A 55843-nucleotide genomic window follows, 5' to 3' on the forward strand; every position below is an offset into this window, starting at 1 on the left:
CACAACACTGCCGGCAAAACCTCGGTTGAAGGGGTCGACGGCAAAGGCCTGCAAACCCTTCCCGTGAAAATGTGGACCACCTTGCGCCAGGACCTGACGCCAGTGATCGCCGTCGCTTCGACGCTGCTGATCGGCTTGTCGGTATTGGTCATGGTGATCGCCGCCGCACTGCGCCGGCGCAACGAAATCAGCGCCTGAGCGCCAGGAGTACGACATGAGTGCCGTGATCAAAGACGCATCCCAGCAGAACGACAAACCCCTGGTCAGCCTGCGCAACCTGAACAAGCACTACGGCGACTTTGCCGCCGTCGACAACATTTCGCTGGACATCAAGGACGGTGAATTCCTTACCTTTCTCGGCTCTAGCGGCTCGGGCAAAAGCACCACGCTGTCGATGCTCGCCGGGTTTGAAACGCCGAGTAGCGGCGAGATCCTCGTCAACGGTGAATCGTTGGTCAATGTGCCGCCGCACAAGCGTGACATCGGCATGGTGTTTCAACGCTATTCGCTGTTCCCGCACCTGTCGGTGCGCGACAACATTGCGTTTCCTCTGGCGATTCGCAAACTCGCGGCGGCTGAGCGCGACAAGCGTGTCGATGCGATGTTGAAACTAGTGCAGCTCGATCAGTTCGCTCATCGCCGCCCTTCGCAACTGTCTGGCGGCCAGCAACAACGCGTGGCTATTGCCCGGGCGCTGGTTTACGAACCGCGCATTCTGCTGATGGACGAACCGCTCGGCGCGCTGGACAAAAAACTGCGCGAAGATTTGCAGGACGAACTGCGCCAATTGCATCGCCGTCTGGGCATCACCATCGTTTACGTGACCCACGACCAGGAAGAAGCCATGCGTTTGTCGCAACGCATCGCGATTTTCAGTCACGGCAAGATTGTTGGATTGGGCAGTGGTTATGACCTGTATCAGAATCCGCCGAATGCGTTTGTCGCGTCGTTCCTCGGTAACTCGAACTTCCTCAAGCTCAAGGCGCAGGGCAATGCGGCGGCTTCTTTTGAAGGGCAGTCATTATCGATTCGCCTGACCGCGGGGTTGCACACCGATCAGGATGTGTTGCTGATGGTGCGGCCGGAAAAAGCGCAGGCGTTGAGCGTGGCGCAAGCGATCAGCGAACCGTTGCCGTCGGGGTGGAATGAAGTGGCGGCCAAGGTGGTTGAGGTGCTGTTCCTCGGCGAGAGCCAGACGTGCAGCGTGGTCACCTCGGGCGGCACCTCAATGACGGTGAAAGCATTGTCAGCCGCGGGCATGCCGCTCAAGGCCGGCGACCCGGTACAAGTGCGCTGGGCCACGGCTGATGCCTGCGTCTACACCGAATGGAGCGAAAGCGACCTCAACAAAGCTGCCGGCTCCCACTGAAAACCCCTGTAGGAGCTGCCGAAGGCTGCGATCTTTTGATCTAGCCGTTAAAAACAAGATCAAAAGATCGCAGCCTCGTTTCACTCGACAGCTCCTACAGGAATGCATTCCAAATGTGGGAGCGAGCCTGCTCGCGAATGCGGTGTGTCATTCAACGTTAAGGTTGACTGACACGGCCTCTTCGCGAGCAGGCTCGCTCCCACAGGGTCTGCCGTCATTTCAAGAATGTCCCCCTCAGGGCCACCCAAGCGTCGGGCCGCGGTGGCCCTTTTTTTGGTCTCAAGGCGCAACGGTCACATCGCCCTGTCCGCTCTCGGCGAGCGCTGCAGCGACAAACCCCTCAGCCTTCTTGCGCTCGACAAACGCCCGCACATACGCCGCGCCGGCCCTGCGCCCACGGGGCACGGCCATGGCCTGGCGAATCGCCGTGAATGCACCGTCCAGCACGCGGTAACGCGCGCCGGCATCCGCGACTTTCTGCAAGGGCTGACGGACACCGGCGGCGGCATCCAGGTGATGCTCGATAAACAGGTCAACGGCACCCGCCGAGGTTTCGGCACGCTCCAATTGTGCGTGCTGCAGCGTGCGACTGAGGAACAGGTCGTAGGCTGCGCCTTTGCCAACGGCCAGTCGCAATCCTGGCTGATCGAGATCCTCGACGTTGCGATACGGGGCCTGCGCCTCGACCAGATAAGTCCCTTCAATGATCACGTAAGGCTCGCTGAACGCAATCTGCGCTTCGCGCACCGGCTCGATGGCGAGAAACGCCAGGTTCCATACGCCCTCCTCCAGCGCCGCGAAAACCTTGCCCGCCGCATCAAAGGTGCGCAACTCCAATTCGACACCCAGCTCGGCAGCCAATGCTCTGGCCAATGCCACCGAAACACCCTGCGGCGCACCGTCCGCCCCGCGCTGTGCCAGCACCGGGTTGCCAAAATTGATGGCGGCATGCAGCACGCCGTCGGGCGCGAGATCGGCCATCACGGCCGGGGTGATTGCACTCATGGTGTTGCTCCCTGATCGGATAAAAAGTCAGTGTGCGTCGTGGCTGACACTGTCGAGGACACAACACACAGCGCGTAAGCCTTATGTCGGTGCCTGACAGGCACTCAAGTGTTCCAGCGCCCGACGCGTCACCGCATCGATGTAAGCCGCGTCACCATAGACCCGAGCCAGCAGAATCGCCCCCTCGTAATCCGCCACCCATTGTCGAGCGGTCAGCAAGGCTTGTCCCTCATCGACCTCGCCTTCCAGCAAATGCGCAAACGCCTTGGCCCATGCATCGAAAAAGCCGCGAATCGGCTCCAGCAATTCACTTTTACCGTACGCAGCATCGACCGCCACCACGCCCATCAGGCAACCAATCGAGTCATTCTGAAACAGCCGCGCAGCCTTGCGGCCCATTTTGCTCAGGCGTTCTTGTGGCGTGAGTTTTTCGTCGAAGGCCACGGCAAACAAGGTCTGGTTGATGACCTGATGCGTCCAGTCGAGCACGTCACGCAGCAAGGCCTCCTTATTCGGATAGTGGTGATAGAACGAAGCCTTGGTAAAGCCGCAAGCGGACGCGAGTACGTCCATGGTGGTGCCATGGTAGCCAAGGCGTTTGAAGGTATTGGCGCACCGCAGGAGCAGCTCTTCACGGGGGATTTTCAACGGTCGCACGGGTATTTCCTGATCCGGATAACTGGCGGTGATTCTATGACATAAGCCTGCCCTTCTCAATTTGACGGTTACCAACTGTTCGTTTAGTTTCTATTTACCGAACAGATGGTCAGTAACTGGCCGCCGACAAAAAATCAGGGAGAGCAGAGATGAACGAAGCCAACAGTGGCCCCGGCCGAGTCACCCGCGAACAACGCGGTCAGTTGTTTTTGATCGGTCTGGATCGCGCCGGCAAACGCAACGCATTCGACAGTGCAATGCTGACGGACCTGGCATTGGCCATCGGCGAGTATGAGCGCAATGACGAACTCCGCTGCGCCGTGCTGTTCGCGCATGGCGAGCACTTCACCGCAGGCCTGGACTTGATGGAGCTGACGCCGAAACTGGTGTCAGGCGCCTTCAAGTATCCTGAAGAAGGCATCGACCCATGGGGCGTTTCCAAACCGCGCAGGCGTAAACCGGTGGTGGTTGCCATTGAAGGCATTTGCTGGACGGCGGGCATCGAATTGATGCTCAACGCCGACATCAGCATTGCCGCCACCAATGCCCGTTTCGCTCATCTGGAAGTGTTACGCGGGATCTCACCCGCCGGCGGTTCCACCGTGCGCTTCACCCGCGCAGCGGGCTGGACCGCCGCCATGCGCTACATGCTCACGGGGGAAGAGTTCGATGCCACTGCCGCCCTGCACATGCGCCTGCTGACCGAAGTGGTCGCACCCGGCCAGACTCTGGCACGCGCCATCGAATACGCCGAATGCATTGCCAAGGCTGCGCCTCTGGCGATTCAGGCGACGCTGCAATCGGCGTTTCTGGCGCAGGATCAGGGTGACGATGCGGCACTGTCGAAGCTTGATGAACAACTGCTGGCCCTGATCAAAACCGAGGATGTCCGCGAAGGCGTCATGGCGATGATGCAAAAGCGCGAACCGCAGTTCAAAGGTCGCTGAAGGCTTTGCTCAACTCACTCGGAACAATTTCATGAACACCATGGCCGCAGCCTTCACCGAATCGATCCAGAGACAGGACATCGCCCTCATTGCCCGCGATGGTTATCCGTTGTCAGCCAAGCGCTACAGCGCGCCGGGCGCGGTCAAAGGCAACCTGATCATGGCCGGCGCCACCGGGGTGCAACAGCGTTTTTATCGGCGCTTTGCCGAGCATGCGGCGCGCCAAGGCTTTCACGTGCTGACCCTCGATTACCGGGGCATCGGTGAATCGAAGCCGGCTTCCCTCAAAGGCTTTGAGATGTCTTATCTGGATTGGGCTTATCAGGATCTGGCGGCGGCAGTGGATTTGCTCAGCCATGAAGCGTTGCCGTTGTATTGGGTCGGTCACTCGTTTGGCGGCCATGCGATTGGCCTGCTGCCCAATCACCACGCCCTCACCGCTTGCTACACCTTGGGCAGTGGCGCGGGGTGGAGCGGCTGGATGTCCCGAAGCGAAGGCTGGAAAATCCGCCTGATGTGGAAGTTTGTGCTGCCGCTGATTGTCGCCCGCAAAGGCTACATGGCCTGGAGCGTGCTCGGCATGGGCGATGACTTGCCGCTGGGCGTTTACCTCGACTGGAAGCGCTGGTGCAAATATCCCCATTACTACTTCGACGATCCTGAGATGGGTCATCTGCGCGCGCTCTACGCCGAGGTCACAACGCCATGCGTTTTCGCCACGTCGGTCGATGATCCGTGGGCGCCGCCGCGTTCGCGCGATGCGTTTGTCAAAGCCATGGTGAATGCGCCGCTGACATTGCTGGATCTGCAGCCGCCACTGGGCAGCAAACCGTACGGGCACATGGGTTACTTCCGTGAAAGCGCACAGCCGTTGTGGGATGAGGTGCTTGATTGGCTGCAAAGCGTCCCTGCACACACCACATAACCGGTACGCATGCAGTCCAAATGTGGGAGCGAGCCTGCTCGCGAATGCGCTGTGTCATTCAATGTTGATGTTGACTGACACGGCCTCTTCGCGAGCAAGCTCGCTCCCACAGGGGTTTTGTGGTGTTTAGGTGATTGGGGAGTAGCCTTCGATTTCGTCCGGCCAGGCGGTGAGAATTTCGAAGCCGGTCTCCGTCACCGCCACCATATGCTCCCACTGCGCCGACAACGAGCCATCCTTGGTCAGCACCGTCCAGCCATCGGGCATGTTTTTCACATGACGCTTGCCGGCATTGAGCATCGGCTCCACGGTAAAAATCATCCCGGCCTTGAGCTTCATGCCCTGATTGGGAAAACCGTAATGCAGAATCTGCGGCTCGTCGTGATAGACCTTGCCGATCCCGTGCCCGCAATACTCGCGCACGACGCTGAAGCCTTCCTTTTCCGCCAGGCTCTGGATCGCGTGGCCGATGTCGCCCAACGTCGCGCCCGGTTTCACCACGCGAATACCCGCGCACATCGCTTCGTAAGTGGTCTTGATCAGGTGCTGCGCCTCAGGCGTCGCCTCACCGACCACGTACATGCGGCTGGTGTCACCGAACCAGCCGTCCTTGATCACCGCGATGTCGAGGTTGACGATGTCGCCATCCTTCAACGGCGTCCCCGATGGAATGCCGTGGCACACCACGTCATTAACCGAGGCGCAGACGGTTTTCGGAAAGCCGTGATAGCCGACGTTGGCCGGCACCGCTTTCTGCACGTTGACGATGTAGTCGTTGCACAGCCGATCCAGTTCATCGGTGGTCACGCCGGCCTTGATGTGCGGCACCAGCATTGCCAGCACTTCAGCGGCGAGTTTGCCGGCAGCGCGCGATTGGGCGATGTCGGCCGGGGTGTTGATCTTGATCTGGTTTCTCATGCGCTGACGGCTTCCTGAGTCAGTTGTTGCAGGTCGAGCCCGCCATTTTGTTCGGCGCGGATCAGCAAGCGGCAAATGGCGCTGTGGTCGAGGTTGGGGTGCAGTTCGGCGAGCATGCCGATGCGCATCCAGTGCTCAGCTTGCGCGTTGATCGAGCGGCTGAGGGCGTTGCTGGAGATCCGCAGATTCTCGTGCATGTCCTCTGAAATCTTTACGATGCCCATATATGAATCCGATACGATGTGTATATGGAACGTATATTAGCCAAGCCTCGCCGGAGATTGCAAACCCTCAGCCGAGCGCCGCATCGAAAAACGACGAAATGAGCCGACTGGAACGCCGTTCTGCCAAGCAATAAAGATACGTCTCGGTGAACAGCTCTTCGCCCTCGATTCTGATCGTGCGGATTTTCGGGTCGGCAATAAACTCCGCTTCCGACACCACACCCAATCCCAGCCCGCGCACCACCGCTTCACGCAACGCCTCACGACTGCCGATTTCCATGGCGATGCGCGGTTTTACCTGCGCCGCATTCAGCGCCTGCTCCAGCACCAGCCGCGTGGTCGAACCGGGCTCACGTTGCAGCAGGCGCTGCCCTTCCAGTTCCTCCAGACGCACGCTGCCGCGATTGGCCAGCGGATGCTCATGGTGCGCGAACAAGATGATCGCGTGCCGCGCATAACGCACTGAACACAACGCCGGATCATCCTGACGCCCGGCCAGCACGGCGATGTCGGTGACGTAATTTTCCAGATCCGATAACACTTGCGCCGAGTTACCGACCCGGATCGACACGTCGATATTCGGATGCTGTTGCAGGTAACTGTCGACCATTTCGATCACATGAAACGGCCCCACCGCACCGACCTTGAGCTGGCCGCTGTCGAGCCGCCCGGAGTCGCGCAGCAGGTTGTGCGCTTCCAGTTCCAGCAAGGCCAGCCGTTGCGCGATGGGCAGCAATTGCCGACCGACATCCGACAATTCAATCCGCCGCCCACGCCGATGAAACAGCTCGACATTGTGCTGACGCTCCAGACTTTGCACCTGCGTGGTCAGTGTCGGTTGACTGAGCCCCGACGCCCGCGCCCCGGCACTGAAACTGCCGTGGCGGGCGACGGCGAGAAAGGCCCGCAATTTGGCGCTCGACATCCATAGACTCCATCAATAGTTAGCTGCGGTTTCGCATATTGAATTGATTGAATGACTGTCACGTGACAGACCTAGCCTGTGGCAACTCCCAATCACACCGTGGAATGCCATGAAAACAATTAACCAGTTTCTGCGTGCCGCCAGCCTTGCCGTACTTGCCCTGAGTGCCAGCCAGGTCTGGGCCAAGGACAAACTGACCATTGGCCTGATCCCTTCGGAAGACTCCCAGGCGATGATCGAATCGAGCAAACAAGTGCTTGACGATCTGCAAGCCAAAATCGGCATGCCGGTGGTGCCGTTCGTGGCCACCGACTACAACGGCATCATCGAAGCGCTGCGCTCGGGCAAACTCGACGTCGCCTACCTCGGCCCGTTCTCCTACGTGCTGGCGACCTCGGTGGCGGACGTCGAAGCGTTCTCGGTGGCGGTGACCAAGAAGACCGGCCAGAGCGCTTACAAGAGTGTGATTCTGGCGCGCAAGGACAGCGGCATTCATTCGCTGGCCGACCTCAAGGGCCATACATTCGCGTTCGTTGACCCAAGCTCGGCCTCCGGTCATTTGTTCCCGAAAGCAGGACTGGAGCAGGCCGGGTTTGTGCCGGACACCTTGTTCAAACGCGTGATTTTCTCCGGTTCCCACGACGCCAGCATCCTTGCGGTCGAGAACAAGAAAGTCGACGCCGCCGCTGTGGCTGACCGTATCTTCGCCAGCGCCGTGGCCAAAGGTGTGGTCAAGCAGGATGACTTCGACATCGTCTGGAGTTCCAAGCCGATCCCCGAGTCGCCGATGGTCTGGCGCAAGGCGCTCGATCCGGAATTGAAGAAAAAAGTCGCCGACGCATTGGCCTCGATCAAAGACGTGCCGTGGGGCGATCAGGGTGTGCTCAATGGCTTCCAGCCCACCACCGACGCGTCCTATGACGTGGTGCGCGAAACCGCCAAAGTGCTCGATCTCGATCTGCGGAGCATGAAATGATCAGCATCCGCCAACTGAGCAAACACTACGGCAGCAACCCGGTGCTGCGCGGCATCGACCTTGACGTCGCTGCGGGCGAATTCGTCGTGGTGCTCGGTCAGTCCGGCGCCGGTAAATCGACCTTGCTGCGTTGCATCAATCGCCTGGCAAAGGCCGACAGCGGCACGCTGAACGTGGCGGGCATTGATGCCCTCGCTTGCCCCGACACTAGCGTTTTGCGCCGTGAAGTGGCGATGATTTTTCAGCACCACAACGTCGTGCCGCGCCTAAGCGTATTGAAGAATGTGCTGACTGGTCGCCTCGGTTCCGTCGGCACCCTCGCCTCGATTCTGCAACTGTTCCGCCGTGACGATGTGGCGCTGGCGATGCAATGCCTGGAACGCGTCGAACTGGCGCACAAGGCCGGTGAGCGCACCGATTCATTGTCTGGCGGGCAGAAGCAGCGCGTCGGTATTGCCCGTGCCTTGGCGCAACGGCCGCAGGTGATTCTGGCCGATGAACCGATCGCCAGCCTCGATCCGAAAACCGCGCGACTGGTGTTGCAGTACCTGCGCGATGCCACCCGCGAGCTGGGCATCACCGTGCTGTGCAATCTGCATCAAGTCGAATACGCCCGCGAGTTTGGCGACCGCGTGGTCGGCCTCGCTCACGGCAGTCTGGTGTTCGATGGCAAAGCGTCGAGCATGACCGACGCCGATCTGGCGCGAATCTATCCGGGGCAATCGGCAGAACACTCCGCTGACGTCCCGGCGCCCACCCTGTCCTACCGCACCGCCTCGAGGGCCTGAGCATGCAATCACCAAACTATCAGTGGGTCGGCGAGCGGCCCCGTGGCACACGCGGTTGGCTGACCACCGCCGGCATCGTCCTGATCGTACTGTGGACGCTGAACTGGAGCGCGCAAGGTGCGCAACTCAGCCTCGGTGAACTGGCAGCGGGATTGCCGCAGATTGGTGACTTTCTCTCACGCACTTTTCCACCGGATCTGAGCATCCTGCCGCGTCTGGTCGCGCCAGCGGTGGAGACTTTGCAGATCGCCATTTGGGGCACCCTGCTCGGCGTGTTGCTGGCGATTCCGCTGTCGTTTCTCGCCGCGCGCAATCTGAGCCGCAATCGCTGGGTGTTTCACATCACCCGTCAGGCACTGAATTTCACCCGCAGCATCAACGAACTGATCCTCGCGCTGATCTTCGTCTCGGCGGTTGGCCTCGGCCCGTTCCCCGGCGTGTTGGCGCTGGCGCTGCATGGTCTGGGCATGCTCGGCAAGTTCTTCGCCGAGAGCATCGAAGAGATCGATCAAGGCCCGATTGAAGCGCTGCAAGCGACCGGTGCACGACCCTTGCAGGTGATCGTGTTTGGCGTTTTGCCGCAGGTGATCACGGCGTGGATTGCGGTGATTTTGTACCGCTTCGAAGTCAATCTGCGCTCGGCCACGGTGCTGGGCATGGTCGGCGCCGGCGGCTTGGGTTTCGAACTGGTGAGCAGCCTGAAGTTGTTCAAATACCCGGAAACCGCGACTTGCATCATCGTCATTACGTTCATGGTGATCGTCGCTGATGCGATCTCCAGCCGCCTGCGCGCGGCGATCCAGAGCGGTTCGGCGCACTGACGTCGAAGCGCTATCGGCTGAGCCGATTCAAACCTGCGAATTATCGATTTGAGCCGTTGTCGACGGGCGCTGAGTATGGCGCCACACGACAACAACAATAAGGATTCATCATGACTGCCCGCTTCCAGAACCCAGTTGATACCCGTTTCGGCTGGGGCAGCCTGCAAGACCTCGCTGCCATTACCGACCAGCAGACCGTGGCCCTCGTCACCTTCCCTGAGGCCCGTGGGCTGGGGCTGGTCGATCGCCTGCAAGCGTTGCTCGGTGAGCGTCTGGTCTACGTGTTCGAAGACGTTCAGCCCAATCCTGACGTCGCCCATCTGCGCAGCACTTATGAGCAGTTCTGGCAGCAGGCCGGTGATTGCGATGTGGTGCTCGCGGTCGGTGGTGGCAGCGCCATCGATACCGCCAAAGCGTTGATCGTCGGCACCGAGTCCGGACATTTCGATGAGTTGTTGACCCTGCTGGCGACCGGCAAGGCGTTCACTCCCGCGCGTTGCAAACAGCTGATCGCCGCGCCGACCACCGCCGGCACCGGTAGCGAAGTCACGCCGTGGGCGACGATCTGGGACAGCGCCAGCCAGAAAAAATATTCGTTGCACCTCGACTGCACCTGGCCGCGCGTGGCGATCATCGATCCGCAACTGATGCTCACCGTGCCGGCCAGCGTCACCGTGTCCACCGGGCTCGATGCGTTGTCTCACGCGCTGGAAGCGATCTGGAACGTCAACGCCAATCCGGTCTCCGACACCTTCGCCATTTCAGCCATCGAAGACATTCTCGAATGCCTGCCGCGTCTGCAAAAAGACCTGTCGAGCCAAGAGTTGCGCACGCGCATGGCCCTCGCCGCACTCAAGGCCGGGCTGGCGTTTTCCAACACCAAAACCGCACTGGCGCATTCGATTTCCTACGAGATGACCCTGCGCCACGGCTTGCCCCACGGCATCGCCTGCTCCTTCACCCTGCCGCTGGTGCTCGGTCTGGCCTGGGGTCACGACGCGACGCGTGACCGCATCCTGCAACGGGTATTCGGCGAGGATCTGCTCACCGCGCAACAGCAATTGCGTGAGTTCCTCCACAGCCTCGGAGTGAAAACCGAGTTCGCCGATTACGGCGTCTCGGCCAAGGACGCCGAAGACATCATCCACCTCGCGATGCAGGGCGCGCGCGGCAAGAACTTCATCGGTTCGCAAGCTGCCTGACGCCCGACGCCACCCGATCAACCCAAGCACCGCCTACGGCTCATAGCCGTGGTGATTTCCTGCCGCACCGAAAAAGAGTGCACCCGCCGACGACAAACGGCGGGAACCCACAACAATAAGGAAAAGATCATGAATCGTGCCGAAACAATGCCTGGTCTCGCCGTACGTTCTGCCTCGTTCCGGGTCGCACAGTGGCGCATGCTGCTGGCGGCGATGTTCTGTTACCTGTTTTTCTACACCGGACGGCAGACCTTCGGTTTTGCCATTCCGGGGATTCAGGCCGAGTTCGGTTTGAGCAAGGAAACCCTCGGCTGGGCGTCTGCTGCAATGCTGTGGGCCTACGCGATTGGTCAGGCGATCAACGGCAACCTCGCCGATAAGTTCGGTGGCCGACGGATCATGACGCTGGGGGCGGTGCTGTCCTGCGCGGCGAACTGGGTGACCAGTTTTGCCGGCGGTTTCACCAGTCTGATCCTGCCGTGGGGCGTCAACGGGTACTTTCAGGCCTTGGGCTGGGCGCCGGGCGGTCGGCTGATTGCCAACTGGTGGGCGGCCGGCGAGCGCGGCAAGGTCTATGGCTTCTACACCTTCGCCGCCGGTTGCGCGTCGATTCTGTCGTACGTCACCTCCATCGTCGTGCTCGAAGTGCTGCAACTGGAATGGCGCTGGATCTTCCGTTTGCCGGTGCTGCTGATGCTGGCCGGCGGGATCATTTTCTATCTAGTCGCCCGTGAACGACCGCAGGACCTGGGCTTCGAACCGGTAGGCGATACCGGCGTGGCCAACGCTGACGACAAACATCAGGAAGCCGCGCATGGCGAAGTCGAGACCTCGGCGCAACGCTATAAAGCCGTGCTGAAGAATCCGCGCCTGCTGATCGCCGCGCTGTCACTGGGCTTTCAGAACGCGGCGCGCTACGGCTTGATCGTCTGGGTGCCGGTGCACTTTCTCGGCGCCGACTGGAAAAGCGGCGACGGCATGATCGATCCAAAATGGATCACCGTCGCCCTCCCGGTCGGCATGGCGGTTGGCGCGTTGAGCAATGGCTGGGTGTCGGACAAGCTGTTCGGTTCCAAGCGCTATCTGGCAATCATGCTTTATATGTTCCTCGGCGCCGCGACCAGTCTGTGGATGTGGAGCCTGCCGCCGCACAGCGTGATCGGCCTGGTCGCGTTGTTCCTTTGCGGCTTCTTCGTTTATGGCCCGGCGTCGAGTTTCTGGGCGCTGTGCCCGGATCTGGTCGGTGCCAAACGCGCCGGCACCGCAACCGGGATCATGAACTTTTCGTCCTATCTGTTTGCCGGCCTCGCCGAGCCTTTGATCGGTCGTTTGCTTGACACCACGGCAAACACGTCTCTCATCTTCATAGTGGTCACCAGCGCCTGCCTGTGCAGCGCGGCCGTGGCATTGTTCATTCGACGCTGATGGGGCTTGCATGTACCAGTATCACAAGTGGTTGCGTTCGTTTCATGCGGTGGCCAAGACCGGCAGCTTCACCCTGGCGGCGGAATACCTCAGCGTCGGTCAGCCGACCGTCAGCGAGCAGGTCAACGCGCTGGAGAAAACCTTTTCGGTCGAGCTGTTCCATCGGCGCGGGCGCTACATAGAGATGAGTTCCGCCGGGCACAAGCTTTACGCAATCACTCAAGGTTTGTTCGGCCAGGAGGACGAAGCGGTGCAACTGCTGCAGAGTTTCAAGCAACGCAAAAACGGCATGCTGCGCCTTGGTGCGGTGTCGCCGCCGATTGCGATGAACCTGACCTACGAGCTGATGCAGCGGCACCCGGACATCGAACTGGAAACTTCGTTTTCCTCGGAAAAGGAAACCCTCGCGCGGCTGTTCAACTTCGATATCGACGTGGCGATTCTGGCGTTGTCGGAATTCGATGAGCGCTTCCACACGCGGCTGTATCACCGCTATCCGATCATTGCCGTGGTGCGCGATGACCATCCGTGGGCCAGCCAGTCGCAGGTTCACATCAGCGAAATCAGCCGCGAGAAGTGGGTGATGCGCGAGCAAAGTGCGCGCACCCGGCAACTGGTCGAAGAAAGCTGCAAGCGCCTCGATATCGACCTCAACCGCGTCATGCAACTGAACAGCCGCGAAGCCATCGTGCACGCGATCGTCAAAGGCATCGGCATCGGTTTTGTTTCGGCCGTCGAGTACGCCGAAACCCCGGGCACCACGCCGATCACCTTTGTCGATCACCCGTTTTTCATCGAATACCACCTGTGCTGCCTCGGCATCCGCCGCAACCGACCGGTGATTGCCGAATTGTTTGATTCGAATCCACCGCTGACCTGATCAGCATTGACCCTTGAAACCGCCTACCTCATTGCCGAGGGACGGCCCACGCTTACCCGAAAACGGAGATTTGACCATGCAGTACAAAAACCCGACTCACCTGCAAGCCGCGATCCTTGACTGGGCCGGCACCGTTGTCGATTTCGGCTCGTTCGCGCCGACGCAGATTTTTGTCGAGGCCTTTGCCGAGTTCGGCGTCGCGGTATCGCTTGAGGAAGCGCGCGGCCCGATGGGCATGGGCAAATGGGATCACATCCGCACGTTGTGCGACCTGCCGCAGATCGCCGAGCGCTATCGCGCCGCGTTCGATCGTTTGCCGAGTGACGAAGATGTGACGGCGATCTACGAACGCTTCATGCCGTTGCAGATCGAGAAAATCGCTTTGCATTCGGCCGTCATTCCAGGTGCGCTCGAAGCGATTGCGGCGTTGCGCGACAAGGGTTTGAAGATTGGTTCGTGCTCAGGATATCCGGCGGTGGTGATGGCCAAGGTTGTCGAACTGGCGCGGGACAATGGTTACGTCGCTGACCATGTCGTCGCCACCGATGAAGTGCCGAATGGCCGGCCGTATCCGGCGCAGTCGTTGGCCAACGTGATTGCCTTGGGCATCGATGATGTGGCCGCGTGCGTCAAGGTTGATGACACCTGGCCGGGGATTCTCGAAGGGCGTAGCGCGGGGATGTGGACGGTGGCGTTGACTTGCTCGGGGAATGCGCTCGGATTGACCTACGAACAGTTCAAAGCGTTGCCGTCGGATCGTCTCGCGGAAGAACGTGAGCGCATTGGCAAGATGTTCGCGCCATCGCGTCCGCATTACTTGATCGACACCATTGCCGATTTGCCTGAGGTCATCGACGACATCAACGCGCGCCTGGCCCGAGGCGAAACCCCACAAGCCTGCTGACACCTGATCGTTCCCACGCTCTGCGTGGGAATGCGGCCCGTGACGCTCCGCGTCACTGGACGCAGAGCGTCCCTAGAGGCATTCCCACGCGGAGCATGGGAACGATCGGTGACCTCGCTCAAATCGCAGGCAAAAAAAAGCTGCCAAAACTGGCAGCAGAAACTTCAAGAACACGCGATGTATTGACCCCAGCATAGACGCTGAATAATGACAGTGTCATGACAGCGACAAATTCACTGAACCGCCCCTGCCCCGTCATCAGGATGTCATCAACGGAACGGCAGAATCCTCGCAAACCGTCTTGAGCCTTCCGGCGCATATTCAGCAAGGATTCCCATGAAACCAGACGCCCCGCTGTTTGCCGCCATCGACCTGGGTTCGAATGCCTTTCGTTTGATGATCGGCCAGTCGCTGCGCAGTCGCAAAGGCCTGCTGATTCAGGAAGTGAAAACCCTGCGCGAGCCGGTGCGTCTCGCCGAAGGTTTTGACGGCGGCGCGCTGGATGCGCTGGCACTGGATCGGGGCTGGCAGGCGTTGGCGCGGTTCGGCAAGAAATTGCGCGGTTTCGAGGCCGGTCGGGTTCGCGCAGTGGCCACCAGTGCGGTGCGTGAGGCGGACAATGCGCAGTTGTTTCTGGCCAGCGCCGAGCGGCATCTGGGTTTTCCCATTGATGTGATTTCCGGGCAAGAAGAAGCGCGGCTGGTCTACGCCGGTGTGGCGCATGCCCTGCCGGGTGCTGAAGATATGCGTTTGGTGGTGGATATTGGCGGCGGTTCCACCGAGCTGATTCTCGGCCAGGGCTCGCAAGCGTTGCTGACCGAAAGCATCGCGATTGGCAGCGGCACGTTGAGTACGCGGTTCTTTCGCGGCGGTGATATTTCTGCCGGCGCCCTGCAAGAAGCCGAACGTTTCGCCATCCTGCAATTTGAACGGGTTGCCCGGCGTTATCGGAGTCAGGGTTGGCAGCAGACCATCGGCTCGTCGGGTACCGCCCGCATGCTGGCCAAAGTGCTCAAGGCCAATCACCTCAATGACTTCGACAAGGACGGCATCACCTACGCCGGCCTGTTGCGCCTGGCCCTGCTTCTGCTGAAAGTGAGCAATGTGCAACAGCTGCACCTCGCCGGCCTGCAACCGCACCGCCAAAGCATCCTGCCCGGCGGATTGGTGTTGATGCTCGCGGCGTTCAAAGTATTCGGCATCTCGCAAATGGCCCCCTCCGAACCCGGCCTGCGCCTCGGCGTCCTGCACGGCCTGATGAGCAAGCACTGATCCTTGTAGGAGCCGAGCTTGCTCGCGAAGAGGCCTTTACATTCAAAGCTGATGTTGAATGTGCTGACGCCTTCGCGAGCAAGCTCGGCTCCTACAGGGGTTATGTGTCGAAGCAAAAATATTCGCCGACACCCAAAACCTGTGGGAGCTGGCTTGCCAGCGAAGAGGCCGGCCCATCAAAAATCCCTGTCGACTGACTCGCCGCCATCGCTGGCAAGCCAGCTCCCACAGGTTTTGTGTACATCCCACATCAAAACCAATGCCTGAAAAATAGCTATCGCGAGCAGGCTCACTCCTACCGTGGCAGTGTTGACCATTAGGCCGAGTGTCAGCTCGCCTGCTCTTGATCTTGATTCACAGGCCCCATCGGCAGGCTGAGTGGAGGGATTTATCCGGGGGTGGGAGCGCAGCGACCGTTTGGCGCAGCCAAATGCATCGAGAGGAGGTGCAGCGAAGCAAACCGGAGGCGATGCGCCCGGATGGATCCCGGAGCGAAGGAACCCCGAGCCCCAGCGAGCGGGCCGAACGCTGGGGCAAAGCCTTTTGGGTTACCTTTTCGGCGTTTGGAAAAGGTGACCCGCCGTAAGGGCGGAACCCTAAGCCGCCGTTACCGCAGGAATGGATATGTACCCAGTCAGAAAGAACCCCACAGCCTTCGCGAGCAGGCTCGCTCCCACAAGGATTTGCGCTAATTCGCGGTTCCGTAATCAACACCAATCCTTGTAGGAGCCGGGCTTGCCCGCGAAGAGGCCGGTACATTCAAAGCTGATGCTGAATGTGCTGACGCCTTCGCGAGCAAGCTCGGCTCCTACAGGTTTTGCTCTTTGTGCGTCAGGCCAATTCTTTGCGCAGTTGCCGGGCAGCGGTGACCATGTGCACCAGCGCCGCTTCGGTCTCTGGCCAGCCGCGGGTTTTAAGGCCGCAGTCGGGGTTGACCCACAAGCGCTCCGCCGGGATACGCTTGGCCGCTTTACGCAACAGATTGGCCATTTCCGACGCATCCGGCACCCGTGGCGAGTGGATGTCGTAGACGCCCGGGCCGATTTCATTCGGGTAGGCGAAAGCTTCGAAAGCCTCCAGCAATTCCATGTCCGAGCGCGAAGTTTCGATGGTGATCACGTCGGCATCCATCGCCGCGATGGACTCGATCACGTCGTTGAATTCGCTGTAGCACATGTGCGTATGAATCTGCGTTTCATCGCGCACACCCGAAGCGCACAAACGGAACACTTCAGTCGCCCAATCCAGATAATGCTGCCACTGCGCCCGACGCAACGGCAGACCTTCACGGAACGCCGCCTCGTCGATCTGCACAATCTTGATGCCGGCGGCTTCCAGATCCACCACTTCATCGCGAATCGCCAGCGCCAGTTGCCGCGCCTGCGCTTCACGCGAAACGTCTTCACGCGGGAACGACCACATCAGCATGGTCACCGGGCCAGTCAGCATGCCTTTCATGACCTTGCGGGTCAGGCCCTGGGCGTAGCGAATCCATTCAACGGTCATGGCTTTCGGACGGCTCAGATCACCAAAAATCACCGCCGGTTTCACACAGCGCGAACCGTAGCTCTGCACCCAGCCAAAACGGGTGAACACATAGCCGTCGAGTTGCTCGGCAAAGTACTCGACCATGTCATTGCGCTCGGCTTCACCGTGCACCAACACATCAAGACCCAAACGCTCCTGAATCTCCACCGCGTGGCGGATTTCGCTGTGCATCGCCTCGGTGTATTCGGCTTCGCTGAGCTTGCCTTGCTTGAACGACTGGCGAGCCAGACGAATCGATGCGGTTTGCGGGAACGAACCGATCGTCGTGGTCGGAAACAGCGGCAGATCGAGCCCGGCACGCTGCTTGGCGATACGCTGGGCAAACAACGATTGACGCTGACTGTCCTTGGCAGTGATCGCCGCCACACGCGCCTGAACCGCCGGTTTGTGAATGCGTGGCGATGCAGCACGCGCAGCCTGCACCGAACGGCTCTGGGTCAATGCGCGCAGCACGCGCGGCGCTTCCGGCTCGTTGACCGCTTGGGCCAGAACCGCCACTTCCTCGCATTTCTGCACGGCGAAGGCCAGCCAGCTTTTCAGTTCGGCATCCAGCTTGTCTTCACGGCCCAGATCCACCGGGCTGTGCAACAGCGAGCAGGACGGCGCGACCCACAGACGATCACCCAGACGCTCATGCGCATGCTGCAAAGTCGCGAGGGCATTTTCCAGATCGCAGCGCCAGACGTTACGGCCGTTGACCACCCCCAGCGACAACACTTTATACGCCGGCAGACGATCAAGAATCGTCGGGTACTGTTCCGGCGCACGCACCAGGTCAATGTGCAAACCGTCGACCGGCAGATTCGCCGCCAGACCAAGGTTTTCTTCCAAGCCACCAAAGTATGTGGCCAACAGTTTCTTCAGCGGATCACGCTGGATCTGGTTGTAGGCGCGCTCGAATGCGTTCTTCCATTCCTGAGGCAGATCGAGCACCAGAATCGGCTCATCAATCTGCACCCACTCCACGCCCTGAGCAGCGAGGCGCGAGAAGATCTGCCCGTACAGCGGCAACAAACGATCGAGCAAATCGAGCTTGTCGAACTCAGCGCCTTTGGCCTTGCCCAGCCACAGATAGGTCAGCGGGCCGATGATCACCGGTTTGACGTTGTGCCCCAGCGCGCGGGCTTCTTCGACTTCTTCGAACAACTGTTCCCAACCCAACTGGAACTGTTGATCCGCGCTGAATTCCGGGACGAGATAGTGGTAGTTGGTGTCGAACCACTTGGTCATTTCCTGGGCGTGGGCACCGCCGCAGCAACTGTCGCTGACGCCACGCGCCATGCCGAACAGGGTGTGCAGACTGGCTTTGCCGTCGTGCGGACGGAAGCGCTCCGGGATCACACCGAACATCAGCGAGTGCGTCAGCACCTGGTCGTACCAGGCGAAATCGCCGACCGGCAACAGCTCGATGCCGGCGTTCTTCTGCAAGTCCCAATGTGCTTTGCGCAGTTCGCGCCCGACGTCACGCAGGCCCGCTTCGTTCAGTTCTCCTTTCCAGAACGCCTCTTGCGCTTTTTTCAGTTCGCGGTCGCGACCGATGCGCGGAAATCCAAGGGAATGGGCCAGTGCCATAACAAACAACTCCAATGTCTTGTTGATGGCGGGCATTGTCGGCATCGGTCGCAAGTGAATCAAACTCAATATAATCCTGATCATCACAAAAAATCCTCATGATCCCTCACCCCCCCTGTAGGAGCTGAGGAACGCTGCGATCTTTTGATCTCGCCCTTCAAAAACCAACATCAAAAGATCGCAGCGTTCCGCAGCTCCTACGGGGATCGGGGTTGCGAGAGGTGCCATCCGGGCCTATGTTGCTTGCGAGCATCTTCTGCGCGAATGGAACGCGATCAATCACCAACACCGAGGTGAAGACATGTCAAAGGAATCCCGCCCTGCCGTACTTGGGCTGATCGGCAACACTCCGCTGGTGCAAGTGACCCGCTTTGATACCGGGCCCTGCACGCTGTTTCTAAAACTCGAATCACAGAACCCCGGCGGCTCGATCAAGGATCGCATCGGCCTGGCAATGATCGACGCCGCTGAACGCGATGGCCGTCTGCAACCGGGTGGCACCATCGTCGAAGCGACGGCCGGCAACACCGGTCTGGGCTTGGCACTGGTCGGCCGCGCCAAAGGTTATCGGGTGGTTTTGGTGGTGCCGGACAAAATGTCCACCGAGAAAGTCCTGCACTTGAAAGCCATGGGCGCCGAGGTGCACATCACCCGCTCCGATGTCGGCAAGGGTCATCCCGAGTATTACCAGGACGTCGCCGCACGCTTGGCGAAAGACATTCCCGGCGCGTTTTTCGCCGACCAGTTCAACAACCCCGCCAATCCGCTGGCCCACGAATGCAGCACCGCGCCGGAGATCTGGGCGCAGACCGAACATGATCTGGACGCGATTGTGGTGGGCGTTGGCTCGGCCGGCACGCTGACCGGTTTGACCCGTTTCTTCAAACGCGTGCAACCGGATCTGGAAATGGTCTTGGCCGATCCGGTCGGCTCGGTCATGGCGCAATACAGCCGCGACGGCAGCCTGCCGACGCCCGGTTCATGGGCGGTGGAAGGCATCGGTGAAGATTTTATTCCGTCGATCACCGACCTCTCCAGCGTGCGCCACGCCTACTCGATCAGCGACGAAGAAAGCTTCGATCATGCCCGTCAATTACTCAAGGCCGAGGGCATTCTCGGCGGCTCCTCCACCGGCACACTCCTCGCCGCCGCGCTGCGTTATTGCCGCGAACAGACTGAGCCGAAGCGCGTAGTCAGTTTCGTCTGCGACACCGGCACGCGCTATCTGTCGAAGGTTTACAACGATCAATGGATGACCGATCAGGGCCTGCTCAAACGCAAAGGCTACGGTGATTTACGCGACCTGGTTGCCCGTCGTTTTGAAGATGGCCGGGTGATCAGCGTCGGCCCCGACGACACCCTGCTGACCGCGTTCCAGCGCATGCGCCTGGCCGACGTTTCGCAGTTGCCGGTGTTGATCGACGGCAAGCAATTGGTCGGCGTGATCGATGAGTCGGACATTCTGCTCGGCGTCCATGAGGATGCCGCGCACTTCCGCAAACCGGTGACCAGCGCCATGACCGACAAGCTGCAAACCCTCGCGCCGAACGCCGATCTGGCCGAGCTGGAAAGCGTGCTCAGCCGTGGCCTCGTCGCTATCATCGCTGACGCTTCGGGCTTCCATGGCCTGATCACCCGCGTCGACATGCTCAACCAATTACGGAGATCCCTCGCATGAGTCAGCACGACAATAAATCTCAAGGCTTCGCGACCCGGGTGATCCACGCCGGGCAGGAACCGGATCCGACCACCGGCGCGCTGATGCCGCCGATCTACGCCAACTCCACCTATCTGCAAGACAGCCCCGGCGTGCACAAGGGTTTCGATTACGGCCGCTCGCACAACCCGACGCGCTTCGCGCTGGAGCGTTGCGTGGCGGATCTTGAAGGTGGCACGCAGGCGTTTGCGTTTGCTTCAGGGCTGGCGACGATTTCGACGGTGCTGGAATTGCTCGATGCCGGCTCGCACATTGTTTCCGGCAACGATCTGTACGGTGGAACGTTCCGTCTATTCGACAAGGTGCGTCAGCGCAGCGCCGGGCATCGTTTCAGCTTCGTCGATCTGGCGGATCTGTCGGCGTTCGAAGCGTCATTGCAGGACGACACGCGGATGGTCATGGTCGAGACGCCGACCAACCCGCTGCTGAGCCTGTCGGATCTGGCCGCGATTGCGCGTATCTGCCGCGCACGCGGGATTATTTGCGTGGCCGACAACACCTTCGCCAGTCCCTATATCCAGCGGCCGCTGGAGCTGGGTTTCGACATCGTGCTGCACTCGACCACCAAGTATTTGAACGGCCACTCCGATGTGATTGGCGGGATTGCCGTGGTTGGGCAGAACGCTGAACTGGCGGAGAAACTGGGTTTTCTGCAAAACGCCGTCGGGGCGATTGCCGGGCCGTTCGATGCGTTTCTGACCTTGCGCGGAGTGAAGACATTGGCGCTGCGCATGGAGCGTCATTGCAGCAATGCGCTAGAGCTGGCGCAGTGGCTGGAGCAGCAGCCGCAGGTCAAACGTGTCTACTATCCGGGGCTGCCGTCGCATCCGCAGCATGAGTTGGCCAAGCGGCAGATGCGTGGTTTTGGCGGGATGATTTCTGTTGATCTGAATAGTGATCTGGCCGGTGCGCGGCGGTTTTTAGAGAACGTGAAGATTTTTGCGTTGGCGGAAAGTCTGGGCGGCGTGGAGAGTTTGATCGAGCATCCGGCGATCATGACGCATGCGACGATTCCGGCTGAGACGCGGGCCAGACTCGGGATTGGTGACGGGTTGGTGCGGCTGTCAGTGGGGGTTGAGGATGTTGAGGATCTAAGGGGGGATTTGGCGCAGGCTTTGGCTGGGATGTAGGGCCTTGAAGGGGGCTGCTTCGCAGCCCATCGGGGCGGTGCGACGTTTCGCTAAATCCCCTCGCCACAGGGGTACAAGGGAGACCTGTGGAGAACGACAAAGCCCGCACTGGGCGGGCTTTGGTGTTTGAGTAGGCGGCCAGTGCTGGTCTCTGGCTTACAAGGTTTATCGGGAGTCTCACAGTACTGGACCAAGGGTGAAAGTAACGGTCTCAGCTGCTTCACACGGCATAAGGGCTGGATCTCAGCGCGGAGATCTTTCTAACCGTGAACCCTTCGGAACGCGCCCCACGTCTCCTTGCTATCCGATTGCGCATCAGTCTGCGTCTTCGCCTACCTGTTTTAGCCTAGCAAAGCCTGCGCAAACCGGTTCAGTGTTTTTAGACGGATTTCTTTTTTGCGCGTGGCTGCAAGGAAGCGAAACGACTATCCCCTCACCCTTCGTCCTTCCGGCCAATGGCGGGCAAATGCCCATCTATACTGGTTCAGTTGCCTTTGCGGAGCCGTTCAAATCGTCGACACCCGTGCATCTCGATGGTGCGCCCGTGCCAATCGCCAATTAGCTAGACCCAAGCCAGTGAGCCGAACGCCTGTGATCGAATGGCAGGCATTGCTCAACTGCGTTGTGGCTGACGGGTCGTGGAGAAGATTATGAATCACAAGCTTTTGTCAGGCGTTGTATTCGCAGTAGCGGCAACGATGGTGGCTCCCGGAGTCTGGGCCGGACAGCCGCAAGCGGTGGCGGCGGATGGGTCGGATCATGTTGGGGCGGGTGCGGTTGCTGCGGACGGTTCTGATCATGTCGGCGCGAATGCGGTGGCAGCAGACGGCGCAGATCACGTCGGCGCGGGTGCTGTGGCAGCAGACGGCTCTGATCACGTCGGCGCGGGTGCGGTGGCAGCAGACGGCGCAGATCACGTCGGCACGGGTGCTGTGGCAGCAGACGGCTCTGATCATGTCGGCGCGGGTGCGGTGGCTGCTGACGGCTCCGATCATGTCGGCGCGAATGCTGTGGCCGCTGATGGATCCGATCATGTCGGCGCGGGTGCCGTGGCATCCGACGGCGCAGATCGCTTAAACGCCAACCGTCTCGCCTATTCTCGCGTTGGCGTGGGTTCTGATCGCGTTGCGTCGGCATTGATGACTGGCAGCTATTCCGACCAGTTCAACAGCCCCCAGTAATAAACAAAACTGCAGGAGTGAGCCTGCTCGCGATAGCGCAGTGTCTGCGCCGAAGAAGGTGGCTGACACAACGCCATCGCGAGCAGGCTCACTCCTACAATGATTTGTGATGTGCCGCGGATTTTGTGTACGACGCTCAACCCTGTGGGAGCGGGCTTGCTCGCGAAAGCGTCTGCTCAGCCAACATCCATGTTGAATGCACTGCCCCCTTCGTGAGCAAGCCCACTCCCACTTTGGTTCTGCGCCAGTCAATGCATCCGCATACGCCACAAAACCCTGTAGGAGCCGAGCTTGCTCGCGAAGGCGTCGGCACATTCAAAATCATCATGGCAGACACACCGCTTTCGCGAGCAAGCTCGGCGCCTACAAGGATTCGTGCGTTCGGGCGTGAGGTGTCAGCTTACGGATCCACCTGTGCCATCAACTCCGGCACCGATTCCGGTCGTTTCGCATAACGCTGTGCCAACACCGCACAGACCATCAATTGAATCTGATGGAACAACATCAGCGGCAGAATCAACACGCCAATCGTGCTGCCGGCAAACAACACTTGCGCCATTGGCACCCCGGTGGCCAGGCTCTTTTTCGAGCCGCAGAACAGGATGGTGATGCGGTCTTCCTGATTGAAGCCAAACGCCTTGCCCAACAGCGTCGAGGCCACCAGCACCAGCGCCAGCAAAATGCAGCAAACCACCACCAGTCCCAGCAACTCGATCAGCGGAATCTGATGCCAGATGCCTTCATTGACCGCCTCGCTGAACGCGCCGTACACCACCAGCAGAATCGAGCCCTGATCAACGAATTTCAACCAGCTCTTGTTGCGGCCGACCCACGCGCCGATCCAGCGGCGGGCAATCTGTCCGGCAATGAACGGCAGGAGCAATTGCACGCTGATCTTGAGGATCGCATCCAGCGTCGAGCCGCCGTCACCGTGGACGTTGAGCAACAGCGTCACCAGCAATGGTGTGAGGAAAATGCCGAACAGGCTCGAGGCCGCCGCGCTGCAAATCGCCGCCGGAATATTGCCCCGCGCCAGCGAGGTGAAGGCAATCGCCGACTGCACCGTGGCCGGCAAGGCGCAGAGGTACAACATGCCCATGTACAGCTTGTCGCCGATCAGCGGTGAGAGCAGCGGTTTCAGCGCCAGGCCCAACAGCGGGAACAACACGAAGGTCAGGCCGAACACCAACAGATGCAAACGCCAGTGACCGGCGCCGGCGATGATTGATTCGCGAGAGAGCTTGGCGCCATGCAGGAAAAACAGCAGCGCGATGGCGATATTGGTCAGCCAGCCAAAACCGACCGCGACCTGGCCGCTGGCCGGCAGAAAACTGGCGAGCAGCACAACGCCGATCAGCGTCAGGGTGAAGTTATCGGGCAAAAATCTTGGGCGAGTCATGGTGTTTTTATCCGGGGGTTGCCAGTGCGTGCCGACGACTCTAACGTGACTGCAAATTACCGACTAACGCCGAAGAGCCTTGAGATGCCGCCTAAAGGACATGAAAAAAGCATCCGCCGCAGCATTCCCGGGCTGCCCAGCCTGCCGCGTCCGCTGTATGGACGCACGGAATCACTGCCCAATCGCGCACTGACCCGGCGCCATAGTCACCCGTGGGTGCAGTTGTCGTATGCGATTCAAGGTGTGCTCGAAGTGCAGACCAGCGCCGGCCGCTTTGTCGCGCCACCGGAGCGCGCGGTGTGGATTCCGGCCGGTGTGCCGCATCGGGTATTCAGTTCGCCGCAAACGGAAATGCGCAGCCTCTACATCGATTGCAGTGTGGCGGGCTGGGCGGTTGAGCATTGTCATGTGCTCGGCGTCAGTGATTTGCTTCGCGAACTGATCCGCGCGTTCAGTCAGGTGCCGGTGGAATACGACCAGAGCGGCCCGCACGGGCGCATGGCGCAGGTGATCCTCGATCAACTGGCCGATGCGCCGCAGATCGATTTGATGCTGCCGCTGCCGCAGGACGCGCGTTTAAAACAGATCTACCAAAGCCTGGAGCAACACCCCGAGCAGCAGACCACCCTGAGTCACTGGAGCGAAAAATTTGGCATCACCGAAAAGACCCTCACCCGCCTGTTCCTGCGCGACACCGGCCTGACGTTCCGCGCCTGGCGCCAACGCCTGCGCCTGCTCGGGGCACTGACGCCGCTGGAGAAAGGTGAACGCGTCACCGATGTGGCGCTGGCCTGTGGTTACGATTCGACGTCAGCGTTTATTGCGGCGTTTCGGCAGCAGTTTGGCGAAACGCCGGGGGAGTTTTTTCGTTGATCAGCGATCCGCCAACTCTTCCAGCAAATCCGCCGATGGCACAAAATACAAACTTCCGGTAACTGCAGTGCTGAAATCCAGCAACTTGTCATAGTTGCCGACTGGCTTGCCGACAAACATATTCTCCAACATCCGCTCCATCGGCTCAGGCGAACGCGCATAGCCAATAAAGAACGTACCAAACTCCCCTGCCCCCGGTCGGCCAAACGGCATGTTGTCGCGCAGAATCTTCACCTCGCCCTCGGCGGTGGTGATCGTCGTCAGTGCACTGTGTGAATTGGAAGGTTTGACCGAGTCGTCCAGTTCGATGTCAGAGAGTTTCTTGCGGCCGATCACTTGCTCCTGCGCCTCAACGCTCAGCGAATTCCACGCAGTCATGTTGTGCAGGTATTTCTGCACCAGCACGTAGCTGCCGCCACTGAAGCCCGGATCTTCATCACCGACGATGGTGAAATTCACCGCTTTGCGCCCGACCGGGTTTTCCGTGCCGTCGACAAAACCGATGATGCTGCGCATGTCGAAATAACGGAAACCCTGCACCTCGTCGACCACGGTGACGGCATCGCCCAGCACGGCCATGATTTGTGTCGCCAGTTCAAAACACAGATCCATCTGATCGGCGCGGATGTGCAGCAGCAGATCGCCGGGAGTTGACGGCGCGTGCCGCCCTTCCCCGCCAAATTCGCGGAACGCGTGCAGGGACGCCGGTCGCGGGCTGCCAAATAAACGATCCCAGGCGTTCGAGGAAAAGCCGCAGATGCAGGTCAGATTGCCTGACGGCACACGCTTGCCGACCGAGCGCACTAGCCCGGCGACGTCGCCGCACCAGCCTTTCACGGTTGCGGCGGCGTCGGCGCCTTCATTGAGTGTCGCGACGATAAAAATCGCGCTGCGGGTGATCGGGCTGCACACGGCTTGCGGTTCGAGGATGTCGGTTTGCATGGCTGAAAGTGCCGCCCTGTAGGGGTTACACCAAAGGTGCGACCCGAAATTCGAGGATGAGTCGGACTGCCTTGATGGCCCGACACTTCGTTTTTATCGAACTCTACCGCAGAAATAAACGATTTTTCTTTCGCGCAAACTCGTCGCTAGCATGGCCACGTCTGACGCTAATCGAATAAAAGACAGGGAGCGTGCCATGCCTTCAACCAATATCAATATCGGCGAACCGTGGATGTGGGGCGCCTTCGTCGTCTTCGTGCTGGCGATGCTCGCATTGGATCTCTTTGTGTTCGGCGGGCGCAAGGCGCACCGCGTCTCAGTGCGCGAAGCCTTGTCCTGGGTGATTGCCTGGTGCTTGTTGGCACTGAGTTTCGCCGCGCTGTTGTGGTGGTATTTGCACGGCGAATTCGGTGCCGATATCGCCCGGCAGAAGACCCTGGAATTTCTCACCGGTTATCTGATCGAGCAATCGCTGTCGATCGACAACATGTTCATCTTCGTGATGATTTTCAGCTACTTCGCCGTGCCGCCGGAGTTGCAACGCCGCGTGCTGCTGTACGGCGTGCTCGGGGCGATTGTGATGCGCGCGGTGATGATTTTCGCCGGCGTGTGGCTGCTGTCGCAGTTCGAATGGCTGCTGTACGCGTTCGGCGTGTTCCTGATCATCACCGGGATCAAGATGCTGGTGTTTGCCGACCAGCAACCGGATCTGGACAAGAACCCTTTGCTGCGCTGGGTGCGCGGTCATATGCGCATCACCAGTGACTTTCATGGTGAGCGCTTTTTTGTCCTGCAAAACGGTGTGCGCTGGGCGACGCCGATGTTTCTGGTGCTGGTATTGATCGAGGCCAGTGATTTGATGTTCGCGGTCGACAGCATCCCGGCGATCTTCGCCGTGACCACGGACCCGTTCATTGTGTTCACCTCGAACATCTTCGCGATCATGGGACTACGCGCGCTGTACTTCCTGCTGGCGGACATGGCTGACCGCTTTCATTTGCTCAAGTACGGGCTGGCGATTGTGCTGGTGTTTATCGGCGGAAAAATGGTGCTGATGCCATGGTTTCACATGCCGGTGGAGTGGTCGCTGCTGGTGGTGGGCGGGGTGATTTTTGGTTCGGTGTTGCTGAGTCTGGTCATCACCCGAAAACAAAACCAAACCGAAGCCCTGTAGGAGCTGCCGCAGGCTGCGATCTTTTGACTTTGATTTTTAAAAACAAGATCAAAAGATCGCAGCCTGCGGTAGCTCCTACAGGGGAATTTCGTCTGGACGGAGACTATTTATCGGACTTGATGCTGGTCCAGACGCGGGTGCGTACGCGTTCGAGTTTCTGCGGCAATGGCTGGACGACGTAGAGGTTTTTCAGCGCCTCCGGGGTCGGTGTCAGGTTCGGGTTGTCGGTGATCTCTTTGTTGATCAGCGGGATCGAATCCTTGTTCGCATTCGGGTAGCCGAGGAAGTCACTGATCGGCGCGATCACTTTCGGATCTAGCAGGTTGTTGAGGAATTCGTGGGCCTCTTCGACGTTCTTCGCGCTCTTCGGAATCGCGAAAGTGTCGAACCAGATCGGCGCGCCTTCCTTCGGCAAGCGCCAGTCGACCACGACACCGTTTTTTGCCTCTTTGGCGCGGTTGCCAAACTGGTAGAAGCTACCCGAATAACCGATGGCCACGCAGATGTCGCCATTGGCGATGTCAGTCATGTACTTGGCCGAGTTGAAGTAGGTGACGTACGGACGAACCTTGAGCATCAGCTCTTTGGCTTTTTCATAGTCGGCAGGGTTTTGGCTGTTCGGATCGAGCCCCAAATAGTGCAGGGCCAGCGGCAGAATTTCCGTCGGCGAATCGAGCATCGCTACGCCGCAGGATTTGAGTTTTTCCATGTTCTCCGGTTTGAACACCAGATCCCAACTGTCCACCGGCGCGTTATCGCCCAGTGCAGCCTTGACCTTGTCCGAGTTGAAGCCGATCAGCACGGTGCCGACCATGTAAGGCACGCCGTACTGGTTGCCGGGGTCGTTCTTGCCCAGCAGTTTCAACAGCTCCGGATCCTGGTGGCTCCAGTTTGGCAATTTCGACTTGTCGAGTTTCTGGAACACGCCGGCCTTGATCTGCGTTTCGAGGAACTGGTTCGACGGCACGACGAGGTCGTAACCGGAGTTGCCGGTGAGCAGTTTGGCTTCCAGGGATTCGTTGGTGTCGAAGGTGTCCCAGATCACTTTGATACCGCTTTTTGCAGCGAAATCCTTGGGCACGGACGGCAGAATGTAATCCGCCCAGTTGTACACCCGCAGTTCGCGTTGCTCGGCCTGGACGGCGCTGGCCAGCAGCGTCAGCCCACACACGGCGGCACCCAGAATGCGTTTCATCGTGACCATGGTTGTTTCCCCAAAATGCGGCGTGAGTTCGATGGTTTTTATGTTCTGTACACGGCAGCGGCTTTAAAGGTAGCCGAGGGTAAAAAAGGTCTAGCGTTTCGTTGTGGTTTTGATTCTTGCTGACAGCGTAGACGGATCACAGTGGGGGATGGGCCAAAAGGGGATCGATGTGGCCAATATGAATGTCCGCCGGGATGCGTGAGCATCCCGCAGATCAATTGTGGTGAGGGGACATCACCAAAGAAATCGGTTAGGGGCGATAGCTCAGTTTTGCCACCCTGCTCTGCTGCGCCTGACCACGTGTCGCCAGGCAGTAATACAGCGGCACAGTGACCACCAGCCCGACCAGCCACGACAGATCCGCACCCTCCACCAGATTGGCGTACGGCCCGACATACAGCGAAGTATTGGCGAACGGCAGCTGCACAATGATGCCGATGAAGTACGCGACGATCGCGTGCAGATTGAAGCGCCCGTAAATTCCACCGTCAGCGCGGAAGATCGAGGTGATGTCGTAGTTGCCGCGTTTGATCAGGTAGAAGTCGATCAGGTTGATCGACGCCCACGGCACCAGCACCAGCAACAGCGCCAGAATCAGCCCGATAAACTCGGAGATGAAATCCGCCGAAGCCCCCAGCGCCACTACGCAGCAGCCCGCCAACACGACACTCGATAGCACCACGCGCACCTTGATGCTCGGCGTCCATTGGCTGGCGAAGGTCTGGATCGAGGTGATGATCGACAGCACCGCGCCATACAGATTCAGGGCGTTATGGCTGATGATATTGAGCAAAAACAGCACCATCAAAATCGGCCCCAGCCAGCCCGTCGACTGCTTGACCGCCGCCATCGCCTCGGTGCCTTCCGGAGTCGCCAACACCGCCACTGCGCCGAAGCTGAACGACAGAATTGTGCCCAGCGTCGCGCCCAGATACGTCGCCCAAAATGGCTTGGCGATGCCGATATCCGCCGGCAAATAACGCGAATAGTCGGACACGTACGGCGAGAAGCTGATCTGCCAGATGATCCCCAACGACACCGTCGCCAGCCAACCGGACAGGTTGAAGCTGCCGCGCGTGAGGAAATCCGCCGGCAAGTCATGGGCGAAGATATAGATAAACCCGGCGAGCAGCGCGCTGCCCATCACCCAGGTGCCGATGCGGTTCAAAGTGTGAATGAAGTTGTAGCCGATCACGCCAATGGCCGTGGCCGCCAGCGCACCAATCAAAATGCTCAGCGGAGCCGGCACCGACGGCGCAAGGCCGACAATGGATTTACCCGCCAGGACGATGTTGGAAATGAAGAAGCCGATGTAAATGATCGCCGCAAAAAACACGATCAACAGCGCGCCATAACGCCCGAACTGACCGCGACTCTGCACCATCTGGGGAATGCCCATGCGCGGGCCTTGCGCCGAGGCCAGCGCAATTACCACGCCGCCAATCATGTGCCCCAGCGCAATCGCCAGCAGGCCCCAGAGCAAATCGAGATGGAACACCTGAACCACCATGGCGCCGGTGACGATGGGCAGTGGCGCAATGTTGGTGCTGAACCAAAGGGTGAAAAGGTCGCGGGCCTTGCCGTGGCGTTCCGCGAGTGGGACGTAGTCGACCGTATGATTCTCGATCAACGGATCTTGCCTGGACATCTGGGGCATAGGAATGAACTCGAGTTTGTCTGTTCTTATCTTTGTATGAAGCCAAACCGGGGGGACTCTCTGGCCGCCCCTCAGATGCAGACCATATTATGGTATTCCAAACTTTTCACAAGACTGTTCCGTAGTTCACAGCACTAACTGATACGTGATCCTCCCTGAAACCGCGGCTCACAGGCCAGCCGCAAGCCCAATAAACGTTGAGTTTCCGACGAAAGCACCACGTTAATCGGTTCAGCTTAAAAGCCCTTGCAAAGAAAAATTACTGGTATACCATCAGACCAACAAATACATAAAAATCGCGTCACAACACCCGAGGACCGTCCAATGATCGATGCAGCCATCTACAAACAAGTCATGGGCTCGTTTCCGTCCGGCGTCACTGTCATCACCACGCTGGATGATGACGGGCAGATCGTCGGCCTGACCGCCAGCGCCTTCAGCTCGCTGTCGATGGATCCTGCGCTGGTGCTGTTCTGCCCCAACTACAGCTCCGACTCCTACCCTGTGCTGATCAAGAACAAACGCTTCGCGATTCATGTTCTGTCCGGCGGCCAGCAAAGCGAGGCCTACGCTTTCGCCCGTAAAGGCAAGGATAAGGCGCAAGGCATCGAGTGGACGCTGAGCGAACTGGGTAACCCGATTCTGGCCAATGCGACGGCTGTCATCGAGTGTGAACTGTGGCGTGAATACGAAGGCGGCGACCACGCCATCATGGTCGGCGCGGTGAAGAACCTGATCGTCCCCGAGCAGCACAGCGGCCCGCTGGTGTACTGCCACGGCAAAATGGGCGCCCTGCCCGTCCTGGCCTGATCGAACATTTCCAGGCCAGCACAGATCAACTGTGGGAGCGAGCTTGCTCGCGAAGGCGTCTTGTCAGGCGCCATAGGTGTCGACTGTCACACCACCTTCGCGAGCAAGCCCGCTCCCACAAGTAGCCTCAACAACAAAAGATCCGAGGAAGCGTGATGAAATTTTCCCTGTTCGTACACATGGAGCGCTGGGACGAAAGCGTCAGCCACCGCCAACTGTTCGAAGACTTGACCGAACTCACCCTGATGGCCGAGGCCGGCGGTTTCAGCACCGTGTGGATCGGCGAACACCACGCGATGGAATACACCATCTCGCCAAGCCCGATGCCGCTGCTGGCCTACCTCGCGGCGAAAACCACGACCATCCACCTCGGCGCCGGCACCATCATTGCGCCGTTCTGGCACCCGTTGCGGGTGGCCGGTGAATGCGCTCTGCTCGACGTGATCAGCAACGGTCGCATGGAAGTCGGCTTGGCCCGTGGCGCCTATCAGGTTGAATTCGATCGCATGGCCGGCGGCATGCCTGCCTCTTCCGGCGGTCAGGCCTTGCGTGAAATGGTTCCGGTGGTGCGCGCCCTGTGGAAAGGCGATTACGCCCATGACGGCGACATCTGGAAATTCCCCACTTCGACCAGCGTGCCGAAGCCGATTCAGCAGCCGAACCCGCCGATGTGGATCGCCGCCCGCGACCCGGATTCGCACAACTTCGCCGTGGCCAACGGCTGCAACGTGATGGTCACGCCATTGATGAAAGGCGACGAAGAAGTCCTCGACCTGAAGAATAAATTCCAGACCGCACTGGACAACAACCCCGACGTGCCGCGCCCGCAATTGATGGTGCTGCGCCACACCCACGTACACACCGCCGACGATCCGGACGGCTGGAAAGTCGGCGCCAAAGCGATCTCGCGCTTCTACCGCACCTTCGACGCGTGGTTCGGCAACAAGCAAACCCCGGTCAACGGCTTCCTCGACCCAAGCCCGGAAGAGAAGTTTGCCGGGCGTCCTGAGTTCGAACTGGAAAGCCTGCACAAAACCGCAATGATCGGCACGCCGGGAGAGATCATTCCGCGCATCAAGTACTACCAGGAACTGGGCGTCGATGAGTTCAGCTTCTGGTGCGACAACAGCTTGCCGCATGCCGAGAAAAAGAAATCGCTGGAGCTGTTTATCAAGCACGTGGTGCCGGCGTTTCGCTGAGTGATCTGCTGATCAGGCCTGGCCAATGAAAACGCCCCGATTGATTCGGGGCGTTTTTTTTTAACAGTCCTGACAACTTTATTGCCATGGAAATTCGGGGCGGATTTCGCAAGCCATTCCAACAGCCAGAAGACTCTTTCGAACCTTTAAAACCTCTTGAGCCCGACCGACCATCACTAGAGGAAGACCCTTCTGTAGCAAAGTTCTTGCCTCTAAAAAATTGCCACCGCTCGCTGCAGCTACCGCTCTGACATGCACCTGATCTCGATAGTCCCCGCGACAGTGCACCTCATATTGGGTCTCATCCATTTCCATAGGCGAAAAATGGGTGGTAACCACCGCTCATAACCCATATTTTTGAGCAACCTGATCACCGGACAGCAGAGCATCGTCGACGTCGGACAAAATACAAGGCCAGAGTTTCGCAACGCTCAAAAAGAACACCCGGTACATCAATCTCGAATGTTGTGTATGGTCAAGGTCTATCTCAATCAGCGATTGGGGAGGATCACCCAATACGTTCTGCCACTCCAGACGATCATCGCTGTCGTACATCTCGTAAAACCAATCCTCCGGAAGCAATGACAGCCATATATTCGAGTCGCCTTCACCGATTGTCCCCCGAGGCTTCCCGCCAGTGTTAACGAATCCACCGGCGGCGAGAACAGCCGCTCTGAAATCTTCTACGGTCAGTTTTCTTGAGGAAATGATCATTGCGGATAACGACATTTACTCCGATCTCCTCTTCTGGTTTCGCGTCAACTCATCGCGGCTAACAATCTGGCCGCACGCCCGGACAGAACAGGGTTCTGCGCCGTTGCTGAGCATTCATCGTTCAACTTCCAATGCCGGGAGGATATCAAGGTCTGCGGGGTCGGGTAGAAACAAGCGTGCTGTTAACCAGCAGGATGCGATGGCCGTTGCAAACAGCGTCGCCAAACCGAGAAGTTCCTCGGTGATATCCGCCCCTTTAGCATCATGAAGCACCGCATATATAAAAGGCACAACCCATAAAGTGGCCAGACAAGCGCCCGACAAAGCGATGACTGTGCAGTTTCGTTGCGTGCGGTTGATTTTCATGAGTGCAATAACCGCCGAAAAAATCAGAAACGGCAGCAGAAAGACTGCTTGAGCCAGCAACGGCGCGAGAAAGGGCATCAGCAGCAACTGCGCGCCAGCGACCTCACCGATCAATCGGGGGTTCATGGCCACATGGGCAAGGGTCGCAATCGTCTTGATTATCCCTGCGATGAAACCCGGAACCAGCGGGCAGAAAAGGAACGCCAGAAATACCTTCAAACGTGGATAACTCAACTCACTCAAGATCAAAGCCTCTGCAATGCGTTTCACTGGCCGCGCTCAAACCGCCCTATCCAGATGGCTGTTCAACAGCGGACTAGGTTCTCCAGCGTCAGGTTCAAGGTTGCATCATACAACTCTGCCAGGCTTTGACGACCCTTCAACCCAGCACCTGCATACAAGTAGCCGCAACGCTTTGCGCCGATAGTGAAGGCTGCCATTTCGGCTTTCCAAACCATCGCTGACGCAAGGAGTTTGCATGAGCACATTCACCACGCAAGACGGCACCGAGATCTATTTCAAGGACTGGGGCAGCGGCAAACCCGTGCTGTTCAGCCATGGCTGGCCGCTGGATGCCGACATGTGGGAGTACCAGATGGAATACCTGAGCAGCCGTGGCTATCGCACCATCGCGTTCGATCGCCGGGGTTTCGGCCGCTCCGATCAACCGTGGACAGGTTACGACTACGACACATTCGCCGATGACATCGCGCAATTGATCAACCATCTGGATCTGCGTGACGTCACGCTAGTGGGCTTTTCCATGGGCGGTGGCGACGTCAGCCGCTACATCGCCCGTCATGGCAGCGAGCGCGTTGCCGGGCTGGTGTTGCTGGGTGCGGTGACGCCGTTATTTGGCAAGAAACCTGATTTCCCGGAAGGCGTCGACAAATCAGTATTCGACGGCATCAAGGCCGGCCTGCTCAAGGATCGTGCGCAGTTCATCGCCGATTTTGCCGCGCCGTTCTACGGCACCAATCAGGGCCAGAACGTCTCTGACGGCGTACTCACGCAGACCCTGAATGTGGCGCTGCTGGCGTCGCTCAAGGGCACCGTGGATTGCGTTACTGCGTTCTCGGAAACCGACTTCCGTCCGGACATGGCCAAGATCGATGTGCCAACGCTGGTGATTCATGGCGACGGCGATCAGATCGTACCGTTTGAAACCACGGGTAAGCAGGCTGCTGCGCAGATCAAGGGTGCTGAGTTGAAGGTGTATGCCGGTGCACCGCATGGTTTTGCGGTGACCCATGCGCAAGCATTGAACGAAGACCTGCTGGCGTTCCTCAACCGATAACCCCTCTAAGATTCCCACTACCCTGTGGCGAGGGGATTCATCCCCGTTGGACTGCGCAGCAGTCCCTTTTTTTGAAATCAAAAGAAGGGCCGCTTCGCGACCCAACGGGGATAAATCCCCTCACCACAAGGATTGCACTCTGGTTGAAGATTTTTGTGTGTAGTTGCAGGCTCGTCCACTGCCAGAACCCCCGGATTTAAAGGCCTTAACCTCCCTGCATCAGAATTTTATCTTCACATCCCAGCTTAATAATATTTTACCGATATCCCCCCTCTCCCTAGTCTGACCTCAAGCCAAACGGACAAGCCAACAGCGCCCGAATCCAACTGCCTTGCTAGGAAGGATGTAGAGATGACCACTGAAATAATAAAAACAGACACGCTGATCGTGGGTGCCGGCCAGGCAGGCGTCGCCATGAGCGAGCACCTGAGCAAACTCGGTGTGCCGCACCTAGTGCTGGAGCGCAACCGCATTGCCGAGCGCTGGCGCACCGGGCGTTGGGATTCGCTGGTCGCCAATGGCCCGGCGTGGCACGACCGCTTTCCGGGTCTGGAATTTGATGATGTCGATCCCGACGGTTTCGCCCCGAAAGAACGCGTGGCTGATTACTTCGAAGCCTATGCGAAGAAATTCAATGCGCCGATCCGCACCGGCGTTGAAGTCAAAAGCGTGGTGCGCAATGTCGGTCGTCCGGGTTTCACCGTCGAAACCTCCGAAGGCGTGATCGAAGCCAGCCGTGTGGTCGCGGCTACCGGCCCGTTTCAGAAACCGGTAATCCCGGCGATTGCCCCGCAAGACGAACGTCTGCTGCAGATGCACTCCGCTGACTATCGCAACCCGCAGCAACTGCCGGAAGGCGCGGTGCTGGTGATCGGCGCCGGTTCTTCCGGCGTACAGATTGCTGATGAGTTGCAGCGTTCCGGCAAGCAGGTGTTCCTGTCCGTCGGCGCCCACGACCGCCCGCCTCGCGCTTACCGCAACCGTGATTTCTGCTGGTGGCTGGGTGTGTTGGGCGAGTGGGATCAAGCGGCGATGAAACCTGGCCGCGAGCACGTGACCATCGCGGTCAGCGGCGCGCATGGCGGGCGCACCATCGATTTCCGTGGCCTGGCCCATCGCGGCATGACCCTGGTCGGTGTCACCGAGTCGTTCAATAACGGCGTGGTCACTTTCAAGCAGGATCTGGTCGGCAACCTCAATCGCGGCGACGAAAACTATCTGGCGCTGCTGGACGCTGCCGACGCTTACATCGAACGCAACGGCCTCGACCTGCCGGAAGAACCGGAAGCACGCGAAACGTATCCAGAACCTGACTGCGTGAAAAATCCGCTGGCCGATCTGGATCTGGCCAAGGCTGGCATCACCTCGATTATCTGGGCCACTGGTTTTGCCGTGGATTATTCCTGGCTGCAAGTCGCGGCGTTCGATGACAAAGGCAAGCCTGTGCATCAGCGCGGTGTGTCGAGCGAGCCGGGTGTGTATTTCCTTGGTTTGCCGTGGCAGTCGCGTCGCGGTTCGTCGTTCATCTGGGGCGTCTGGCACGACGCCAAACACGTCGCCGATCACATCGCGACCCAGCGCAAATATCTGGACTATCGCGACGCCGAGCAGCGTGAAGCCGAACTGCACTCGCCTGCGCATAACAAAATCGCCGACACCGTCGACGCCTGATTTGCTTCTTTCGATCCGGCGCCGATTGCGCCGGGCAACCCTGATTCTGGAGCTGTAAATGAGCACGCCAACCCACACTCGCATCCGTATGTTCAACACCAAAGACACCTACCCGAACCAGACGCTGGACAACGACCTGTGCCAGGCCGTGCGTGCCGGTAACACGGTGTATGTCCGTGGCCAGGTCGGCACTGATTTCGACGGCAATCTGATCGGTCTGGGCGACCCGCGTGCGCAGGCTGAACAAGCGATGCGCAACGTCAAGCAACTGCTGGAAGAAGCCGGCAGCGACATGAGCCACATCGTCAAAACCACCACCTACCTGATCGACCCGCGTTATCGCGAAGCGGTGTATGGCGAAGTGGGCAAGTGGCTCAAAGGCGTGTTCCCGATCTCGACCGGGCTGGTGGTATCGGCGCTGGGGCAGCCGCAGTGGTTGATGGAGATTGATGTGATTGCTGTGATTCCTGAGTAAGCAGGTTCACCGCGTTATGGCGATCGCGAGCAGGCTCACTCCTACATTTGGAATGCGTTCACCTGTAGGAGCGAGCCTGCTCGCGATGAGGCCAGCCCAAACACACAAGGAGTTCATTAGATGACCTTTTCAATCGCAGCCCGCTGCGCCGAAACCGGCCAGTTCGGTGTCGCCATCAGTTCCTCCAGCATCGCCGTCGGCGCGCGCTGCCCATGGCTGCTGCCGGGCGTCGGCGCGGTGTCGAGCCAGAACATCACCCTGCCCTCGCTCGGCCCGGAAGTGCTCGCGCTGATGGAGCAAGGCCTGTCGCCGGACGAAGCGCTGGACAAAGTCCTCACGCGCAACGGCTACAGTCAGTACCGCCAGATCACCGCGATCAACCACCTCGGCCAGACCGCCCACTTCAGCGGTTCACAGACCCTCGGCGTGCACAACGCGGTCTCCGGCGAACAATGCGTCGCCGCCGGCAACATGCTCGCCGGGCGCTCAGTCATCGAAGCGATGGTCAGTGCCTTTGAAGACGGCGAAGGCCAACTCGCCGACCGTCTGCTCAAAGCCCTCCACGCCGCGCAAGCCCTCGGTGGCGAAGCCGGCCCGGTGCATTCGGCAGCGGTCGTGGTGGTCGGCGAACAGACCTGGCCGATCGTCAATTTGCGCGTCGACTGGGCGGATGAAAACCCGATCGGCCAACTGCAAAAACTCTGGGACGCCTACCAACCGCAGCTTCAGGACTACATCGACCGCGCGCTCGATCCCGCCAAAGCCCCGGGTTACGGCGTCGCCGGTGATGATCGATGAACAGCGTCGAGTTGCTCAGAGCGCTGGTGGCATTCGACACCACCAGCCGTGAATCCAACTTGCAACTGATCGAATTCGTCCGCGATTACCTTGAAGGTTTCGACGTGCCCTGCGCGTTGATCTACAACGATGAGCGCAGCAAAGCCAACCTGTTCGCCACGATCGGCCCGGTGGATCAACCGGGCATCGTGCTGTCCGGGCACACCGATGTGGTGCCGGTCGACGGCCAGCCGTGGACGCTTCCTCCATTCGAACTGACGGAGCGCGACGGCAAAGTGTTCGGCCGTGGCACGGCGGACATGAAGGGCTACATCGCCTGCGTGCTCGCTTTGGTGCCGGCGCTGGTGCAGGCGTCGTTGCGCATCCCGGTGCACATCGCTTTGTCGTATGACGAAGAAGTCGGCTGCCTCGGCGTGCGTTCTTTGCTCAAGGTTTTGCAGCAGCGCCCGGTCAAACCGCTGCTGTGCATCATCGGCGAACCGACTGAACTGAAACCGGTGCTCGGCCACAAAGGCAAACTGGCGATGCGCTGCGATGTGCACGGCCATCCGTGCCATTCGGCCTACGCGCCACTCGGCGTCAACGCCATCGAATACGCCGCCGAATTGATCGGCGAACTGGGGCGCCTCGGCCAGCAATTGAAAGCACCGGAGCATCACGACAAGCGTTTTGACCCGCCCTACAGCACAGTGCAAACCGGCGTCATCAGCGGTGGTAAAGCGCTCAACATCGTGCCCGCCGATTGCCGTTTCGATTTCGAGATCCGTGCCCTGCCCTCGCAGGATCCGGCCTTGGTCGCCGAGGCGCTGAAAAGCTATGCCGAGCGCGAAGTGCTGCCGCGTATGCGTGCGGTCAGCGAGCAAAGTGAAATTCGTTTCAGCGAGTTGTCAGCGTACCCGGGGCTGGTCACCGATGCGCAGAGCCAGGCTGCCGAATTGATTGCTGCGTTCTGCGGCTCAATGGAATTCGGCACGGTGGCATTCGGCACTGAAGGTGGTTTGTTTGATGCGGTGGGCATTCCAACCGTAGTCTGCGGCCCCGGCAGCATGGATCAGGGCCACAAACCGGATGAGTTTGTCAGCCTCGATCAGTTGCAGGCCTGCGATGACATGCTCCAGCGCGTGCTGGCGTTTATCCGCAATTGAAACCCGGCTCGACTGCACTCACGCGTACAGTCGGGCCAATTCCTCACGGCAATGGTCGACGAACAACTGCACCGGTTTGGTCAGTTGCACGCGCCGCAACCACGCTGCCGACAATCCCGAACCGGTCACCGTTTCCGCCAACGGCACGCACACGACTTGTTGGCCGTCGTAGGTGTAATCGCTGAACGGTTTCGTCACCAGAATCGAAAAGCCAAAACCATTGCCGACCATGCCGCGCACCATCTCGATCGACGGTGAGCTGAAGACGATGTTCGGCGTCAGGCCGCGCTCCTCGAAGATGCTCACGAAGTAGGTGCGACTCGGCACTACGTCGAGCAGGATCATCGGTTCCAGCACCAGATCATGCAGCGAAACCTTTGCCTGTTGCGCGAAGCGATGGTTGGCCGGGAGCAGCGCATAAGGCTGCTGCGGCGGCATCAACGGCGTGGTTTCGATGGTGCTGTCGAGGTCGTGTTCGAACATCATCGCCACGTCGATGCTGCCGGCGGTCAGGGCTTGCACCAGTTCTTGCTGTTCGCCGTCGCGAATGCGGATTTCCACGCCGGGCCAGCGCGCCTTGAAACCGGCGATCAGGCGCGGCAGGTACAGCGGCGCGACGGTTTCGAAACAGCCGATATCGATCTGTCCGGAGACCACGTCGTTGTCGGCCAGGGCGTTTTGTTCGAACTCGTGGGCAACCCGCAACAGTTCCAGTGCCTTGCGATAGAAGCGCGAGCCGCTCGGCGTCAGCGAAACGCCTTGGGCGTGATGGCGGATGAACAACTGCACACCGAAGCTTTCTTCCAGATGTTTGATCGCGGTGGAGACCGACGGCTGCGCGATGTAGAGCTTGCGCGAGGCTTCGGCGACGCTGCCGCAATCGGCGGTGGTGACGAAGTATTTGAGCTGGCGCAGGTTGTAGGCGGCCATGGGAATCTCCAGAAAATCAAAGGATCGCTGTGGCGAGGGGATTTATCCCCGATGGGGCGCGAAGCGGCCCCTGTTTTTAAAGTCAAAAGAGGGGCCGCTGCGCAGCCCATCGGGGATAAATCCCCTCACCACAGGACCCTCATTGCAGATAAATCTCTGCTTGCAGGTAAATCCCATCATCACAAAGGGTCACTGACTACTGGAGGTGAACATACCGGAGCACCGCCTCCCCCAGAGCATATTTTTTTTAACGTCTGTAGCAACAAACTTACTAATTTATCTATCCCGACGCTTTACCCATGATCGCTTCAACAAGAATTGCGCCGCCCGTGCCGGCGCTTGCCGAAGTACGTCCACGTACTCATCCTTGCCTTGGAGTTCGTCATGGCTACCCCCGCAGCATCCTCCGCTCCGCTGATTGAAAAACACACGATAGGATACGTGCCCCCTGAAGATCGCCACGGAAAGGTCAGGGATCTGTTCACGCTCTGGTTCGGCGGCAACATCGCGCCGTTGCCCATCGTCACCGGTGCGCTGGGCGTGCAGTTGTTCCACTTGAATCTGGTCTGGGGCATCGTCGCGATCCTCGTCGGCCATCTGGTCGGCGGCGTGCTGATGGCGTTGCACTCGGCGCAAGGCCCGCAAATGGGCATTCCGCAAATGATCCAGAGTCGCGCGCAGTTCGGCTCACTCGGTGCGCTGCTGGTGGTGTTGATTGCCGGCGTCATGTACATCGGTTTCTTCGCCTCCAACATCGTCCTTGCCGGCAAGTCGTTGCACGGCGTGGTCGACAGCGTTCCGGTGCCGGTCGGCATTGTCATCGGCGCCGTGGGTTCGGGGATCATCGGCATCATCGGCTACCGCTTTATCCACGTGCTCAACCGCATCGGCACCTGGGTGTTGGGGATCGGCATCGTCGTCGGATTCGGCTACATCTTTACCCATATTCAGACCGATGATTTCCTCACCCGTGGCAGCTTCAACCTCTCCGGCTGGCTCGCCACCGTGTCGTTGGCGGCGTTGTGGCAGATCGCGTTCGCACCGTACGTGTCCGATTATTCGCGTTACTTGCCGGCCGACGTCAAAGTCTCGTCGACCTTCTGGACGACCTATCTGGGTTCGGCGCTCGGTTCGAGCCTGGCGTTCATTTTCGGCGCCGTTGCCGTGCTTGCCACACCGGTTGGCATGGACACCATGGACGCCGTGAAAATGGCCACCGGTTCCATCGGCCCGCTGATGCTGGTGCTGTTCCTGCTCAGCGTAATCAGCCACAACGCCCTCAACCTCTACGGCGCCGTGCTGTCGCTGATCACTCTGGTGCAGACCTTCGCCTACCGCTGGATCCCGACCGCCAAGAGCCGCGCGGTGATCTCGATCATCGTGTTGCTGGCCTGCTGCTTCGCCGCCGTCGGTGCGTCCAAGGACTTCATCGGCCACTTCGTCGATATGGTGCTGGTGCTTTTAGTGGTTCTGGTGCCGTGGACGGCGATCAACCTGATCGACTTCTATGCGATCCACAAAGGCAAATACGACATCCAGTCGATCTTCCAGGTTGATGGCGGCATCTACGGCCGCTACAACCCGCAGGCCTTGCTGGCTTACGCGATCGGCATCGCCGTACAGATCCCGTTCATGAACACGCCACTGTACGTCGGCCCGGTGTCGGCACACATTAACGGCGCGGATCTGTCGTGGCTGGTGGGCTTGCTGGTGACGTCGCCGCTGTACTTCTGGCTGGCGAATCGGGATACGTCCTATCGTCGACGAATGATGGGCGGGAAGTTGGCGAGTAGTGTGTGAAAAATTGATCCGGTGAAACAGGAAGGCCCGCCAGAATGCGGGCCTTCTTTATTGCGCTATGGTATTTATTTGCGTCCGAGGACTGTGAGGAAAGGGAAATCCAATGCTGCGAATACTTGGCAAAGCGTCATCGATCAACGTGCGTAAAGTGCTCTGGACTTGCGCTGAACTGGAGATCCCGTTCGAGCGTGAAGATTGGGGATCAGGGTTTCAATCCACGAACACAGCGGAGTTTCTCGCACTAAATCCATGCGCCATGGTGCCGGTGATTCAGGACGGCGATTTCACGTTGTGGGAATCGAATACGATCATTCGTTATCTGGTCTCGCGCTACGGCGGTTCGCAGCTATATCCAACTGAGCCGATGGCCCGGGCGCGGGTCGATCAGTGGATTGACTGGCAGGCTTCCGAACTGAATCGCTCGTGGTCGTATCCGCTGATGTCGCTGGTGCGCAAGTCGCCGGACTATCAGGACAGCGCTGCACTGGCAGCGGGTTGCCGGGATTGGTCGAAGAACATGGAGATTCTCGATCGGCAACTGGAATCAACTGGCGCTTACGTCAGCGGCAAGGAGTTTTCACTGGCGGACATCCCGATCGGACTCTCGGTAAACCGCTGGTTCGAAACACCGCTCAAGCATCCGCACTTCCCCGCCGTCAGCGCCTACTACGATCGCCTCAACAAACGCGAGGGTTATCGCCTGTACGGACGAAACGGCACGCCATAACGCGAAAACCTCTGATTCCGGATTCCTGGCATTAGAGGTTTCAGCCGTTCAAAGGGGCAGTCACTCTTCTGCCCGCACCACCCCGCGTTCTTCAAGCAAACGCACAAACATGCTCAAACTGCGCGACACCGTGCCCCGCCGCCACACCAGCCACGTGGTCAGATAACGAAAATCCTTCGCCAGCGGCCAGACACTGACCGTCGCACTACCGGGCATGCTCTGAAGCATTTTGCGCGGCATCAGCGCCAGCCCAGCGCCCGCACTGACGCAGGCAAGCATGCCGTGGTAGGACTCCATTTCGAAAATCTTGCCCGGCACGGCGGCGTCGGTGCTGAACCACTTTTCAAAGTGATGACGATAAGAGCAGTTGGAGCGGAAGGCATAAATATTCTCGCCATTCACATCCGCCGCGCGCTGCACCGGCGCGTGGTTGAGCGGCGCGATGATGACCATTTCCTCCTCAAAGGCCGGCACGCCCTCCAGCGTCGGATGCAGCACCGGGCCGTCGACAAACGCCGCGGCGAGGCGTCCGGAGAGCACGCCATCGATCATCGTTCCCGAAGGCCCGGTGGACAGGTCGAGATCGACTTTTGGGTGTAACTGGTTATACGCCGCGAGCAATTCCGGAATGCGCACCGCAGCCGTGCTTTCCAGCGATCCCAGTGGAAATGCGCCTTGCGGCTCCTCGCCCGCCACGGTCGCCCGCGCCTCCTGCACAAGGTCGAGAATCCGTCGCGCGTATTCGAGAAAACTCCATCCGGCCGGCGACAGGCGCAAACGGCTTTTCTCGCGAATAAACAGATCGACACCCAGATCCTGCTCAAGCTGCTTGATGCGCGTGGTCAGGTTCGACGGCACGCGATGGATCTGCGTGGCGGCGGCGCTGATGCTGCCGTGCTCGGCAACGGCTTTGAAGATTTCCAGCTGCACCAGATCCAAAGTCATTCTCCAATCGTGAAAGAAACGATCTTTATTATTCAGTTTCCAGAAAACAAACACCACCCTACTCTAGGCTCATCCGACGAACATGCAGGACACGACCATGAGCCAGATTTCCAGCCAGACCCACGCCATCTCGATCAACCCAGCCAGCGGCGAACAGATTGGCCACTACGCCTTTGAATCGGCTGCCGCCCTCGACGCCGCACTGACCCGCGCCGCTTATGGCTTCGGCAAGTGGAAGCGCAAGCCGCTGCAGGATCGCTCGCGTTTGCTGACCGCCCTCGCCGGCGCGCTGCGTGACACCGCTGAAGCCATGGCGACCATGATCACCCAGGAAATGGGCAAACCGATCGCTCAGGCCCGTGGCGAAATCGAGAAATGCGCCAAGCTCTGCGAGTGGTACGCCGAACACGGCCCGGCCATGCTCGACGCTGAACCGACCCAGGTCGAAGGTGGCAAGGCGCGCATCGAATACCGTCCGCTCGGCCCGATTCTCGCGGTGATGCCTTGGAACTTCCCGATCTGGCAAGTGCTGCGCGGCGCTGTACCAGCATTGATTGCCGGCAACACCTACGTGCTCAAGCATGCACCGAACGTGATGGGCAGCGCTTATCTGCTGCGTGATGCGTTCACTCGCGCAGGCTTCGCTGATGGCGTGTTTGAAGTGATCAACGTCACTCCAGAAGGCGTTTCCACTGCGATTGCTGACCCACGCATTGCGGCGGTGACCCTGACCGGTAGCGTGCGTGCCGGCATGGCCATTGGTGCTCAGGCCGGTGCTGCGCTGAAGAAATGCGTGCTGGAATTGGGTGGTTCCGATCCGTTTATCGTACTTAACGATGCTGATATCGATGAAGCCGTGCAAGCCGCCGTCATTGGCCGCTACCAGAATTCCGGCCAGGTCTGCGCCGCCGCCAAACGTCTGATCATCGAAGAAGGCGTGGTGGAAGAATTCACCCGCAAATTCGTCGAAGCCACCCGCAAGCTGAAAGTGGGCGATCCATTGGCTGCCGACACTTACATCGGCCCGATGGCGCGCTTCGACCTGCGTGATGAACTCGATCAGCAAGTGCGCGACACCCTGGAAGAAGGCGCGACGCTGTTGCTCGGTGGCGGCAAAACCGCAGGTGCCGGCAACTACTACGAGCCTACCGTGCTGGCTGATGTCACCGACCGCATGACCTCGTTCAAACAGGAACTGTTCGGCCCGGTCGCCTCGATCATCACCGCCCGCGATTGCGCCCATGCTGTGGCATTGGCCAACGACAGCGAATTCGGCCTGACCGCGACGATCTACACCGCCAACGTGCAACTGGCCCAGCAACTGACCAGCGAACTGGAAACCGGCGGCGTGTTCATCAACGGCTACTCCGCCAGCGACCCGCGCGTGACCTTCGGCGGCGTAAAGAAAAGCGGTTTCGGCCGCGAGCTGTCGCACTTCGGCGTCCGCGAATTCTGCAACGCGCAAACCGTGTGGCTGGATCGTAAATAATTCCCAAGCCCCGCCACCTCCCCCTGTAGGAGCTGCCGAAGGCTGCGATCTTTTGACCTTGCTCTAAAAAAGCCAGATCAAAAGATCGCAGCCTTCGGCAGCTCCTACACATGCGTCTATAATGCCCGAGTCTTCCTGCCCTTGCGGCCTGCTGTCGAGCGTTGTCCATGGTCAACCCCGAAACCCTGATCATCTGCGAGCATTGCGACTGTGTGTATGAAAAAGTCGCGCTCGCCAAACACCAGAAAACCCTCTGCGTACGTTGCGGCGGTGTGCTGCAGCGCTTTAACGGTCTGAGCGTTGAGCAGCGTCTGGCGCTGACGTTCACCGCCGCAATGCTGTGGCTGTTCGCCAATTTCTACCCGGTCATGAGCATCAGCCTGCAAGGCCTGAAAAACAGCGCGACGCTGTGGGATTCGGTGCTCGCGCTGAGTCAGGGCCCCATCACGTTTATTGCGATGGTCGCGGCGATTGCCATCATCATCGCCCCGGCGTTTCAACTGGTGCTGCTGGTCTGGGTGCTCAGTTACGCGATGCGCTCGCAACGCGCGCCGGGCTTCAAGGTTTGCATGCGCTGGCTGGAAACGCTGCGCCCGTGGAGCATGCTCGAAGTCTGCCTGTTGGGCGCAATGGTCGCGGTGTTCAAACTCGCCGGATTGCTTGACGTGTTGCCCGGCATCGGCCTGTTCGCACTGGCCGCGCTGAGCTTGATGATGATCCGTATTGCCGGCCGCGACATTCGCGATCTCTGGGACATTCTATGAAGCGACCACCGACCGCCACCGAACTCAATCTGTGCCTGTGCCACAGTTGCGGGCTGGCCTGTGACATGACCGACGAGCCGCACGAGTGCCCGCGTTGCGACGCCCCGTTGCATCGGCGCAAAACCAATTCGATGGCGCGCACCTGGGCGTACATGCTCGCCGCATTGGCGTTCTATGTCCCGGCCAATTTGCTGCCGGTGATGAACACCACCATGCTCGGCAACGGCGCCGACAGCACGATCATGAGCGGCGTGCTGGAGTTCTGGGAGGCCGGCGCGTGGGACATCGCGCTGATCATTTTCATCGCCAGTATTGCCGTGCCGGGGATCAAATTCGTCGCCCTGACTTTGCTGCTGGTCACCGTGCAACGTGACAGCGACTGGGCGCGCAAGGAACGTTCGAAGCTGTACCGTTTCGTCGAGCTGATCGGCTATTGGTCGATGCTCGACGTTTTGGTCGTGGCATTGGTCGCGGCGCTGGTGAAGTTTCAGGCGCTCGGCGATATCGAACCACGACCGGGCATTCTGTTTTTCGGCCTGGTCGTGGTCTTCACCATGCTCGCGGCGATGAGTTTCGACCCGCGCATGATCTGGCGTAACGCCCCGGACGACGCAGACCTCAGCCGCGCAGAACCTGCAGCAACACCTGCAACGGATGGCGCAGTGCCCGATCCGACTGGCGCTTGACCTGGCTGCGGCATGAATAACCGGTGGCCAGCGCCTCGCCGCGCTCCACCGGCGCCTCGACCTGACGCGCCCATGATTGCTCGTAGATCACCGCCGACGTTTCGCGGTTGCGCGCTTCGTGACCGTAGGTGCCGGACATCCCGCAGCAGCCGGTTGCCTGCGTCGCCAGTTGCATACCCGCTCGTTCGAACACTTGCTCCCACTGACGGGTGGCCGCCGGGGCGTTGGTTTTCTCGGTGCAATGCGCGAGCAAGCGGAACGCTTCGGTACGCTTCTTTTGCTCGGGCATGACCTTGAGCAACCACTCCTGCACCAGCGCCACTTCCGGACAGTCCTGCATGCCGGGCACCTTCAGGTATTCCTGGCGATAGACCAGAGTCATCGCCGGATCAAGTCCCACCAGCGGCACGCCGATTTGCGCCAACTCACCGAGCTGGCGGGCATTGCGCAATGCCGCGCGATTAAACGCCGACAAGAAACCCTGCACGTGCAGCGGCTTGCCGTTGGCACTGAACGGCGCGAGGTAAACCTGATAACCCAGACGCGACATCAACTCGACCAGATCCGCCAACAACGGCGCTTCGAAGTAGCGCGTAAACGCGTCTTGCACCAACACCACACTGCGTTCACGTTGTGCCTGAGTCAGCGCTGACAGGTTGTCCACCGTCGCCGGCAACACCTGCCAACGGCGCATCGCCGCATGGAAATCAAAACGACTGATCAACGGCACATCGACCATGCCTCCGACGCGTTCCAGCAAGCCGCGCACCCACGCAGCGCCCATCAAACCGTTGTACAACGCCGGAATCCGCGCCATGTACGGAATGCTGTACTCCAGCGAAGCAATCAGATAATCCCGCGCCGGGCGCAGATAACGGCTGTGATACAGCTCGAGAAACCGCGAGCGAAACTCCGGCACATTGACCTTCACCGGGCACTGTCCCGCGCAGGATTTGCACGCCAGACAACCGGCCATGGCATCGTAGACCTCGTGGGAGAAATCCTCGGATTGCGCACGGGTGTTGCGCCAGCGCTGCCACAGCGTGCTGAAAAACGCCGGTTTGCGAATCGCGTCAGAGAGTACATCGACACCGGCCTCGCCCTGCAAACGCAGCCACTCACGCACCAGTGAAGCGCGTCCCTTGGGCGACTGCGAACGCTCGCGGGTGGCTTTCCACGAAGGGCACATCGCGTCATCGGGATCGAAGTTGTAGCAGGCGCCGTTGCCGTTGCAATGCATGGCCGCGCCGTAGCTCTGCCAAACCTTTTCGTCGATCTGCCGATCGAGTTCACCGCGCAGGGTGACTTCGTCGATTTTCAGCAACGCCGCGCCGCTGTTGGCCGGGGTGGCGATCTTGCCGGGGTTGAACTGGTTGAACGGATCGAACGCCGCTTTCAGGGCTTGCAGCGCCGGGTACAACTCGCCGAAAAACGCCGGGGCGTATTCCGAGCGCAGACCTTTGCCGTGTTCGCCCCACAGCAGACCGCCGTAACGCTGGGTCAACGCCGCGACGCCATCGGACACCGGGCGCACCAGCGCCGCCTGCTGCGGATCCTTCATGTCGAGAATTGGCCGCACGTGCAGTACGCCGGCGTCGACGTGGCCGAACATGCCGTACTGCAAACCGTGGCTGTCGAGCAAGTCGCGCAACTCGGCGATGTACTCGGCCAGGTGTTGCGGCGGCACAGCGGTGTCCTCGACAAACGGTTGCGGCCGCGCTTCGCCGGCAACGTTGCCGAGCAGGCCGACCGCGCGTTTGCGCATGCCGTAAACCTTATTGACTGCGGCCTGACCGACCGCCAGCGTGTGGCCCAAGCGCACCACAGTCTGGTCGCTGGTCAAGTGTTCGATAAAGCTTTCAACCCGCTGCTGCAGGTCTTCGGGATCGTCGCCGCAGAACTCGACGAGGTTGATCCCCAGCGTCGGCCGCTCAGCGCTTTCAGGAAAGTATTCAGCGACGCCGTGCCAGACGATGTCCTGCATCGCCAGCAGCAGAACTTTCGAGTCGACCGTTTCGATCGACAACGGCTTGAGCGCCATCAGTGCACGGGCATCGCGCAGCGCGTCCATGAACCCGGCGTAGCGGATGTTGACCAGCATCGTGTGCTTGGGAATCGGCAGCACATTGAGCCGCGCCTCAACGACAAAACCCAGCGAGCCTTCCGCGCCGCAGAGCACGCTGTTGAGGTTGAAACGGTTGTCCGCCTCACGCAGGTGCGCCAAGTCATAACCGGTCAGGCAGCGGTTGAGATCGGGAAAGCGTTCCCGGATCAAATCGCCCTGTTCATCAATGATCTGCCGCGCACAGCGATAGACTTCACCGACGCGATCTTCCCGGGCGCACAGGTCTGAAAGTTCGTTCTCTTCTAGCGGCTGGCCGTGCAGGCGTTCGCCACCACGCAAGATCATGTCGAGTTCAAGCACATGATCGCGGGTCTTGCCGTAGGTGCAACTGCCCTGGCCGCTGGCGTCGGTGTTGATCATGCCGCCGACGGTGGCGCGGTTGGAGGTCGACAATTCCGGAGCGAAAAACAACCCGGCAGATTTCAGCGCGGCGTTGAGCTGATCCTTGACCACGCCGGCCTGCACACGCACCCAACGCTGCTCAACGTTGATTTCCAGAATACGGTTCATGTGCCGCGACAGGTCGACGACGATGCCGTCGGTCAGCGATTGGCCGTTGGTGCCGGTGCCGCCGCCACGCGGGGTGATCACCACTTGCTGAAACGCTGGTTCGGCAATCAGTCGCGCGACTCGCGCCACATCCTCGGCATCCATCGGAAATACCGCCGCTTGCGGCAGACGCTGATAGATCGAGTTATCGGTCGCCAACACCACGCGACTGGCGTAATCGGCGCTGATTTCCCCACGAAAGCCACTGGCCTTCAGGGCTTTGAGGAACTGCTGATAATCAGTGGTCAGGGCTTTGGCGGGGGACAGCTGGGCAATCATCGGTCAGGTTATCTCGGTCAAAATCAGGCTATGTGGCGGTGAACAGTTGTACGCAACGAATGATTGCGTCAGGCTCCGCCATCTAATGGTGCCCATGTTCATTGCTGGCCGACGCTGGGACAACCGTAAATTCGACCCGCTATTGATGACTTTTACGAATGAATCCGCGCACGCTCACCCCTTCCATGTCGTTATTGCTGGCCTTCGAGGCAGCAGCACGCCATGAAAGCTACACCCGCGCCGCCCATGAGCTGTCGCTGACACAGAGTGCGGTCAGCCGTCAGGTGCAGATTCTTGAGAAGATGCTCGGCATGCGCCTGTTCAGCCGTGAGGGCCGCAAAGTGGTGCTGACCGATGTCGGGCGCATGTATCAGCGTGAACTCTCGGAGGCACTCGGACAGATTCGCAGCGCGACGTTGCAGGCGATGGCGTTCGGTTCGGGCATTCACAGTTTGCGCCTGGCGACGTTGCCGACGTTTGGCTCGAAATGGCTGTTGCCGCGCCTCAAGGATTTCTACACCGCGCATCCGGGGATGACCGTACATTTGCATTCGCGCATCGAAGCGATCGACTTTGATACCAGCGAAATCGACGCCGCGATTTGTGTGGGTGGCGGGGAGTGGCCGGGCTTGACCGCCCTGCCCCTGCATACCGAAGAACTGGTGGTGATTGCCAGCGCGCAGTTATCAAAGGCCGAGCGCGATGACGCCGAAGCGCACATCGCCGGGCAACTGCTGCTCAATGTCAGCAGTAATGCGCAGGCGTGGACGGAATGGTTCAGCCATCACAGCCTGCCGCACCGCAGCATGCGCATCGGCCCTAGTTTTGAAATGACCTCGCATTTGATTCAGGCGGTGCGAGCGAATATTGGCGTAGGGCTAGTGCCGCGGATTCTGGTGGAAGAGGAACTGTTGAAGGGTGAATTGCTGCAACTGGGCGAGCCGATTACCAGTCGGCGCAGCTATTACCTGGTGTATCCGCCGCGTAATGAGACGCTGCCGTCGTTGAAGGCGTTTCGGGATTGGTTGGTGGAGACACTTTAAGCGTGATGTGTTGTCAGTGAGTCCGCCTTCGCGAGCAAGCTCAGCTCCCACAAGAGGTAAGCGGCGCTCACAATTTCATTGTAGGAGCCGAGCTTGCTCGCGAAGAGGTCAGTCCGGACAACCTACAATTCGCGGCATGACCGCTATTGACCTGTCGAATGTCACCCCTTCAGCGGCGGCGGGCCACTGGGTGCTTTAGGCAATGCATTCGCCACCGGCTTGCCATCCTTTGTATAACGACGCGCCACCCACTCTGGCATTGGTTGCGGTGCTCTGGCTGTCATAGCGAACTCTCCAATTTCGGGCCGAACTCGACCCACTTGACCTTGCCGGAATCTATCAGCAAATACTCGGCGCCAAAAGGCACCTCTGTTCCATCGGCGTCCAGCCAACAGGGGTTTTGCATCACAAACTGGCCACTATTGGATTCCGGCGGCCACTCCACCGGCCAGCCAAAAACGCGCCTTTCATCGGTCAAGTGCAGGGTGACAAGGCGATGGTGCTGGGCAAAAATGCTGAACCATTCGCTGGGGTAGGAAGTTTGTTTCGTGACGTTTCTACTGCGCAGCCAACTGTGCAATTGGTCATTGGTTGCCAGATAACAGGAAAGCAATCCCAGCGTTATCGACACGACAAAAGCCCACACCGTCTCAGCCCTCGCATCCCATTGCCCTACAGAAAATCCCTTCGCGCCAACCCATAAACAGACAGATCCAACCCCCAACACAGCCCCTTGAATCACAAATGTGAAAATCAGCGCCTGCACAATCTGCCCGAACGTATCCGGACGCTTGAACGCCGTCAGCGAGTAGAAAATCCACGCTGACAGAAATCCGGGAATCAGATACTGCAACAACGGAATAACTTCTTTGACCAGATCATCCATGATCCGAGGCTCCTTGAAAGACATGCAGGCCCATTCATAGCCCCGCGATCCAAAGCCTAGTCGACGCAGAAAATACGCCCGCCCCCAACTGTCACATCTCGTTGCGCGCTTTTTTGGCAGGCAAAAAAATCCCGCTTTTGTAAGCGGGATTTTTTACAGGCTCAGAATTACGCAACCACAGGAATCATCGGATCCGCCGCCGCCAGCGCACTCACGCGATCAGCCGCGGGTGGATAAATCCACTGGGTGTTGATCTGCGTCTTCAGGGTTTTGCCTTCCTGCTTGACCAGTTTCACCTGACGATCCCAGCCCTCGGTGTACACCGCGCCCCAAGCACCGAGATCCAGGCAGGTCACGTATTTCGGCTGGCTGTACGGCGTCGGGTCGATACCGAGAATCTGCGCAACGACGTTGTTGCCAGCATGACGACCCAATGAAATCGCGTGCTGGCAGGTCATCAGCGCGAAATTACCGAGGTCGTCGGTGGCGGCGTGGGCGACATCGCCGGTGGCAAAAATATCGTCCTGACCGATGACTTTCAGGTTCGCATCAACGTGCAAGCGACCTTGTTTATCGCGTTCGGCAGGGATCTGCTCGGTCAACGAACTGGCGCGCACGCCGGTCGTCCAGACCACGGTTTTTGCCGCGATGTGTTGACCGTCCGACAGCGTCACGCCATTAGCATCGACCGACTGCACCGAGACACCCAGACGCCATTCAACGCCCAGTTCTTCACTCGCCTCAAGGATGGAATGGCTGATTTCTTCACCCATTGCGGCGCCGATCTTCTGCCCGCGATCAACGATGATCACGTTGATATCGGCTTCCTCGCCGAGAATCTCGCGCAGGCGGCTCGGCATCTCGGTTGCCGTTTCAATGCCGGTGAAACCGCCGCCCGCGACCACCACTGTGTTGCGCGCCTTGCTCGACGGTTGATCTCTGAGGGATTTCAAATGGGTTTCCAGACGCATCGCCGCTTCGATCTGGTCAACGTCAAACGCATGTTGCGCCACACCCGGCGTGGCCGATTGCGCCAGACCGCTGCCGGAAGCCAGTACCAGTTTGTCGAAGTGGAAGACTTGTTGTTGCCCGGCCGTATCGGTGTAGCCAACGGTTTTTGCCGGGACATCGATGGTGTCCGCGGCGCCTTTGATGAAGTGAACGCCGACTGCTTCGAACAGTTCATCCAGCGGTGCCGCCAGTTTATGAGCGTTCGGCTCATAGAAACGCGGACGCACACGCAGCTCGGCTTGCGGGGCCAGAACGCTGATTTCAACATCATCACGTCCATGCAGATCGACCAGACGTGTCGCGCTCAGTGCCGACCACATACCGCCAAAACCTGCGCCGATAACCAGAATCTGCTGCTTCATTGTGTTTCTCCAGAAAAAGCCAAGCCGTTGAAAGAGGTGAAACGAATTTCGCCGGAGGCTCGTCGTCGCCACTCCGATAGCGCCGACTCTATTGGTCGGATATAAAACCAACAAGTCAGATTATTCGATGGTTTTAATCGAATAAACTGATCAAGCCAGATGATAAGCATCCGCCAAAAATAGCCATTTTTGCTGCTTTCAAGCACATAAAGAACAAAATCAGTCCAAGCAGACAGATTGCCGAGCCTCCCTCAGGCTGATAATATTTACGACAACTTAAGTCGGAGATAAAAATGTCTCTTTACAGCGCAGGCGTCGAATACGGCATTCATTGCCTGGCATTTTTGGTGGGCAATGGTGGTGACTCTCGCGAGGCCAGCGTGCGCGACCTCGCCGAGTTGCAAGGCGTGCCAGTCGAATATCTGGCGAAGATTTTTACCAAACTTGCCAAAGGCAAATTGGTGGTAGCAAGTGAAGGCGTGCGTGGTGGGTTCAGCCTGGCGCGACCGGCCGATGAAATCACCCTGCTCGACATCGTCAACGCCATCGATGGACGCAAGAATATTTTCGAATGCCGCGACATCCGGGGGCGTTGCGCCCTGTTTGAAGGCAATCCGCCGGAGTGGGCCACCGAAGGCACCTGCTCGATTCACGGCGCGATGATGACCGCGCAAAAGCGCATGGAAGAAGCCCTCGCCCAGCAAACCATTCTCGATATCGCGAGAAAAGTCGGGCGCAAGGCCCCGGCGGAATTCGGCCAGCAAGTGGAAGACTGGATTCAGGATCGCCGCGAGAAGAAAGGCAATGTCGGCACCATCGCGCTGACCGACATTACTGACTGACCAAGCGCCCAATAAAAAAGCAGAAACCGAGGTTTCTGCTTTTTTTTCATCCGGGAACGCCGTTACAGGCAGTCACGCACCGATTTGCGCAACGAGCCGGACTTGGCCCAGGGCGGCCCCTGATACAGCGAGACGCGGCTACCGTCCTTGTATTTGACGATATCGAGAATCTCGTCAGCCGTGATGATGCTCGGCGCGGTGATGCGATAACCGTTGGAAATCGACGTTTGCGATGTCTTGGAAACGTCCTGCTGCCACAGCGGCAAAATGCACGCGGCGTAGTCTTTGGGCGTTTTTTCGCTGGTCTTGCTGAGATTGGGTTCACCCGGAACCAGTGACGCCGGCAAGGAGCAACCTGCCAATACCGCCAACGTCAAACTTCCGATCCATATCCGCATGGGTGCTTCTCTAATCTGAAAAAAAGCGAATGTAACGTGTAACTGGTTACACATCCATCGTGGCATTGCGCCGTTGATGCGCTTTCGACAAATTTTCACAACCGCTCAGCTTAATGACAGCATCGCTCCGCCCCACCGGCGAAAATACGACTACTCTTTTTTACCGAGAATATTCTGGAGGTGATCATGCGGCTCAATGAATACGAACACGAACTTCAACGCGACCTGCAAGCCGTCGCATCGGATCTGAGATGGTCAGCGGTCGACCTCAAACGTATCGCCGAACAATTGCGCAAATCGGGCAACGAGGCTGACGCGCAAACGGTGCTGCGCTCTTGCGAAGTGCTGCAAAGCGACGAAGAGCGGCTGCAACTTTATGCCAAGGAAGTGAAGGCACGCGCAATCAGCCGAACCAAAGTCCACTGACACTTGTGGCGAGGGAGCTTGCTCCCGCTGGGTCGCGAAGCGGCCCTCGCTCTTTATCCTGAAAGCAGGTTCTGCTACGCAGTCCAGCGGGAGGAAACTCCCTCGCCATAATTCAGCTAACGTTGTGACTTTGCGCTTTCACCGAGCGTTTTCTGTAGCCAGGAAGTGCTGCGGCATACGCCAGCGCCTCCTCTCTGCTGGCAAATGACGCCAGTCGATCACCTTGCGTGCAAACCCGCCAAGGGCCGTTGTTCACGCTGAGTACGTCATAGCCGTTCATGTGCATCTTGTTCAACATGGGCATGCTCATGGGTACCTCCTTTTGCAACACGGTTATTCAGCTTCACGCTTTTAACCTTACACCCTGATTTACTGGAGTGGCCGACCGCCCGGCAGCCAACAATCAGGCACTTTCGATGCAGAACAATACTCAACATCTACAGGGAACCTTTTAACAATGGCCCGGCTCGAATATTGCAGTTTTATTTCGTTTTTGTGACAACCGGTAAACAGGTAACAGATGAAAGTACGCGCCACCGTCATTTGCGAGCAGGATCGCCATATCCTCCTGGTTCGCAAACCCAGATGTTGCTGGACATTGCCCGGCGGCAAAGTCGAGCCTGGGGAAACCAAAGCCGCTGCGGCTGTGCGCGAATTGCATGAAGAAACCGGGCTGGAAGCCGAAGACGTTTTGTACTTGATGGAGTTACAGAGCGGCCGCACGCAACATCACGTCTACGAGGCCTCGGTACTGAACATTGAGGAAGTGCGTCCACAGAATGAAATCAGCGATTGCATGTGGCATCCGCTGAACGCAGTGCAGAATCTGAAAACCAGCGACGCGACGTTGCGCATCGTTCAGGCGTTTCAGCGGCGCTTATGACGGCTTAACCGGCGAAGGCCCGGCGCCCGGCGCTGATTTCCGTGCGCAATTCACCGATGAAGTTGGAAATGTCACGGATGGTGACGAGGTGTTCCGGGGAAACGCCATTGAGCTGCAACTTGATGTCGCCGCTGGCCGGCTCACTCACCTTGATCTGTAGCAGTCCCTGCGTCGAAATGCAGTTGCATGTGAACCCCGGAAACCCGGATTCGACAATGCGGCAAATGTCCGTAATGGCAAGCATGGGGCACGCCTCGCAGGCGATGAGTCGGTCGACCCGTAGAGCATAGATGAGCGTTTTGAAATCCGCCGCCCCGAAAAATGCCAACTCCCTCACATTTTTCGGGCGACTTTAATCAGCATCACGAACCCAGATCCAGTTCCAGATCCCCGGCAAATGCACCGGCTGAGAACTTTGCTGAACCGTGCGTGCCAGCGCGGCTTTTTCCAGTGCTGCGTGATCGACATAAAACGGCTGATCCGCCAACGGCACGCCCGTCGCCGCCGCACTGTCGAGCAGGATCTGCAGATATTCGCGCGTATGCCGAGCGGTGTAGCGGTTCAGATCATGGAAAGTCACCACCACCGGAATCACGCCATCCACCACCGGAAACTCTCCGTGCGCGATCTGCTCACGCACTTCCGACAACTGCCGCAGCATGTTCGCACGACGCCTCGGGCTGGCATTGAAGCCCCAGATCTTGCCGTCATTGGCGCTTAAATCGGTCAACAACACGTGTAAGCCATGCTGCTGATACGCGGCGAAAGTACGTTTGTCGTAATTCCAGAATGGTGGACGCAGCAGTTTCGGCGGCGCGCCGCTAATCGCGGCAATGTCTGCCATGCCATTGCTCAACGATTCTTCAAGTTCTTGCGGGCTCAGCGAACGATGATTGGTGTGCCAGTGGGTTGCGGTGTGGAACGCGAGGATATGACCTTCATCGTGTTCGCGACGCATGATGCCGCGACCGATCTCACTGTTACCGGCCCTCGGCGCGCGGGTCTGCACGAAAAATACCGCTTTGATGCCCGGCTGAATCGGGTTGTCCTTGAGGCTATCGAGCACCGTCGCCGACGGATTCCAGAAACTCGAAGCACTGGGGCCATCATCGAAGGTCAGCAAAAAACGCACCGGCGCCTGCGCTTTCAGCTGTGTTTCGGTTTGCGCGGTCAATTCGATGGGCGCGGCAATGCAGCCAGCCAGCCCGAAAGCGATGGCCGCCGCACAGAATATTTTGAATAGCGATGTCATGTTTTGCCTTGAGCCCGACCGTTGCCGTCATATTGTCGATTGGCAAAACTCCCTCGCCCTTATCCATCCCTGCGCTCCGATCCGCGAGCCGAGGTTGGATAAGGTACACAGGGTTTGGTTCCGGCGCTTGCTCAGTGCGCCAACGCTTGCTGAAACGAGGTGTCGATAATGCCGGCGGTGGCCAGTGGCGTCGGCAGTGCCTTGACCTTGAACAGGAAGTCCGCAGTGCTTTGCAGATCCGTCGCTGCCTGCTGATCCACCGGGCCGACCGTCATGTGCGCCTGGCGCAACCAGTGCCGCGAAACCTGTTGATCGAGATTGGCCTTCTTCGCCCAC

General features: G+C 59.1%; 53 protein-coding genes and 2 pseudogenes (1 of these 55 cut by a window edge). 33 read left to right on the forward strand and 22 right to left on the reverse strand.

The genetic code is table 11. The features are described 5' to 3' along the window. Both ACIP1X_RS08505 and ACIP1X_RS08510 read left to right on the forward strand, forming a co-directional pair. A pseudogene (locus tag ACIP1X_RS08505) lies at window positions 1-198 on the forward strand (hypothetical protein); the annotation flags it as partial. Window positions 199-214: 16 nt separating this feature from the next. Then, window positions 215-1369, forward strand: a complete 1155-nt coding sequence (locus ACIP1X_RS08510) for an ABC transporter ATP-binding protein (RefSeq protein ID WP_400751100.1) — start codon at window positions 215-217, stop codon at window positions 1367-1369. 279 nt (window positions 1370-1648) lie between these two features. Here ACIP1X_RS08510 and ACIP1X_RS08515 read toward each other — a convergent pair whose 3' ends face one another. Beyond that, on the reverse strand, window positions 1649-2374 hold the full coding sequence (locus ACIP1X_RS08515; RefSeq protein ID WP_400751102.1) for a transporter substrate-binding domain-containing protein: 726 nt from the start codon (window positions 2372-2374) through the stop codon (window positions 1649-1651). A gap of 81 nt (window positions 2375-2455) precedes the next feature. Continuing rightward, window positions 2456-3031 carry a TetR/AcrR family transcriptional regulator gene (locus ACIP1X_RS08520; protein ID WP_053121198.1) on the reverse strand — a complete coding sequence of 192 codons (576 nt, stop codon included), beginning with the start codon at window positions 3029-3031 and terminating at the stop codon, window positions 2456-2458. A 149-nt stretch (window positions 3032-3180) separates the two neighbouring features. Here ACIP1X_RS08520 and ACIP1X_RS08525 point away from each other — a divergent pair, with 149 nt between their 5' ends. Together ACIP1X_RS08525 and ACIP1X_RS08530 are read left to right on the forward strand one after the other, a co-directional pair. Further along, window positions 3181-3978: a crotonase/enoyl-CoA hydratase family protein gene (locus ACIP1X_RS08525; RefSeq protein ID WP_122594262.1), complete on the forward strand. Its 798-nt coding sequence runs from the start codon at window positions 3181-3183 to the stop codon at window positions 3976-3978. 31 nt (window positions 3979-4009) lie between these two features. Further along, window positions 4010-4903 (forward strand): alpha/beta fold hydrolase, encoded by an 894-nt coding sequence (locus ACIP1X_RS08530; protein ID WP_400751105.1) that lies wholly within the window; start codon window positions 4010-4012, stop codon window positions 4901-4903. A gap of 126 nt (window positions 4904-5029) precedes the next feature. Here the strand turns inward: ACIP1X_RS08530 and map are convergent, their stop codons facing one another. The 3 genes from map to ACIP1X_RS08545 form a co-directional block, all read right to left on the reverse strand. Then, window positions 5030-5821: a type I methionyl aminopeptidase gene (gene map / locus ACIP1X_RS08535; RefSeq protein WP_212549322.1), complete on the reverse strand. Its 792-nt coding sequence runs from the start codon at window positions 5819-5821 to the stop codon at window positions 5030-5032. Next, the gene (locus ACIP1X_RS08540; protein ID WP_007918027.1) at window positions 5818-6045 is read right to left on the reverse strand and encodes a ParD-like family protein; all 228 of its coding nucleotides are present in this window, start codon (window positions 6043-6045) and stop codon (window positions 5818-5820) included. The genes map and ACIP1X_RS08540 overlap by 4 nt, the downstream gene beginning before the upstream one ends. Before the next feature lie 67 nt (window positions 6046-6112). Beyond that, window positions 6113-6970 (reverse strand): LysR substrate-binding domain-containing protein, encoded by an 858-nt coding sequence (locus ACIP1X_RS08545; protein WP_400751108.1) that lies wholly within the window; start codon window positions 6968-6970, stop codon window positions 6113-6115. Window positions 6971-7079: 109 nt separating this feature from the next. Between ACIP1X_RS08545 and phnD the strand changes: the two genes are divergently transcribed. The 8 genes from phnD (at window position 7080) to ACIP1X_RS08585 (ending at window position 15238) form a co-directional block, all read left to right on the forward strand. Continuing rightward, a complete protein-coding gene (gene phnD, locus ACIP1X_RS08550) occupies window positions 7080-7946 on the forward strand; it encodes a phosphonate ABC transporter substrate-binding protein (RefSeq protein ID WP_400751110.1) in 867 nt (288 codons plus the stop codon). Next, window positions 7943-8734, forward strand: a complete 792-nt coding sequence (phnC, locus tag ACIP1X_RS08555) for a phosphonate ABC transporter ATP-binding protein (RefSeq protein WP_400751113.1) — start codon at window positions 7943-7945, stop codon at window positions 8732-8734. Before phnD ends, phnC begins: the two co-directional genes overlap by 4 nt. A gap of 2 nt (window positions 8735-8736) precedes the next feature. Then, window positions 8737-9555 carry a phosphonate ABC transporter, permease protein PhnE gene (phnE, locus tag ACIP1X_RS08560; protein ID WP_400751115.1) on the forward strand — a complete coding sequence of 273 codons (819 nt, stop codon included), beginning with the start codon at window positions 8737-8739 and terminating at the stop codon, window positions 9553-9555. A gap of 110 nt (window positions 9556-9665) precedes the next feature. Beyond that, complete coding sequence (gene psrA, locus ACIP1X_RS08565) at window positions 9666-10757, forward strand: iron-containing alcohol dehydrogenase PsrA (RefSeq protein WP_400751117.1); 1092 nt, start codon at window positions 9666-9668, stop codon at window positions 10755-10757. A 129-nt stretch (window positions 10758-10886) separates the two neighbouring features. After that, window positions 10887-12182: an MFS transporter gene (locus ACIP1X_RS08570; protein WP_064392989.1), complete on the forward strand. Its 1296-nt coding sequence runs from the start codon at window positions 10887-10889 to the stop codon at window positions 12180-12182. A 10-nt stretch (window positions 12183-12192) separates the two neighbouring features. Next, window positions 12193-13062: a LysR substrate-binding domain-containing protein gene (locus ACIP1X_RS08575; RefSeq protein WP_053121214.1), complete on the forward strand. Its 870-nt coding sequence runs from the start codon at window positions 12193-12195 to the stop codon at window positions 13060-13062. 76 nt (window positions 13063-13138) lie between these two features. Next, window positions 13139-13966, forward strand: coding sequence for a phosphonoacetaldehyde hydrolase (gene phnX / locus ACIP1X_RS08580; protein ID WP_400751119.1), 828 nt, complete (start codon window positions 13139-13141; stop codon window positions 13964-13966). 336 nt (window positions 13967-14302) lie between these two features. After that, the gene (locus tag ACIP1X_RS08585; protein ID WP_400751121.1) at window positions 14303-15238 is read left to right on the forward strand and encodes a Ppx/GppA family phosphatase; all 936 of its coding nucleotides are present in this window, start codon (window positions 14303-14305) and stop codon (window positions 15236-15238) included. 831 nt (window positions 15239-16069) lie between these two features. Here ACIP1X_RS08585 and metE read toward each other — a convergent pair. Next, entirely contained in the window at window positions 16070-18358 is a 2289-nt protein-coding gene (gene metE / locus ACIP1X_RS08590) for a 5-methyltetrahydropteroyltriglutamate--homocysteine S-methyltransferase (protein ID WP_400751219.1), read from the reverse strand. A gap of 301 nt (window positions 18359-18659) precedes the next feature. On the opposite strand from metE, the gene ACIP1X_RS08595 reads away from it, so the two are divergent. The 3 genes and pseudogenes from ACIP1X_RS08595 to ACIP1X_RS08605 form a co-directional block, all read left to right on the forward strand. Further along, window positions 18660-20036: a pyridoxal-phosphate dependent enzyme gene (locus tag ACIP1X_RS08595; RefSeq protein WP_053121219.1), complete on the forward strand. Its 1377-nt coding sequence runs from the start codon at window positions 18660-18662 to the stop codon at window positions 20034-20036. After that, on the forward strand, window positions 20033-21205 hold the full coding sequence (locus ACIP1X_RS08600) for a cystathionine gamma-synthase (RefSeq protein WP_400751124.1): 1173 nt from the start codon (window positions 20033-20035) through the stop codon (window positions 21203-21205). The genes ACIP1X_RS08595 and ACIP1X_RS08600 overlap by 4 nt, the downstream gene beginning before the upstream one ends. Window positions 21206-21942: 737 nt before the next feature. Further along, window positions 21943-22128 (forward strand): annotated as a pseudogene (locus ACIP1X_RS08605) (hypothetical protein); the annotation flags it as partial. Window positions 22129-22786: 658 nt separating this feature from the next. Here the strand turns inward: ACIP1X_RS08605 and ACIP1X_RS08610 are convergent. Continuing rightward, a complete protein-coding gene (locus ACIP1X_RS08610; RefSeq protein WP_053121226.1) occupies window positions 22787-23785 on the reverse strand; it encodes a bile acid:sodium symporter family protein in 999 nt (332 codons plus the stop codon). Between the two features lie 84 nt (window positions 23786-23869). On the opposite strand from ACIP1X_RS08610, the gene ACIP1X_RS08615 reads away from it, so the two are divergent. Beyond that, entirely contained in the window at window positions 23870-24658 is a 789-nt protein-coding gene (locus ACIP1X_RS08615; RefSeq protein WP_400751126.1) for an AraC family transcriptional regulator, read from the forward strand. On the opposite strand, the gene ACIP1X_RS08620 is transcribed toward ACIP1X_RS08615, so the two are convergent. Then, window positions 24659-25600 carry a Dyp-type peroxidase gene (locus ACIP1X_RS08620; RefSeq protein WP_400751129.1) on the reverse strand — a complete coding sequence of 314 codons (942 nt, stop codon included), beginning with the start codon at window positions 25598-25600 and terminating at the stop codon, window positions 24659-24661. Between the two features lie 196 nt (window positions 25601-25796). Between ACIP1X_RS08620 and ACIP1X_RS08625 the strand changes: the two genes are divergently transcribed. Beyond that, the gene (locus ACIP1X_RS08625) at window positions 25797-26774 is read left to right on the forward strand and encodes a TerC family protein (protein ID WP_400751131.1); all 978 of its coding nucleotides are present in this window, start codon (window positions 25797-25799) and stop codon (window positions 26772-26774) included. 103 nt (window positions 26775-26877) lie between these two features. Here the strand turns inward: ACIP1X_RS08625 and ACIP1X_RS08630 are convergent, their stop codons facing one another. Both ACIP1X_RS08630 and ACIP1X_RS08635 read right to left on the reverse strand, forming a co-directional pair. Beyond that, complete coding sequence (locus tag ACIP1X_RS08630; RefSeq protein ID WP_400751132.1) at window positions 26878-27978, reverse strand: polyamine ABC transporter substrate-binding protein; 1101 nt, start codon at window positions 27976-27978, stop codon at window positions 26878-26880. Window positions 27979-28228: 250 nt separating this feature from the next. Then, window positions 28229-29635, reverse strand: a complete 1407-nt coding sequence (locus ACIP1X_RS08635; protein WP_400751135.1) for a purine-cytosine permease family protein — start codon at window positions 29633-29635, stop codon at window positions 28229-28231. A 324-nt stretch (window positions 29636-29959) separates the two neighbouring features. Between ACIP1X_RS08635 and ACIP1X_RS08640 the strand changes: the two genes are divergently transcribed. Together ACIP1X_RS08640 and ACIP1X_RS08645 are read left to right on the forward strand one after the other, a co-directional pair. Then, entirely contained in the window at window positions 29960-30445 is a 486-nt protein-coding gene (locus tag ACIP1X_RS08640) for a flavin reductase family protein (protein WP_212551296.1), read from the forward strand. 155 nt (window positions 30446-30600) lie between these two features. Further along, on the forward strand, window positions 30601-31644 hold the full coding sequence (locus ACIP1X_RS08645; RefSeq protein WP_400751138.1) for an LLM class flavin-dependent oxidoreductase: 1044 nt from the start codon (window positions 30601-30603) through the stop codon (window positions 31642-31644). 342 nt (window positions 31645-31986) lie between these two features. On the opposite strand, the gene ACIP1X_RS08650 is transcribed toward ACIP1X_RS08645, so the two are convergent. Then, window positions 31987-32373 carry a hypothetical protein gene (locus ACIP1X_RS08650; protein ID WP_400751141.1) on the reverse strand — a complete coding sequence of 129 codons (387 nt, stop codon included), beginning with the start codon at window positions 32371-32373 and terminating at the stop codon, window positions 31987-31989. A 99-nt stretch (window positions 32374-32472) separates the two neighbouring features. Further along, the gene (locus tag ACIP1X_RS08655) at window positions 32473-32994 is read right to left on the reverse strand and encodes a hypothetical protein (protein ID WP_400751144.1); all 522 of its coding nucleotides are present in this window, start codon (window positions 32992-32994) and stop codon (window positions 32473-32475) included. A gap of 208 nt (window positions 32995-33202) precedes the next feature. Between ACIP1X_RS08655 and ACIP1X_RS08660 the strand changes: the two genes are divergently transcribed. The 5 genes from ACIP1X_RS08660 (at window position 33203) to argE (ending at window position 38110) form a co-directional block, all read left to right on the forward strand. Further along, window positions 33203-34021, forward strand: a complete 819-nt coding sequence (locus ACIP1X_RS08660) for an alpha/beta fold hydrolase (RefSeq protein ID WP_400751146.1) — start codon at window positions 33203-33205, stop codon at window positions 34019-34021. Window positions 34022-34372: 351 nt separating this feature from the next. Beyond that, entirely contained in the window at window positions 34373-35692 is a 1320-nt protein-coding gene (locus ACIP1X_RS08665) for a flavin-containing monooxygenase (RefSeq protein ID WP_400751149.1), read from the forward strand. A gap of 58 nt (window positions 35693-35750) precedes the next feature. Continuing rightward, on the forward strand, window positions 35751-36167 hold the full coding sequence (locus tag ACIP1X_RS08670) for a RidA family protein (protein WP_400751152.1): 417 nt from the start codon (window positions 35751-35753) through the stop codon (window positions 36165-36167). 120 nt (window positions 36168-36287) lie between these two features. Beyond that, window positions 36288-36965 carry a DUF1028 domain-containing protein gene (locus ACIP1X_RS08675; RefSeq protein WP_053121251.1) on the forward strand — a complete coding sequence of 226 codons (678 nt, stop codon included), beginning with the start codon at window positions 36288-36290 and terminating at the stop codon, window positions 36963-36965. Beyond that, complete coding sequence (argE, locus tag ACIP1X_RS08680) at window positions 36962-38110, forward strand: acetylornithine deacetylase (RefSeq protein WP_400751155.1); 1149 nt, start codon at window positions 36962-36964, stop codon at window positions 38108-38110. Before ACIP1X_RS08675 ends, argE begins: the two co-directional genes overlap by 4 nt. A gap of 18 nt (window positions 38111-38128) precedes the next feature. Here argE and ACIP1X_RS08685 read toward each other — a convergent pair whose 3' ends face one another. Then, on the reverse strand, window positions 38129-39040 hold the full coding sequence (locus tag ACIP1X_RS08685) for a LysR family transcriptional regulator (RefSeq protein WP_053121255.1): 912 nt from the start codon (window positions 39038-39040) through the stop codon (window positions 38129-38131). A gap of 384 nt (window positions 39041-39424) precedes the next feature. Here ACIP1X_RS08685 and ACIP1X_RS08690 point away from each other — a divergent pair, with 384 nt between their 5' ends. Next, window positions 39425-40840, forward strand: coding sequence for a purine-cytosine permease family protein (locus ACIP1X_RS08690; protein WP_400751158.1), 1416 nt, complete (start codon window positions 39425-39427; stop codon window positions 40838-40840). Between the two features lie 103 nt (window positions 40841-40943). Further along, complete coding sequence (locus ACIP1X_RS08695) at window positions 40944-41567, forward strand: glutathione S-transferase family protein (protein WP_400751160.1); 624 nt, start codon at window positions 40944-40946, stop codon at window positions 41565-41567. Window positions 41568-41627: 60 nt separating this feature from the next. Here the strand turns inward: ACIP1X_RS08695 and ACIP1X_RS08700 are convergent, their stop codons facing one another. Then, on the reverse strand, window positions 41628-42506 hold the full coding sequence (locus ACIP1X_RS08700) for a putrescine utilization regulator PtrR (RefSeq protein ID WP_212544736.1): 879 nt from the start codon (window positions 42504-42506) through the stop codon (window positions 41628-41630). Window positions 42507-42609: 103 nt separating this feature from the next. On the opposite strand from ACIP1X_RS08700, the gene ACIP1X_RS08705 reads away from it, so the two are divergent. The 3 genes from ACIP1X_RS08705 (at window position 42610) to ACIP1X_RS08715 (ending at window position 45451) form a co-directional block, all read left to right on the forward strand. Beyond that, entirely contained in the window at window positions 42610-44001 is a 1392-nt protein-coding gene (locus tag ACIP1X_RS08705; RefSeq protein WP_400751162.1) for an aldehyde dehydrogenase family protein, read from the forward strand. 167 nt (window positions 44002-44168) lie between these two features. Continuing rightward, window positions 44169-44765, forward strand: coding sequence for a paraquat-inducible protein A (locus ACIP1X_RS08710; RefSeq protein ID WP_053121267.1), 597 nt, complete (start codon window positions 44169-44171; stop codon window positions 44763-44765). After that, window positions 44762-45451 (forward strand): paraquat-inducible protein A, encoded by a 690-nt coding sequence (locus tag ACIP1X_RS08715; protein ID WP_053121268.1) that lies wholly within the window; start codon window positions 44762-44764, stop codon window positions 45449-45451. The genes ACIP1X_RS08710 and ACIP1X_RS08715 overlap by 4 nt, the downstream gene beginning before the upstream one ends. On the opposite strand, the gene ACIP1X_RS08720 is transcribed toward ACIP1X_RS08715, so the two are convergent. Then, a complete protein-coding gene (locus ACIP1X_RS08720; protein ID WP_400751165.1) occupies window positions 45384-48404 on the reverse strand; it encodes an FAD-binding and (Fe-S)-binding domain-containing protein in 3021 nt (1006 codons plus the stop codon). The genes ACIP1X_RS08715 and ACIP1X_RS08720 overlap by 68 nt on opposite strands. Before the next feature lie 158 nt (window positions 48405-48562). Between ACIP1X_RS08720 and ACIP1X_RS08725 the strand changes: the two genes are divergently transcribed. Then, window positions 48563-49447, forward strand: a complete 885-nt coding sequence (locus tag ACIP1X_RS08725; RefSeq protein ID WP_053121272.1) for a LysR substrate-binding domain-containing protein — start codon at window positions 48563-48565, stop codon at window positions 49445-49447. Window positions 49448-49727: 280 nt separating this feature from the next. Here the strand turns inward: ACIP1X_RS08725 and ACIP1X_RS08730 are convergent, their stop codons facing one another. After that, complete coding sequence (locus ACIP1X_RS08730; RefSeq protein WP_053121274.1) at window positions 49728-50333, reverse strand: DUF6338 family protein; 606 nt, start codon at window positions 50331-50333, stop codon at window positions 49728-49730. A gap of 167 nt (window positions 50334-50500) precedes the next feature. Next, a complete protein-coding gene (locus ACIP1X_RS08735) occupies window positions 50501-51706 on the reverse strand; it encodes an NAD(P)/FAD-dependent oxidoreductase (RefSeq protein WP_400751168.1) in 1206 nt (401 codons plus the stop codon). 293 nt (window positions 51707-51999) lie between these two features. Here ACIP1X_RS08735 and ACIP1X_RS08740 point away from each other — a divergent pair, with 293 nt between their 5' ends. Continuing rightward, entirely contained in the window at window positions 52000-52548 is a 549-nt protein-coding gene (locus ACIP1X_RS08740; RefSeq protein WP_159814087.1) for an Rrf2 family transcriptional regulator, read from the forward strand. Between the two features lie 62 nt (window positions 52549-52610). Here the strand turns inward: ACIP1X_RS08740 and ACIP1X_RS08745 are convergent, their stop codons facing one another. Then, window positions 52611-52946: a hypothetical protein gene (locus tag ACIP1X_RS08745; RefSeq protein ID WP_053121280.1), complete on the reverse strand. Its 336-nt coding sequence runs from the start codon at window positions 52944-52946 to the stop codon at window positions 52611-52613. Between the two features lie 186 nt (window positions 52947-53132). On the opposite strand from ACIP1X_RS08745, the gene ACIP1X_RS08750 reads away from it, so the two are divergent. Beyond that, window positions 53133-53372 (forward strand): hypothetical protein, encoded by a 240-nt coding sequence (locus ACIP1X_RS08750; RefSeq protein ID WP_053121283.1) that lies wholly within the window; start codon window positions 53133-53135, stop codon window positions 53370-53372. 112 nt (window positions 53373-53484) lie between these two features. Here the strand turns inward: ACIP1X_RS08750 and ACIP1X_RS08755 are convergent, their stop codons facing one another. After that, window positions 53485-53682 (reverse strand): hypothetical protein, encoded by a 198-nt coding sequence (locus ACIP1X_RS08755; RefSeq protein WP_053121284.1) that lies wholly within the window; start codon window positions 53680-53682, stop codon window positions 53485-53487. Between the two features lie 210 nt (window positions 53683-53892). Here ACIP1X_RS08755 and ACIP1X_RS08760 point away from each other — a divergent pair, with 210 nt between their 5' ends. Then, a complete protein-coding gene (locus ACIP1X_RS08760; protein WP_053121286.1) occupies window positions 53893-54255 on the forward strand; it encodes an NUDIX hydrolase in 363 nt (120 codons plus the stop codon). A 4-nt stretch (window positions 54256-54259) separates the two neighbouring features. Here the strand turns inward: ACIP1X_RS08760 and ACIP1X_RS08765 are convergent, their stop codons facing one another. From ACIP1X_RS08765 to ACIP1X_RS08775, 3 genes are all read right to left on the reverse strand, one after another. Next, window positions 54260-54499: a DUF1652 domain-containing protein gene (locus tag ACIP1X_RS08765; RefSeq protein WP_159814094.1), complete on the reverse strand. Its 240-nt coding sequence runs from the start codon at window positions 54497-54499 to the stop codon at window positions 54260-54262. A 108-nt stretch (window positions 54500-54607) separates the two neighbouring features. Next, the gene (locus ACIP1X_RS08770; RefSeq protein ID WP_400751172.1) at window positions 54608-55507 is read right to left on the reverse strand and encodes a polysaccharide deacetylase family protein; all 900 of its coding nucleotides are present in this window, start codon (window positions 55505-55507) and stop codon (window positions 54608-54610) included. Between the two features lie 131 nt (window positions 55508-55638). Further along, window positions 55639-55843, reverse strand: partial view of an ABC transporter substrate-binding protein gene (locus tag ACIP1X_RS08775; RefSeq protein WP_400751174.1) — the 3' portion only. It continues 743 nt past the right edge of the window; the window shows 205 of its 948 coding nt (coding positions 744-948); the start codon falls outside the window, past its right edge; its stop codon occupies window positions 55639-55641.

The sequence above is a fragment of the Pseudomonas sp. NPDC088885 genome, assembly GCF_044750025.1.
Classification (GTDB): Bacteria; Pseudomonadota; Gammaproteobacteria; order Pseudomonadales; family Pseudomonadaceae; genus Aquipseudomonas; species Aquipseudomonas rustica.

Bases quoted from the DNA above. Each gene is read 5' to 3' on its own strand.
- map (WP_212549322.1), bottom strand. From the start codon at position 5,821: ATGAGAAACCAGATCAAGATCAACACCCCGGCCGACATCGCCCAATCG.
- phnX (WP_400751119.1), top strand. From the start codon at position 13,139: ATGCAGTACAAAAACCCGACTCACCTGCAAGCCGCGATCCTTGACTGG.
- ACIP1X_RS08740 (WP_159814087.1), top strand. From the start codon at position 52,000: ATGTCTCTTTACAGCGCAGGCGTCGAATACGGCATTCATTGCCTGGCA.
- ACIP1X_RS08770 (WP_400751172.1), bottom strand. From the start codon at position 55,507: ATGACATCGCTATTCAAAATATTCTGTGCGGCGGCCATCGCTTTCGGG.
- ACIP1X_RS08530 (WP_400751105.1), top strand. From the start codon at position 4,010: ATGAACACCATGGCCGCAGCCTTCACCGAATCGATCCAGAGACAGGAC.
- ACIP1X_RS08635 (WP_400751135.1), bottom strand. From the start codon at position 29,635: ATGCCCCAGATGTCCAGGCAAGATCCGTTGATCGAGAATCATACGGTC.
- argE (WP_400751155.1), top strand. From the start codon at position 36,962: ATGAACAGCGTCGAGTTGCTCAGAGCGCTGGTGGCATTCGACACCACC.
- ACIP1X_RS08525 (WP_122594262.1), top strand. From the start codon at position 3,181: ATGAACGAAGCCAACAGTGGCCCCGGCCGAGTCACCCGCGAACAACGC.
- ACIP1X_RS08675 (WP_053121251.1), top strand. From the start codon at position 36,288: ATGACCTTTTCAATCGCAGCCCGCTGCGCCGAAACCGGCCAGTTCGGT.
- ACIP1X_RS08575 (WP_053121214.1), top strand. From the start codon at position 12,193: ATGTACCAGTATCACAAGTGGTTGCGTTCGTTTCATGCGGTGGCCAAG.
- ACIP1X_RS08650 (WP_400751141.1), bottom strand. From the start codon at position 32,373: ATGTCGTTATCCGCAATGATCATTTCCTCAAGAAAACTGACCGTAGAA.
- ACIP1X_RS08620 (WP_400751129.1), bottom strand. From the start codon at position 25,600: ATGCAAACCGACATCCTCGAACCGCAAGCCGTGTGCAGCCCGATCACC.
- ACIP1X_RS08755 (WP_053121284.1), bottom strand. From the start codon at position 53,682: ATGAGCATGCCCATGTTGAACAAGATGCACATGAACGGCTATGACGTA.
- ACIP1X_RS08545 (WP_400751108.1), bottom strand. From the start codon at position 6,970: ATGTCGAGCGCCAAATTGCGGGCCTTTCTCGCCGTCGCCCGCCACGGC.
- ACIP1X_RS08710 (WP_053121267.1), top strand. From the start codon at position 44,169: ATGGTCAACCCCGAAACCCTGATCATCTGCGAGCATTGCGACTGTGTG.
- ACIP1X_RS08630 (WP_400751132.1), bottom strand. From the start codon at position 27,978: ATGGTCACGATGAAACGCATTCTGGGTGCCGCCGTGTGTGGGCTGACG.
- ACIP1X_RS08750 (WP_053121283.1), top strand. From the start codon at position 53,133: ATGCGGCTCAATGAATACGAACACGAACTTCAACGCGACCTGCAAGCC.
- ACIP1X_RS08585 (WP_400751121.1), top strand. From the start codon at position 14,303: ATGAAACCAGACGCCCCGCTGTTTGCCGCCATCGACCTGGGTTCGAAT.
- ACIP1X_RS08685 (WP_053121255.1), bottom strand. From the start codon at position 39,040: ATGGCCGCCTACAACCTGCGCCAGCTCAAATACTTCGTCACCACCGCC.
- ACIP1X_RS08745 (WP_053121280.1), bottom strand. From the start codon at position 52,946: ATGCGGATATGGATCGGAAGTTTGACGTTGGCGGTATTGGCAGGTTGC.
- phnC (WP_400751113.1), top strand. From the start codon at position 7,943: ATGATCAGCATCCGCCAACTGAGCAAACACTACGGCAGCAACCCGGTG.
- metE (WP_400751219.1), bottom strand. From the start codon at position 18,358: ATGGCACTGGCCCATTCCCTTGGATTTCCGCGCATCGGTCGCGACCGC.
- ACIP1X_RS08725 (WP_053121272.1), top strand. From the start codon at position 48,563: ATGAATCCGCGCACGCTCACCCCTTCCATGTCGTTATTGCTGGCCTTC.
- ACIP1X_RS08720 (WP_400751165.1), bottom strand. From the start codon at position 48,404: ATGATTGCCCAGCTGTCCCCCGCCAAAGCCCTGACCACTGATTATCAG.
- ACIP1X_RS08515 (WP_400751102.1), bottom strand. From the start codon at position 2,374: ATGAGTGCAATCACCCCGGCCGTGATGGCCGATCTCGCGCCCGACGGC.
- ACIP1X_RS08705 (WP_400751162.1), top strand. From the start codon at position 42,610: ATGAGCCAGATTTCCAGCCAGACCCACGCCATCTCGATCAACCCAGCC.
- ACIP1X_RS08730 (WP_053121274.1), bottom strand. From the start codon at position 50,333: ATGGATGATCTGGTCAAAGAAGTTATTCCGTTGTTGCAGTATCTGATT.
- ACIP1X_RS08570 (WP_064392989.1), top strand. From the start codon at position 10,887: ATGAATCGTGCCGAAACAATGCCTGGTCTCGCCGTACGTTCTGCCTCG.
- ACIP1X_RS08645 (WP_400751138.1), top strand. From the start codon at position 30,601: ATGAAATTTTCCCTGTTCGTACACATGGAGCGCTGGGACGAAAGCGTC.
- ACIP1X_RS08615 (WP_400751126.1), top strand. From the start codon at position 23,870: ATGCCGCCTAAAGGACATGAAAAAAGCATCCGCCGCAGCATTCCCGGG.
- ACIP1X_RS08610 (WP_053121226.1), bottom strand. From the start codon at position 23,785: ATGACTCGCCCAAGATTTTTGCCCGATAACTTCACCCTGACGCTGATC.
- ACIP1X_RS08660 (WP_400751146.1), top strand. From the start codon at position 33,203: ATGAGCACATTCACCACGCAAGACGGCACCGAGATCTATTTCAAGGAC.
- ACIP1X_RS08760 (WP_053121286.1), top strand. From the start codon at position 53,893: ATGAAAGTACGCGCCACCGTCATTTGCGAGCAGGATCGCCATATCCTC.
- ACIP1X_RS08510 (WP_400751100.1), top strand. From the start codon at position 215: ATGAGTGCCGTGATCAAAGACGCATCCCAGCAGAACGACAAACCCCTG.
- ACIP1X_RS08765 (WP_159814094.1), bottom strand. From the start codon at position 54,499: ATGCTTGCCATTACGGACATTTGCCGCATTGTCGAATCCGGGTTTCCG.
- ACIP1X_RS08735 (WP_400751168.1), bottom strand. From the start codon at position 51,706: ATGAAGCAGCAGATTCTGGTTATCGGCGCAGGTTTTGGCGGTATGTGG.
- ACIP1X_RS08695 (WP_400751160.1), top strand. From the start codon at position 40,944: ATGCTGCGAATACTTGGCAAAGCGTCATCGATCAACGTGCGTAAAGTG.
- ACIP1X_RS08665 (WP_400751149.1), top strand. From the start codon at position 34,373: ATGACCACTGAAATAATAAAAACAGACACGCTGATCGTGGGTGCCGGC.
- psrA (WP_400751117.1), top strand. From the start codon at position 9,666: ATGACTGCCCGCTTCCAGAACCCAGTTGATACCCGTTTCGGCTGGGGC.
- phnE (WP_400751115.1), top strand. From the start codon at position 8,737: ATGCAATCACCAAACTATCAGTGGGTCGGCGAGCGGCCCCGTGGCACA.
- ACIP1X_RS08690 (WP_400751158.1), top strand. From the start codon at position 39,425: ATGGCTACCCCCGCAGCATCCTCCGCTCCGCTGATTGAAAAACACACG.
- ACIP1X_RS08595 (WP_053121219.1), top strand. From the start codon at position 18,660: ATGTCAAAGGAATCCCGCCCTGCCGTACTTGGGCTGATCGGCAACACT.
- ACIP1X_RS08540 (WP_007918027.1), bottom strand. From the start codon at position 6,045: ATGGGCATCGTAAAGATTTCAGAGGACATGCACGAGAATCTGCGGATC.
- phnD (WP_400751110.1), top strand. From the start codon at position 7,080: ATGAAAACAATTAACCAGTTTCTGCGTGCCGCCAGCCTTGCCGTACTT.
- ACIP1X_RS08640 (WP_212551296.1), top strand. From the start codon at position 29,960: ATGATCGATGCAGCCATCTACAAACAAGTCATGGGCTCGTTTCCGTCC.
- ACIP1X_RS08670 (WP_400751152.1), top strand. From the start codon at position 35,751: ATGAGCACGCCAACCCACACTCGCATCCGTATGTTCAACACCAAAGAC.
- ACIP1X_RS08715 (WP_053121268.1), top strand. From the start codon at position 44,762: ATGAAGCGACCACCGACCGCCACCGAACTCAATCTGTGCCTGTGCCAC.
- ACIP1X_RS08600 (WP_400751124.1), top strand. From the start codon at position 20,033: ATGAGTCAGCACGACAATAAATCTCAAGGCTTCGCGACCCGGGTGATC.
- ACIP1X_RS08625 (WP_400751131.1), top strand. From the start codon at position 25,797: ATGCCTTCAACCAATATCAATATCGGCGAACCGTGGATGTGGGGCGCC.